We start from the raw sequence: 55,947 nt of genomic DNA, 5'->3' as shown, positions 1-55,947 counted from the left end.
CTGCAACTGGGCGGCAGCGATCCTGCCTTGCTCGCGCAGGCGGCGGCAATCGCGCAGGAATGGGGCTTTGATGAGATCAACCTCAACTGCGGTTGCCCGTCCGACCGCGTGCAGGCCGGGCGTTTTGGCGCCTGCCTGATGCGTGAGCCGGGGCTGGTGGCCGAGTGCGTTGCGGCCATGTGCGCGGCCACCCACTTGCCGATCACGGTCAAGTGCCGCCTGGGCGTGGACGACGATGACGATTACACGCTGTTCGCCCGCTTTGTCGACCAGGTGGTCGCGGCCGGCGCCGCCATGGTGGTGGTGCACGCCCGTAATGCCTGGCTCAAGGGCTTGTCGCCGAAGGAAAACCGCGAAGTGCCGCCGCTTCGGTACGACTGGGCCTACCGGCTCAAGCAGGAGCGGCCCGGTCTGCCGGTCGTGCTCAACGGCGGCATTGTGGCCGTTGACCCGGCAATAGCGCATCTGCAGCACGCCGACGGCGTCATGCTCGGCCGCGCCGCTTACCACGACCCGTACGTCCTGCATTGTCTGGATGCCGCCTTGAACCAGCGGCCCGAGCAACCGCGCGAGTCCTTGCTGCGCGCCTATCAGCCGTACGTGGAATCACAGCTGGCACAGGGGGTGGGCTTGAAGCACATGACCCGGCACGTGCTGGGCCTGTTCCATGGCCAGCCTGGAGGCAGGGCGTTCCGGCAGGTCCTGAGCGAGGGCGCCCATCGTCCGGGTGCCGGCTGGGAACTGGTCGAGCAGGCATTGGAGCGCACCGATACACGGTCCTGGCGAGTCGTTGCCTGACTTTGGCCCACCGCTTGCATTCCTGAACGGACTGCCGGGATGTCCGAGTATCTCCGGTCGTTTCTGCAGCAGGCGCGTCCGCAACAAACGCGCGCTGGTCGTGCGCGCGGATCTGATCGGTATTCATTTCACTGAACGCTGTTAACGTGAAGCTAAAAAGTTCAGATCGGATTCACCCCGAAAAATCAAGAATTTGCCTCGATTCCGATGCTCGATCCTCAATTGTGTGTGGTCGATTTCACGAATTTTGAATGTTCCTGAACAACCCGCTAGGATCTGTTTGTGACCCAATCGCTCTGCCGCGCTAGCCAAGTCGCTCTGGTCGCCCTCTGGGTTGCCATGGCCGCGCCGTCGGCCTGGGGCCAGGGCTATCCGATGGTGCAGAGCGGGCGCGAGGCATTGCCGCCTTCGGCGCGCGGCAATAGCCGTACGCTGTCGGACACCATTCGGCATGTACAACGGTCCACCGGTGGACAGATTCTGGGCGCCGAGCGGGTGCCGTTCGACGGCGGCAATCTCAATCGGGTCAAGTACATGAAGGACGGGCGCGTGCACACCGTGTATGAGCCGGAGCAGACGCAGGCTGCGCCTGCGCGTAACTTGCCACCGCCCGACGCGCCACCACGCGACGATAACCACTGAACGTAGATAGTTCTGCGTTCAGTCTTATAAATTCCCCGGCCACTGGCCGACAACGTAACTAGGGAGAGTGCATGCGTATCCTTTTGGTCGAAGACGAAGCTCCGCTGCGCGAAACCCTTGCGGCGCGCCTGAAGCGCGAAGGCTTTGCGGTCGACGCTGCACAGGACGGCGAAGAAGGCCTCTACATGGGCCGTGAAGTGCCATTTGATGTCGGCATCATCGACCTTGGCTTGCCCAAGATGTCGGGGATGGAGCTGATCAAGGCCTTGCGCGATGAGGGCAAGAAGTTTCCGGTGCTGATCCTGACCGCGCGCTCGAGCTGGCAGGACAAGGTCGAAGGCCTCAAACAGGGTGCCGACGATTATCTGGTCAAGCCGTTCCACGTCGAAGAGTTGCTGGCGCGCGTCAATGCGCTGCTGCGGCGTGCTGCCGGCTGGAGCAAGCCCACGCTGGAATGCGGCCCGGTCGCGCTGGATTTGGCGGCGCAGACGGTGAGCGTCAACGGCGCCAATGTCGATCTGACCAGTTATGAGTACAAGGTGCTCGAGTACCTGATGATGCATGCCGGTGAACTGGTCTCCAAGGCCGATCTCACCGAGCACATCTATCAGCAGGACTTCGACCGCGATTCGAACGTGCTGGAAGTGTTCATCGGTCGTCTGCGCAAGAAGCTCGACCCCGATGGTGAACTCAAGCCGATCGAGACCGTGCGTGGACGCGGTTATCGCTTCGCCATTCCGCGTACCGAAGGCTGAGTCAGCGCGTCAACGAGCAGGAAGACCAAGTGCCGGGCCGCTCCAAGTGGTATAGACGCTGGCGGCCGCGCTCATTGCAGGCCCGCCAGCTGCTGGCCGCCAGCCTCAGCCTGGTCGCCTTCCTGGCGCTGGCGGGTTACGCGCTGGATGTGGCGTTTGCCGACACCGCCGAGAAGAACCTACGCGAGCGGCTGAAGAACTACGCCTCCGCGTATGCGGCCAATATCGATTTTGTGCGCGACGGGTCGCTGTATATCGGCGGGCAACCGCCCGACCCGCGTTTCGATGTTCCCGGTGGCGGCCTGTATGTGGAAGTCGTGCGTCCGGACGAAAGCTGGACCTCGATGTCGGCCGAAGGCCCGAACATTCCGCACGGCCGCATGCTGGAGCCGCGCCAGGAAGAATTCATCGGCCCGCTGGAAATGACCCAGATCGACGGCAGCCTGGGCCAGCTGTATCGCTACGGGCTGGGCGTGAGCTATGTCGAACGCGAACACGGTGGCGAGATTCCGTACACCATCTATGTGATGGAAGACGCGCGCTCGATGGGCGCGCAACTGCGCGTGTTCCGTGGTGCGGTATGGTTCTACCTTGGCAGCGCCGGTGTGGTGCTGCTGGTGTTGCAGGCCTTCATTCTGCAATGGAGCCTGCGTCCGCTGCGGCGGGTCATCAATGAGTTGACGAAGGTGCAGCGCGGCGAGATCCAGCGCATGAGCGAGCAGCATCCGCGCGAACTGGAGCCGCTGACCGACAGCATCAATGCCTTCATCGAGAGCGAACGCGACAACCTGGAGCGTCAGCGCAATACGCTGGCCGACCTTGCGCATAGCCTCAAGACGCCCATTGCCGTCTTGCGTACGCAATTGGATAGCGGTGCGTCCGAGCGCGATCTGCACGAAGAAATGGATGTGCAGCTGCGGCGCATGAACGACCTGGTGTCGTATCAGCTGGCACGTGCGGCTTCCAGCGGGCACAAATTGTTCGCGGCACCATTGCCGATCGAGTCGACCGCCGAAGAAATCGTGCGTGGTCTTGAGAAGGTGTATTCGGTCAAAGGCGTGTTGTGCGAATTCGATATTTCCCCCGAGGCCCGCTTTCACGGCGAGCCGGGCGATTTGCAGGAACTGCTCGGCAACCTGCTGGAAAACGGCTTCAAGTGGGCGCGTAGCCGCGTGTTGCTGACCGCAAAACCGGGGCCCACCACCGGTAGCCGTCGTGCCGGCTTGATTCTGTCGGTGGAAGACGACGGCCCCGGCATCGCGCCGGAAGACGTGGCCAAGATTCTGCAGCGCGGCGTGCGTGGCGACGAGCGCGTGCAAGGACACGGCATCGGCATGTCGATCGTGCAGGACCTGATCAAGGGCTATCGCGGCGAGCTGCAGGTGGTGCGCTCGCAGGAACTGGGCGGCGCCCGCTTCGATGTGACCCTGCCGCCGGGACTGTGACCGCCGGAGGGGCCCGATGAACCCGTGGCCAATGTGCGCTGGCGTTCCGACAACCGTTTAACGCCTCACGCGTTGGCTTACCCATACTGAGTGGGCAAGCCGTTGCGATGGAGGGCTGCATGTTCGAGCAAGCTGGCCAGGCCGTATGCGTGCACGCGCACGCGCAACACACGCGAGGATGGCGGGTGCTGCCGCTGTTGATCGGCAGCCTGTGCGCGCTCACTTGCACGGCTGCCGAAGCGCCGCTGACACCATCGCAGATGCGCTGGCTGCAGCGGGCCACTTACGGGGTTGATGGCAGCAGCGCGACCCAACTGACACGGCTGGGGCCCAAGCGCTTTGGTGCACTGTTGTTGCAGCCCAGCGACGACGCTGCGTTGCCCGCGCCGGTACGCGCGCAGCTGCAGCGCTTCGACGCGCTGCATACCCCGCTGGTGGATCTGCTGACCCAGTACGAAGCCGACAAGGTCCGCCTGCAGTCCATGCCCGATGGCGATGAGAAGGTTGCCTTGCGCAAGGAGTGGCAGGCGCGCGGTGGTCAGATGCTGGTGCAGGCGCGGCAGGCGCAACTGTTGCGCGCGGTGTACGCGCCGGATCAACTGCGCGAGCAACTGGTGTGGTTCTGGCTCAACCATTTCAGCGTGTATGCCGACAAGGCCCGGGTGAAGTGGATGGCGGCCGACTACATGGAAAACGCGATCCGCCCCAATGCCACCGGCAAGTTCGCCGACCTGGTGATGGCCACGCTGGAAAGCCCGGCAATGCTGGAGTACCTGGACAACGCCAAGAACGCCAAGGGCAAGGTCAACGAAAACTACGCACGCGAGTTGATGGAACTGCACACGCTGGGCGTGCACGGCGGCTACAGCCAGCAGGATGTGCAGCAACTGGCGCTGATCCTCACCGGCGCGGGCCTGGTACCGATCACGCCCACCGGCGCACCGCCGTTGCCGCCCGCAGGTTCAGGGCAGGCGCAGGTGGTGCGCAAGGGTCTGTTCGAATTCAATCCGGCGCGTCATCAACCCGGCGACAAGATGCTGCTTGGCCAGCGCATTGCCGGCGGTGGGCTGGATGAGATCGAACGCGCCGTGCAGTTGTTGGTGCGGCAGCCGGCCTGTGCGCATTTCATCTCGCAGCGCCTGGCCGAGTACTTCGTCAGCGACACACCGCCCACTGCGCTGGTGACGCGCATGGCCAATACCTTCCAGCATAGCGATGGCGATATCGCCAAGGTCATGCAGACCATGCTGGCGTCGCCGGAGTTTGCGCAGGCGCAACCGCGCAAGTTCAAGGACCCGAACCGGTTCGTGGTGTCGGCGATGCGGGTGGCGTACGAGGGGCAGCCGGTGATCAATGCCGCGCCAATGGCCAGTTGGGTGCAGCAGCTGGGTGAACCGTTGTTTGGTCGCATCACGCCCGATGGTTGGTCGCTGCAATCGCAGGCCTGGACCAGTTCCGGGCAGTTGGCACGCAGGTTCGAGGTGGCGCGTTCGATCGGCGGCGGACCGAAGCAGTTGTTTCGTCTGGAGGGCGACAACCAGACGCCGATTCCTGCGCTGGTGCAGATCGAGACGCGCCCGTCGTACCGCTGGTTGGCGCCATCGCTCTCGGCTGCCACACGGCAGGCGCTGGATCAGGCGCGCTCGCCTGCCGAATGGAATGGGTTTTTGCTGTCGTCGCCAGACTTCAACTATCGCTGAGGCCATGGCGCCGATTCGGAGCGCCGATTCAAGGCCCACGATTCACGTTCGCAGAATCAAAACGCTGATCCAGCGGTCCACGAATGCCAGGCGGTCACCGCCGCGGGAGTACACCATGCAACGACGTCAATTTCTGCTTGCCTCTGCAGCCGCTGCAAGCGTGCCGTGGGCCGGTCGTCTGTTCGCTGCGCCACGCGATAGCGCACGCATGCTGGTGGTGTTTCTGCGTGGCGGCTACGACAGCAATAATCTGCTGGTGCCGCATGGCAGCGATTTTTATTACCAGTCGCGGCCGAGCCTGGCGATTGCGCGGCCTGATCCGGCCAATCCAAACAGTGCTGTCGCGCTGAACGCGCAGTGGGGTCTCAACCCGGTGGTGCGCGAGACGCTGCTGCCACTGTGGGAACGCAAGCAAGTGGCCTTCGTGCCGTTTGCCGGCACCGACGACCTGTCGCGCAGTCACTTCGAAACCCAGGACGATATCGAATCCGGCCAGGCCGGCACGCACCGCGATTACCGCTCCGGGTTCATGGCGCGCCTGTCGGGGGTGCTCAGTGGCGTGCCAGCCATCGCGTTCACTGATTCGTTGCCGCTGACGTTCCAGGGCGGTGGCGATTTACCCAATGTGTCGTTGCGGAGTATCGGCAAAGGCGGGCTGGATGCGCGGCAGGCACAGATCCTGTCGCAGATGTACGACAGCACGCCGCTGGCGGCCGCTGCGCGCGAGGGCTTGGCGCTGCGTCAGCAGGTCACCGCGCAGCTGCGCGAAGAGATGGAGCAGGCCGGCCGTGGCGCCGCCAGCGCACGCACCTTCGCCGATGAAACCCGGCGCATGGCCACCTTGATGCGCGAGCGGTATCGCCTGGGCTTCGTCGATGTCGGTGGCTGGGACACGCATGCCAACCAGGGCAGCGTGGAAGGTGGCCTGGCCAACAACCTGCGCAATCTCGGCGAAGGGCTGGCTGCCTATGCCGATGCGTTGGGCCCGGCCTGGAACGACACCGTGGTGGTCGTCATCTCCGAATTCGGCCGCACCTTCCGCGAAAATGGCAGCAAGGGCACCGATCACGGGCACGGCACCACGTATTGGGTACTGGGAGGTGGCGTGCGCGGTGGTCGCATCGCTGGCGAACAGGTGGCGGTCCAACAGGCGCAGCTGCTGCAGAATCGCGATTACCCGGTACTCAACAATTACCGCAGCCTGTTCGGCGGGATGCTCAGCCGTCTGTGGGGGCTGTCGCCAGCGCAGTTGGAGCGGGTGTTCCCAGGTGCCAAGCCACGCGATCTTGGATTGGTGTGAGTGTGCATGGCGAGCGATCGCAACGTGCGTGGTATCGACAGCCGGCGTGTGTCGATCCCGCGGCGTCTGCTTCGGGCGATGGCTGCAGGTTGCCTCTGCCGACGGCGATCACGCACGCCGCTCCGCGACGCGGCACATCAACGTTGCACTGAATCTGCAAACGGTGAGCGCCCGTAAAACCGTTCCAGGTGCAGGGCGACCTGCGGCATCGTGCGCAAAAGCACGTGCGGTGCGGAGAAGTGATATTCGCTGACCACTGCGAAGAATTCCTCCGGGGCTTCGGCGGCATACGGATCGATCTCGGTGTCTTGACCCGCATCGACGCGTTGGCAAAACAGATCGTAGGCATGCTGGAAATCGCGTGCCCAGGCGCGTTGCGCATCGCGTGGCAGGGGCGGCGTGCCGTCGAGCGCGCCATCCAGTGCATCGAGCTTGTGCGCCATCTCATGCACGATCACGTTGAAGCCTGCCTGCGGGTCGTCCAGGTCGGCTTGCACATCGGCCCAGCTGACGATCAACGGACCTTGCTCCCAGGCTTCGCCGATCAGGGTGTCGTCCCAGGCATGCATCACCCCGGCCGCATCCATGTGGGTGCGCTGCACGCGGAACGCATCCGGATACACGATCAGCTGCGACCAGCCGCGCCAGCCGGCGGCGCCGATTTCCAGCAGCGGCAGGCAGCAGGTCGCGGCAAGCACAAGCTGATCGTTCGCTTGCAGCTGCAGCCCGTCAACGGGCGAAATGGTCTTTTGCTGCAGGAACTGCGCGGTCAATGCACGCAGACGGTGCTGGCGGGGCGGATCGAGCGCGGCGACCCAGGCGCAACTGCCGCACAGCCGCTGCCACAGCGCATCAGCAATGTCGGGGGGCGGCCGGCGCAGCCAGCGCGTCAACCACTGGATCAGCGGAACATGCCCGGCAGGAAACTGTGCCAGCGCGGCATCGTGCGCATGCGCGGGAACAACGAATCGCCATCGCTGCCGCCGCCGGTGGACGGCGTGGCTTTGTGCGGGCTGTTGCGTGCCGGCGCCGCCTCGGGCGCCGGTGTTCTGCCGCGTGCTGCCGAGTTGGTGCTGATGCAGCTGTCATGATCGCCGTCGATCAGCTGGTCCGATGCCAGGGCGGCAAGCGGAGCCAACAACAGCAGCAGGCAAACCGTGATTCGGCGCATCGTCCACATCCAGGGCAAGCGGCGTGAGTCGCCGATCATAACGCGCTTTTCACTCCCTCACGCAAGCCGCGCTGGGCGCCCGGGAGGGCTTGGCGCATACTTTGGCGGATGGATTCGGGGACTTTGCGCGCAATGCACTGTGAGATGAAAGGCGCCGGTGGCCGTCGGTACGGCGCAGGCGCTGCGGGAGATGGGTCTGGCGCGCGCGTTGGTCAGCCGCAGGGCGCATGCTCGGTGCTGTCGGTCGCAGAGCCGACCGCACGCCTGGTCTGGCCCGTCGATGCTGCGCCACGCGCGTTGCCCCGGCGGCACACCGGCTACGCAGCACAGGCATTGCTTGCGGATGCTGCAGACCGCGCCGTCGCCACGTCACGCCGCATCGCCCGCCGCAGCCGTGGATGACCGTGCATTGCTGGCCAAACTTGCCGGTGGCCGGCTGTCTGGCGATGCGTTGGCGCGCGATGCCGGGCTGACCCGCGCGGCGGTGTGGAAGCGCATCCAGAATCTGCGAGCGGCCGGCGTCGACATCGAGGGGCGGGCTGGCGACGGGTACCGCCTGGCCACGCCGTTGGATCTGCTGGACGCGACGCGCATCCGTGCCGGCATGGCATCCGGTGCGGCAGCTGGGCTGACAGCACTGGATGTGGCCTGGACGCTGGAATCCACCAACACCACCTTGCTGGCGCAGCCGGCGCCCGAACAGGGCGTGGCGGTGCTGCTGGCGGAGCGCCAGACCGGCGGCCGCGGCCGGCGCGGCCGTCAATGGACTTCGCCGCTGGGCGCGCACATTTATCTGTCGGCGTCGCGCCGTTTCAATGGCGGGCTGGGCCAACTCGCGGGCCTGAGCTTGGCTGTGGGTGTGGCAGTGGCCGAAGCCTTGCGCGGTTGCGGGTTCGCCGATGTCGGGCTGAAGTGGCCCAACGATCTGCTGGCGCGGCAGCGCAAGCTGGGCGGCCTGTTGATCGAAGGCGGCGGCGAGATGGCCGGCAACGCGCGTGCAGTGATCGGGCTGGGCTTGAACGTACACATGCCGGCGACCGCAGCGGCCAGCATCGACCAGCCGTGGGTCGACCTGGATACCCTGGCTGGCAGCCCGGTGTCGCGCGACCGGGTGACGGCAGCGGTGCTGTCCGGGATGCTGCCGGCACTGGACCTGTTCGAGGCGCAGGGGCTGGCGCCGTTTCTGGGACGCTATGCAGACCTGGATGTCTTGAGCGGGCGAGCGGTGCAGGTCGAAGAAGCCGGCAACCGACAGACTGGAGTCGCGCTCGGCCTGGCGGCCGATGGTGCGTTGCGGGTGCAAGTGGGCGAGACGGTGCGCCTGTTCCACTCCGGAGAAGTGAGCGTGAGACCTGCATGAGCGAGTGGTTGTTCGACCTGGGAAATTCGCGCTTCAAGTACGCGCCGCTGCACGGCAACCGTGCCGGCCAGGTGCAGGCATGGGCGCATGGCGCCGAGGCGATGGACGCGGCGGCGCTGGCGGCGCTGCCGTCCGGGCGTATTGCGTATGTCGCCAGCGTGGCCGCGCCGGCATTGACGCAACGCATGATCGCCTGCCTGCAGGAGCGCTTTGCGCAGGTGCGCATCGTGCGAACCACCGCCGAATGCGCCGGCATCCGCATCGCCTATGCCGACCCGAGCCGCTTCGGCGTGGATCGCTTTCTGGCGTTGCTGGGTGCGCGTGGCGACGCGCCGGTGCTGGTAGCCGGCGTGGGCACCGCATTGACCATCGACGTGCTCGGCGCCGATGGCCTGCATCACGGCGGCCGCATCGCCGCCTCGCCCACCACCATGCGCGAAGCACTGCATGCGCGCGCGGTGCAACTGCCGGCCAGCGGCGGCGATTACGTCGAGCTTGCCATCGACACCGACGATGCCTTGACCTCCGGCTGCGATGGCGCGGCGGTGGCGCTGATCGAGCGCAGCCTGCAGCACGCCCAACGCAGCCTGGGCGTTCCGGTACGGCTGCTGGTGCATGGCGGTGGCGCGCCGCCGTTGCTGCCGCTGCTGCCCGATGCCACGTTCCGCGCCGCCCTGGTACTGGACGGTCTGGCGACGTGGGCGACCGCCGCGTCGTCGCCGTAGAATCGGGGCATGTATGTCCGTGCGCTCATCGTCGTTTTGATCGTCCTCAACGCCGGGGTGGCGTTGTGGTGGGCCTTGCAGCCGCCACCGGCACCACCGTCGGCGCCGCCGCAGCCGACCGGTGTGGCGCGGCTGGAGTTGCTGCCAACGGTGACCGGTGCTGGCGGGGCTGTGCTGCCGGCTGCAGCGCGTACGGGATCGGGGTCTGCAGCAGAGAGTGCGTCGACGGCGCCATCGACATCGACAGCATCTGGGCCTGCTCCATGCCCACGCCAACCCCGCAGGCAGTTGCCGGTCCCTCCACGCCCACGTCTGCAGCGCCGACATCGGCCACCACTGCTGCAGCGGAAGCGCCGCGCGGTGCATCGGAAGCGGCGGCGAACGCTGCTGCGACACCAGCCAATGGCGTCGCCGCGACGGCTGCACAAGCATCGCCCACGCCATCCCCGCCTGCCGCAGAGCGCTGCGCCAGCCTGGGACCCTTTGCGGCACGCGCCGATGCCGATGCCGCGCTGGCACGCGTGCGTGGGCAGGCCAGTCGCGCCAGCGTGCGCGAGGACAAGGACGCCGGCATCAGCACGTTTCGGGTGATGTTGCCCAATGTGGGCGATCGCGCGGCTGCGCAGGCCTTGGTCAAGCGCATTGCCGCGGCCGGGATGGGCGACTACTACGTGATCGCGCAGGGCGAGGACAACACCGTGGCGCTGGGCCAGTACCAGAGCCGCGAGCGCGCCGAGCGGCGCCAGGCCAGCCTGGTCGGCGCAGGATTCCCGGCGCAACTGGTGCCCAGCGGCAACGGGCAATCGCGGTGGTGGATCGATGTCCGCACCAGTGCGGCCACCAGTGCCCTGCAAGGGGCTGCCGGCGCCACGCGTCAGCGTTCGCTAGATTGCGCCGCGCTGCGCTAGAATGCGCACCGGCGCGCAACGCGCCTGCCTTCGCCGGCATAGCTCAGTTGGTAGAGCAACCGCCTTGTAAGCGGTAGGTCCCCAGTTCGAATCCGGGTGTCGGCACCATCTTCGATCCATGCATCGTGACAATCACGGTCGACGTTGCTGCAGCTCGAGCACGCGATGCGGCGTGGGATCCTTGCATCAACTCGTTGCCGAGCACGATGGCGCGTTGCTTGCCGCCATCTGTCCCAACAGACGGTAACGTGCTCAGCGTTGTGTGAGCGGGCGTATGGGTCGCACTCCGGTTCCGAGCGCGCTATCCACGCTCGCCTGAAGGCTGCTCGCGTCGTTTTGGTAGCCGCTTCAAGTGGCTCGCACCATGTCACGTCATCGCGCGATGTTGATCGCGCGATGCGAGGTGCAGCATTCAGGCCGGGCGGCCGGCCGAGAGCAGTTCCAGCGCGGCCTTGCCGGTGTCTGTGTGTGCTGCATCGCCGCTCAGTCGGTCGGCCAACGCGGCCACGATGATGGCGTGGGCCTGGCGCAGCACGCTGTCGGCATCGGCGCTGGCGTCCACCACGTGTTTGCCGGGTAATTCCAGCGCGGCAAAAATCGTGCGGCAGCGTTCCAGGTTGTCCTGGGTTTCGAAGTGGTTTGGCGCATCGCCGCGGGCGCGGATACGGGCCAGGCCGGTGGGCGGGGGCAGGTCGAGCAGCAGCAGGACGTCCGGGCGCGGCGCGAAGGCGTTGCGCTCCAGGAGTTCGTCCAGCGGTAGACCGGCCGCGCCCTGGTAGGCCACCATCGATGGGAAATAGCGGTCCAGGATGACGATGTCGCCACGTGCCAGCGCGGGCGCGATCAACGTGTCCACGTGCTCGTGGCGGTCGCGGATGAGCAGTTCGGCTTCTTCCTCTGCACTCAGGCGGCCGGTGGCGGCGGACTGGCGCAATTGGGTGCCCCAGGGGCCGTTGGTGGGCTCCTTGCTCAGCACGACGCGCGCGCCGGCCGCTTCCAGTGTGGTGACCAGGCGGCGGGCGAGGGTGGTCTTGCCGGCGCCGTCGATGCCTTCGATGGCGATCAGCAAGCCGCCGGGCTTCAGTTCGATTGTCATCGCGCTACTTTATCTGATCGTGGCGATGGACCCTACCGCCAGCAGCAATGGCGAGCATGCAGTCTTCGCGACACCCGCGCTGGCGAAAATCAGCCGCAGGACATGTGGGATACGCGACGATGCAGTGCGAGCGCTGCCGTGACGTGCCTGGCGGGGCGCGGCGGCAACGCGACGGGGTGAAGCCGAAAGATCTGAGGCGCGCCGGGGCGGATATTGCCTAACTCTTATCGCCGGTATGTCCTGCGCGATGTCGGAAATGTCCCGATATCCCGGCTTCTGGCCGCGGGCCATACTGAACAAGTCAGACACACTGCACACGCACATCGCGACTGAGTCGTGTTTTTGGCTTCAAGGAAGACGGACGCGTCGCCGCCACCCTAGAGGCGGCATCCCCCGCGTGACGCCCTCTCAGGCACCGTCGTGACCAGATTCCTTGTCTTGCCTGCCGTGCCCAGCGCCCGCGCCAGGCGCGCTTTCGATCAGCTGGTCGCCGAGGTGTAGCGGTAGGACAGCAGCGACTTCACCAGGAAGGTGATCTGGGTGGCCGAGCGCGCATCCACGCGCATGACCGGCACGCGGAAGCCTTCGGCCACCAGGGCCTCACGAAAGGGCGGCACCAGGAAATCCTCGACTTCATCGGTCATGGTGATGCCCACCGCCAGGCTGGCCTCGGGTGCGATCTGCGAAAACTCGCGCAACAACTCCAGCGTGGCTGTGAGCATCTGCGGGTCGCGTGCGTTGGTCAGCACGATCACACCCAGCGCACCGTCGCACACCAGCGGCCACATGAAATCCAGGTATTTCTGGCCTGGCACACCGTAGACGTGCAGCAGTTCGCCGTCTTCCAGCTCGATCGAGCTGTAGTCCAGCGCGACGGTGGTGTAGGTCTTGTCGCCGTACGCGTCCTGGCTGAGCGGCATTTCGGTGCTGACCGGCTCCACATCGGAGATGGAGCGCACTGCGGTGGTCTTGCCGGCGCCCATGCCGCCGACGAACACCAGCTTGTTGGCTGGAAGACTCATGACTGCCCCTGGAAGAGGGAAAGGCCGAACCGACGTGCGACCCAGGAAAAGAACCGCGTGTTGCCGCCGTCTGGGCGACGCTGCGTTGCAGGCACGGGAATCTCCGCAGTCTGGGCGAGGCCGCTGGCAAGTGCAGCGGCGAACAGGCATTCCACCGTTTGCAGCGGCAGCTTGCAAGCATTGGCCAGCGCCTGCGGGCGCCAGGGGCGTGCATGCAGGTGGGCAATGGCCAGCAACTGGGCTGGCGAACTGGTTTCTGCAGTTAGCTCCGGCCACTGACGCAATTGCAGCGCATGGCCGGGTTCCACTGCCGGCAGCGCCTGGCGCAGATGCTCGGGCAGGGCGAAAAACAGCGCTTCGAAGGAAATACGTTGAGGTAACGCGGTCGCGGCGAGGTCGGGCACGACGTGCCAGCCCGAGCGGTCCAGCGCGGCGATCACCTCCGCCAGCGCCACGCCAGCCGGCAACTGCACGCAACCATTGCTCGGGTCCACACGCACGTGCAACTGCCCATGCTGCAGCGTCACTGCGCCGGCACCGAATTCGCCGCGGCAATGCCGCAGCAGCAATGCCGGCTCCGCGACCGGGGTGGCGTGCGGCGAGGACAACAGCAGGCGCATGTGTTCGTTGAGTTCGCGCACGGTGGCGCCGTGCTTGATCCACGCGCCGGCCATGGGCGTGCGCGACACCACCAGCACACGCACCGGTTGCCCCTGCAACGCCTGCCAGGCGGCCAAGCCATCGGCGCTGTCCAGGCCCAGTACCACCACATCGGCTGCGTGCTGCGGCCATTGGCCCAACTGCACGTCGATGCGTTCGGCGAGCAGCAGCGAGCACGCCAGCTTCAGGCGTGTGGTGTGCAGCAGGTCCAGGCCGGCCGTGGCGACCCGCATGGCGTGGATGGGTGTGGTCATGAGCTGGCGCGGTCGCGGCGCATTGGATTACGAGATGCCTGCCGGTCTGCACCGGCAGGCTGGGTCAGGCGATGCGCTGGCACCGCGCTGTCGGCATCAACCGAAATCGAGAGTCTTTTCGAACGCCTTGAGCTCGTGACGGGCCATGGCCAGGTTGGCCTTGGCGCGGTCCAGCACCACATACAGGAACAGCGTGCTGTTGCTTTCCAGTGGGCGCAGCAGATGGTACTGGCGTGCAAGGGTGATCAGGATGTCTTCGATGGTGTCGTTCAGGCCGAGCTGCTCGGCGATACGGCGCTTGGCACGCACCACTTCGGTATTGCCGGCCGCCGCCAATTCCAGGTTGAGCTCGGCACCGCCGGTCATGCCCAGCGCCATGCCGCTGTCGCTATCGACCAGCGCCGCGCCGACGAAGCCGGCCAGCGAATGCAGGTGTTCCAGATTGAGTTTTGACACGTGTGGTCCTTACAAACGATGAGGAATGGGTGCCTTGCGGCATGCACAAACAGTGCCAAGTGCTCAGCCTTGCGGCGGGGTCAACACGGAGGCGAGGCGGCCGGCGCAATCGCGGGCATTGAACAACAGCGCAGCGGCATTGATGTCGCCACTGCCCACTGCGGTGAGCGTCAGCGGCTTGTCGGCGCGGATGCGGATCAGCACCAGTTGCCCGGCACGCGTGCTGATGGTCGCGTAATCGGCCTCTTTCAGGCTGGATTCGCGCGCCAGGGTCTCGCCCAGGGTCAGGAACGAATTGGCCATCGCGGCAAGCCGGCGACTGTCCACCTCCAGACTGGAACGCTCGGTAATGGCACGCCCGTCTGCAGTGGAGAGCATCAACAGGCGGATGCCCGGCTCACGTTCGATGGTCTGCGCAAATTCGTGACCGATGCGCTGCAGATCGTAGAAATGCAATGCCCGCGGGACTTCGCCTACGGCAGCCTTGACGACCTGGTTGACGGCGTTGTGCGGCATGAAACTCCCCCTGTTGCGTGATGGCCCGAGCGCGTACGTGCGTGGTGTGCCGCGCCGGGCGGCGCACCATACCACCCGGATCCGAGCAGGCTGTCACGCCCGCCCGTGATGCTTAACTGGGCGGTCAGACAGGCAGAATCGGCAAAGTCCGGTGCGCCACAAAGTGCCCTGGCACGTCACGATAGCGGCGCGACGAGGCAGATCTAAACCCCGCGTTTGCTCGCACTGTTCAGTACCGGCGACATGCGTGCTGCGCTGCCGCGCGTCACTGTGCGGGCGGGCAACTAGACTGCACGGCCTTATCGTTACTGGAGCAACGCATGGCAACGCAGTACGTGCCGGTTTCCCTGATTGGCGTACCCACCGACATCGGCGCGGGCCATCGCGGTGCGCGCATGGGGCCGGAGGCGCTACGCATCGCCGGCCTGCAGGAGGCGCTGGTCGGCCGCGGCGTGGAGGTGCGCGATCTGGGCAATCTGGATGGTCCGCGCAATCCCTGGCAGGCGCCGCAGGCAGGCTACCGGCATCTGGACGAAGTGGTGGCGTGGAACCAGGCGCTGATGGACGCCAGCTACGCCGAACTGCGTGCCGGGCGCATGCCGATCATGCTCGGTGGCGACCATTGCCTGGGCATCGGCGCGATCACGGCGGTGACCAAGTACTGCCGTGAGCAGGGCAGGCCGTTGCGGGTGCTGTGGCTGGATGCGCATTCGGATTTCAACACCAGCGAGGTGACCCCTTCGGGCAACGTGCACGGCATGCCGGTGGCCTGCCTGTGCGGGCTGGGCCCCGAGGCGCTGACGCACCTGGGCGGCAGTGCGCCGGCGTTGTTGCCCGAGCAGGTGCGGCAGATCGGCATCCGTTCGGTGGACCCGGAGGAGAAGCGGCTGATCAAGCAGCACCGCATCGATGTGTACGACATGCGCTACATCGACGAAGCCGGGATGAAGCGCACCATGGAAGCGGCATTGCAGGGCATGAGCGCCGATACGCACCTGCACGTGAGTTTCGACGTGGATTTCCTCGACCCCAGCATCGCGCCGGGCGTGGGCACCACCGTGCCCGGTGGCCCCAACTACCGCGAGGCGCAACTGGTGATGGAGATGATTGCCGACACCGGGCGCATGGGGTCGTTGGATATCGTCGAACTCAACCCGGTGCTGGACAACCGTAACGCGACCGCCGAGCTGGCGGTGGATCTGGTCGAAAGCCTGTTCGGAAAGTCGACGCTGATGCGGGATTGATGCCGTACCGAGCGCACCGCGACGCGTTCACATCAAATCCACGGCCGCGCAGTCAGATTTGGCGCCAAGCCAGGTGAGCTGGCACCGTATTGAACGAGGACGAGCGATGAAGCGACTGCTGACACTGATGGTGCTGGGCCTGTTTTCGGCCGGCGTGATGACGGGCTGCAACACCGTGGCCGGCGCCGGCAAGGACATGCAGGGTGCGGGCAACAAGGTCGAGAAAACGGCCGAAAAATGCAGCGACGGTAAGTGCTGATCCGTCACATCGCGTGGTCTTGTTGAATTGATCGATCTGCGGCAACGCGCCGCTTTACCCATGAGGAGTGTGTTATGAAGCGTGCAATTGTGCTGCTGGTGCTGTCGATGTTGTCGGTGGGAATGCTGGCGGGTTGCAACACCGTCGCAGGTGCCGGCAAGGACGTGCAGGGCGCTGGCGAGAAGGTGGAAGACGCAGCGCGTAAGTAATCCGACGCCGCATGCGAACAAACGGGCCGCAAGGCCCGTTTTTTGTGCGCGCTGACGTGGAAGGCGCGGCGCGACACGGCACGGCATGTGAGTGAGACCAGCGACGGGAGTGGGCAACGGTTCAGTGCGGTGATCAGCGGTTTGACACCTTTTGATCCAGTGCCAACGCCCGCGTGGGCACGCTGGCGCCACGGTCAATCGCGACCGCACCAGCGGAGTCATCGCATGAACACTGACATCATTTCCGGTAAGTGGACCCAGTTGAAGGGCAAGGCCCAGGCCAAGTGGGGCGATCTTACCGACGACGATTTCAAGGTTGCCGAAGGCAATGCCGAATATCTGCAGGGCAAGCTCCAGGAACGCTACGGCTGGGATCGCGACCGCGCCCAGACGGAAGTGCGCGCGTTCGAAAAGTCGCTGCGCGACGACACCTGACGACGGTGTGCCATTCTGCCGCCGATCGAGGCGAGCAACTTGCAGACGACGGGCCGCCTGATGCGGCCCGTTCTGCGTTGAAGCGTCGAGCCGACTCCCCGGCGCGCCTGCGGCAGTGGCAAAAGTGCGGAACCGCTAAACTTGGGGGCTATCCCACCCTGGCATGACGTAGATGACCACCCGTGTCCTTACCGGCATCACCACCTCCGGCACCCCGCATCTGGGCAACTACGTCGGTGCAATCCGCCCGGCCATCCAGGCCAGTGCAGGCGCCGATGCGGAGAGCTTCTATTTCCTGGCCGATCTGCATAGCCTGATCAAGGCACAGGACCCGGCACGCACGCAGCGTTCGACGCTGGAAATCGCCGCCACCTGGCTGGCCTGCGGCCTGGATCCGGACAAGGTGTGGTTCTACCGGCAGTCCGATGTGCCCGAGACCACCGAGTTGATGTGGTTGCTGACCTGCGTGGCCGGCAAGGGCATCCTCAATCGCGCGCATGCCTACAAGGCGGCGGTGGACAAGAACCGCGCCGATGGCGAGGACGAGGATGCCGGGGTTACCGCAGGCTTGTTCATGTATCCGGTGCTGATGGCGGCCGATATCTTGATCTTCAACGCGCACCGGGTGCCGGTGGGGCGCGACCAGATCCAGCACATCGAAATGGCACGCGATTTCGCGCAGCGTTTCAATCATGTCTACGGGCGCGACTTTTTCACCTTACCCGAAGCGGTGATCGACGAGCAGGTGTCCACCTTGCCGGGCCTGGATGGCCGCAAGATGAGCAAGAGCTATGGCAATACCATTCCACTGTTCGCACCGCGCGAGGAATTGCGCAAGCTGGTGTTTTCCATCCTTACCGATTCGCGCGCCCCGGGCCAAGCGAAGGACACGCAGGGGTCGGCGTTGTTTCAGCTGTATCAGGCATTTGCCACGCCGCAGGAATCTGCCGCCTTTGCGCAGGCGTTTGCAGACGGCATCGGTTGGGGCGATGCCAAGCAGCAATTGTTCGAGCGGATCGATCAAGAGATTGCGCCGCTGCGTACGCGCTACGAGGCGTTGATGGCAGAGCCAGCCAAGATCGAAGCGATTCTTCGCGCCGGCGGCGCGCGTCTGCGCGCGCGCTACGCCACCCCGCTGCTGGCGGAGTTGCGCAACGCGGTGGGCCTGCGCGATCTGTCCAGCCAGGCCGCCACCGCGGCGGTGCAGGCCAGCGAAAAGATCGCACTGCCGATGTTCAAGCAATATCGTGAAAGCGATGGCCAGTTCTACTTCAAGTTGAACGATGGCGCGGGTGCATTGCTGCTGCAGAGCGATGGCTTCGCTTCGCCACGCGATGCCGGACAGGTGATCGCGCGGCTGAAACAGGCCGCGCAGGCCAGCGATTTGCAGCTGCCGGGCGTGCATGCGCAAGTGGATGTCGACGTGATTCTTGCTGCGATGGACGCCTTGCGCGAGGCGTGACCTGCGCTGCGCAGCAGGCGTAGAGGTGGATGATTGCGGTGCGTAAGGTCGTGCCTGTTGCGACATGCACGACAGCGACGCCAGGCTTGGGCCTACACTGCATTTCCTACAGCTGCTGCGGGGTGCGAATGACAGCGACAGCCGAGTTCAACATCCACACCATCGATACCGGCTTTGGTGGCGTGCAATTCGATGCGGCGTATCTGGTCGTCGAAGCGCAGCGGGCTGCCCTGATCGATTGCGGTACCTCGCTGTCGGTACCGCAGATGCTGGCCGCCGTGCGGGCGGCCGGGTTGTCGCCAGCGCAGGTGGAGTGGTTGATCCTGACCCATGTGCATCTGGATCATGCCGGCGGGGCAGGGGCGTTGTTGCGGCATTTGCCTCATGCGCAGGTGCTGGTGCATCCGCGCGGTGCGCCGCACCTGGTCGACCCTGCGCGGCTGATTGCCGGTGCCACCGCGGTGTATGGCGAGGCGGACATGGCGCGCAACTACGGCATCATCGAGCCGGTGCCGGCCGAGCGTGTGGTCGCGGCGGGTGAGGGTCATACCGTGATGCTGGGCGAGCGCGTGCTGCGCACCATCGAGACGCCTGGACATGCGCGCCATCATCTATGCGTGTGGGATGCGCGCAGCCGCAGCTGGTTCACCGGCGACACATTCGGCCTGTCGTATCGCCAATTGGACAGCGCGCGCGGCGCTTTCATCCTGCCGACGTCTTCGCCTGTGCAGTTCGAACCCGAAGCCATGCTGCAGTCGATCGCGCGCCTGATGGACGCCGCACCGCAGGCGATGTATCTGACCCATTACGGCCGTGTCACCTCGCCAGAACCGTTGGCGCAGGCGCTGGGCGAGCAGATTCATGCGATGACCGACATTGCGCTGGGCTGCGCGCAGCGACCGGACAGACATCGCTGCATGGTGGCGGCATTGACCGCGTTGTACCTGGAGCGCGCACGCCAGCATGGATGTCGGTTGGACGATGCCGCCGTGGAGCGACTGCTGGCAACAGATATCGAGCTCAACGCGCAAGGTCTGGGCTGTTGGCTGGATCGTGCGGTGCGTACGCGTTAGTGCGCGTGGAACTGCTAGCAAGCTCTCTCAAGCGTTTTAGCGATTGGTGGCGTTGTTTGAACGCCGGGCCGTTAGAGCGCGCGGTGTCCTCACCGCTTGCGGGACACGCCGTGACCCATCCATGGGGCTCGGTGGCGACGTCCATGCCCGCAAGCGGCGAGGGCACCGCGCCAGACAGTGCGTCGGTGACCTTCTTCAAAGCTCTACGGTCCTCGGCTTGCATTGGGAAGTTCATAGAGCGCGCCACCTCGAAGGTGCCGCGATGTCCGGCAAGAGCCTTGCAGCCAAACCGCAGATCATTCGCTCTTGGAGTGGCTAACGAAACATGGCGAGTCGTCGTCAGGTGGGTGTGGACGGCGCGCTCAGAGCCGCAGCGGATGCATGGTGCATGCCGATTCCGAGCACGGGCCGCGCCCGCCTGGCGGCTGCGCAGTGGTGGTGCTAGCCCCTCTTGCCATGCGCGCAGTCGCTGCGACCGAACGCAATTTCGCATCGTGGCGCTCCGGCGTTGGCTGCACGCTTGTAAACTATGTGTCATCTACCGTTGCAAGGCCTCACCGTGAATCCGATGCGCATCCTGCTGTTGTCTGCCTGCCTGTTTGTGGGAGGTGTGGCGCAGGCCGCCAACGATCTGCCGGGCGGCGGCATCGATGCCGAGGCATTGTCGCGGCATGTGCGCCTGCTGGCGTCGGACGCATTTGAAGGCCGCGCGCCGGCCAGCGCCGGTGAGCAGCGTACGGTCGATTACCTAGTGGAACAGTTCAAGACGGCCGGCCTGGAGCCAGGTGGCGAGCAGGGCGGCTGGACCCAGGCCGTGCCGCTGGTGCGCGCGCAGGTGGATGGCCCGGTGCGCGCAAGCCTGCGCGTCGGCGGCAAGACGCGGGCGCTGGTCAATGGCAGCGATGTGACCCTGCAAAGCCTGCGCCCGCAGCAGGCGGTCGCGTTGAAGAACGCGCCACTGGTCTTCGTCGGTTACGGGATCAGTGCGCCAGAGCGCCAATGGGACGACTACAAGGGCGTGGACCTGGGCGGCAAGATTGCGGTGGTGCTGATCAACGATGCCGATTTCGAATCGCCGCAGCCGGGCGCGTTCGACGGCAAGGCCGTGACCTATTACGGCCGTTGGACCTACAAATATGAAGAGGCCGCGCGGCGCGGTGCGGCCGGGGTGTTGATCGTGCATGAGACAGCGCCGGCGGCGTATGGCTGGGGCACGGTGCAGAGTTCGGGCATGTCGCCGTTGTTCGACATCGAGCGCAGCGATGCCGATGCCCGCGCGCAGCACGTGCCGGTGCGCGGCTGGATGCAGCGTCCACTGGCGGTGTCGTTGTTCAAGCAGGCCGGCCTGGATTTCGAACAGGCCAAGGCACGTGCGCAGCAGCGCGGCTTCGCGCCTGTGGCGCTGGGCGATGCGACGTTGTCGGTGGATTTCAAGCTCAGGCGCGAGCGTGTGGTCACGCATAACGTGGTGGCCAAGCTCACCGGCAGCCAGCATCCGGATGAGACGGTGATCTTCTCCGCGCATTGGGATGCCTTCGGGATCGGCAAGGCCGATGCCAGTGGCGATACGATTCGACGCGGCGCCGTGGACAACGCCACCGGCGTGGCCAGCGTGCTGGAACTGGCGCGCGTGTTCGCAGCCGGCCCCAAGCCGCAGCGCACGTTGTATTTCATTGCCTTGACTGCCGAAGAAAAGGGCCTGCTCGGCGCCAACTACTACGCCGCGCATCCGCTGGCACCGTTGGACAAGACCGTGGCCGTGCTCAACATGGAAATGTTCAGCCCCGATGGTCCGACCCGCGACATCGCCTCGTGGGGACGTGGGCGGGTGTCGCTGGAAGGCGACCTGGAAACCGCCGCCAAGGCGCGTGGTCGCAGCTATTCGCCGGACCCGAATCTGGAAGCAGGCTTCTTCTACCGCGCCGATCATTTTGCGTTCGCGCGCATGGGTGTGCCGGCGATCACCGCCGGCCCCGGCCTGGACATGCTCGACGGCGGCGTCGCGGCAGGCAAGGCACTGCGCGATAAGTATTTCGCCGACTGCTATCACCAGCCGTGTGATCGCTGGACCCCGCAATGGGATGCCAGCGGCCATGCCGCCGACACTACGCTGGTCTACGACGTGGGCGTGGCGCTGGCCAACGGCCGGCAGTGGCCGAGCTGGCAGGATGGCTCGGAATTCAAGGCGATCCGTGCCAAGAGCGAGGCGGTGCGCAAGTAAGCGCGTAGCGGTGAGAGGGCAGTGCGCCCTCGACAAAGCAGCGAAGAATGGCTGATGAAACGACTGCGCTCGCCGCAAGGTAGGCGCAGCCGGCGCACGATGCGGCATGCACACGCATACGCTGCGGCTCCTGTGTTCCGTCGATGCCTGCCGGCGACTGCTCGTTACGGCTTGGTCGCCGCTCCAACTCCAAATGCCCGGCGTTGTGAGTGATGCCAAGCATTGAGCGGCTGCCGATAGACGTGCGCTACGGCTTGCCGGCGCTGCGTCACTTGCCGCTAGCGGCACGCTTGCTTCTGGCACCTCCGCCACACGGATAGCGTTTGGCCAGCGCCTCGATGATCAAGTCGGGCGCGGCGTCGTCCTGGCGTGCGTCGGGCAGCGCGCCGATGTCGGCGATGATCGCCTGCAGATCCGGCGTGCCTGCCTTGCCTGCCGGCATGCACCACTGTGTGCGGTAGCTGGCACTGGCAACGCCGAGCAGATAGGCGCCAGCGCGGCTGGCCGAGACAAGGACCTTGAACTCGCGTTGCTCCGGCGCGGTGATTTCCGGCGCCAATGATCCGTCCAGCCCCGCATCGATCAGCTTGCTCCCGCTGAGCTCCCAAGGCTCGGGGGCGCGTGCTAGTGCCGTGGTGGAAACTATGGTCAGGGCGGCGGCGGCTGCCAGCCAGGTAAGGCGACGCTGCATATGCATTCTCGGATGCGGGCTGGTGTGCACCATAGCGCGTTAGGCGGCTGCCGGCTGCCGGCCGTGTGCGACGTAGGCGTGCGCATGTGCTCTAGAATTGAAGCTTCCGCTGCACTCCTTGGCCCTGTTCCGATGTCTTCCTCTCACGATGCTGCCGCGCCTGCGCGCAGCGGGTTGGTCGTTCTCGCCTTGTTGCTGGTCTACGTGGTGTGGGGCTCGACCTATCTGGCGATCCGATTCGCGCTGGAAGGTGGCGCGCAGCCGCTGACGATGGTGTCCGGCGCACGTTTCATCGTTGCCGGCAGCGTGCTCTACAGCGTGTTGCGCTGGCGCGGTGTGGCGGCGCCAACGCGTGCGCAGTGGAAGAACGTGGCGCTGATGGGCGCGGCGTTGCTGCTGCTCGGCAACGGCATGGTGGTGCTGGCCGAGCGCAGCGTGTCGTCGGGGCTGGCCGCGACCGCGGTGGCCTCGGTGCCGTTGTGGATGGCGTTGTTTGGCGCCTTGCGCGGGCAGCATGCCAGCGGCGGCGAATGGCTGGGCATCGTGATCGGCTTTCTGGGCGTGGTGTGGCTCAACGCCGGCAGCAGCCTGACCGCGACGCCGGGTGGCCTGGTGTTGTTGCTGATCGCACCGATCGGCTGGGCATTCGGCTCGGTGTGGTCGCGCGGCCGCGATCTGCCTTCGCCATTCATGACCGCCGCCGGGCAGATGCTGTGCGGCGGCGTGCTGCTGGTCAGTACCGGCCTGTTGATCGGCGAGCGCCCGCAGGTGTGGCCGAGTCCGCAAGGGCTGCTGGCGGTGGCGTACCTGTGCGTGTTCGGCTCGATCGTGGCGTTCACCGCCTACGTGTGGCTGCTGCATCACGTGCGCCCTGCGCTTGCCGGTAGCTACGCCTACGTCAACCCGGTGATTGCGGTCAGCCTGGGTGCCTGGCTCGGGCACGAGCGCTTCAGCGCGCATGACATCGGTGCGATGGCGGTGATCCTGGCCGGCGTGCTGGTGGTCACCTTCGCCAAGGCGCGGCGATGAGCGCGGTGTCGTCGCAGGACGCGCGCCGCGGATTGTTGATCACCGCCTCCACCTTCGTGCTGTGGGGGCTGGTGCCGGTGTACTGGCATCTGCTCAAGGCGGTGCCGTCGCTGCAGATCATCGCTCACCGCATCGTGTGGAGCACGGTGCTGGTGGTGGCCTGGCTGCTGGCGAGCTCGGGCCTGCGCTGGTGGCGCAGCATCGCCGCGCAGCCCCGCGCGCTGCGCATGCTGGCCGGCAGCAGCGTGGCGATCGCCTTCAATTGGGGCCTGTACATCTGGGCGATCAATGCCGGGCATGTGATCGAGGCCAGCCTGGGGTACTTCATCAACCCGCTGCTGAGCGTCTTGCTGGGCGTGCTGGTGTTGAAAGAGCGCCTGCGGCGCATCCAGTGGGTGGCGGTGGCCTGCGCGGCAGCGGGCGTGCTGTGGCTGACCATCGATGCCGGCGCGCCGCCGTGGATTGCCTTGGGGCTGGCGGTGTCCTTCGGTATCTACGGGCTGCTGCGCAAATTGGTGGCGGTGGATGCGGTGGCCGGGCTGGGCGTGGAAAGCGTGTATCTGTTCGTGCCGGCGTTGTTGCTGGCGGCGTGGGGCGAGCAGGGCCATGGCGGCGCCTTCCTGAGCGGCTGGAGCCTGCGGACCGATGCGATGCTGATCTTCGGCGGCGTGGTGACGGCGCTGCCGTTGATCGGTTTCGCCTACGGCGTGCGACGCATTCCGCTGTCGTTGGTGGGCATCCTGCAATACATTGCGCCGAGCCTGCAGTTGCTGCTGGGCGTGTGGTTCTTCCACGAGCCGTTCGACCAGGGGCGCGCGATTGGCTTCGCCGCAATCTGGGTGGGTTTGCTGTTGTTTGTCGGCGACAGCGTGGTGCGTGCGCGGCAGCCGGCGGTGACGCGCTGAGTCAGCGCCACCGCACGCAGTGCGTATGGCATTCATCGGTGCGATTACTTCGCGTCAGCGTGCCGTAATTGCCGCGCTCAACTGCGCGGTGGTGCTAACGGGCTGGCCACTGCCAGCGTGGACGCGGGCAGCGCCTGCGGTGCAGGGCAATGGCTGGGGTCTTGTTGCACCTGCGCCAGCCATTGATCGATGGGCCCGCCGAGCAAGTCCAGCCGTAGTGGCAGGCTCAAATGGTTTTCGCCAGGCAGTTCGAGGTAATGCGCACGCGCGCTGGCCAGGGCCAATGCACGGCCATGCGCCACTGGAATGTGCTGATCGGCATCGCCGTGCAACAGCAGCACGCAGCTGCGCGTGTCGGCCAGGGCGTGCGCAACATCGACACGGTCCAGGTCCAGCTTGAGCTGGGTGTCGGCTGCTGCAATCACCGCGTCGATATTCTGGTCGGCATAGCGCCAGCGTGCATACGCCGCCACCGCCCGCCCATGCCACCCGTGCGGCTGGCTGGAGAGCAGGTGCGGCACCATGTCGCGGATGCCGCGCCCGGCATTGGCGAAGGATTCCATCGCCACCACGCCGGTCACGCGCGGACCGAGTTTGTCGGCGGTAAACAGCGCGGTGGCCGCACCGTAGGAAATACCGAACAGATACAGCGGTCCGCGGATTTCGCCGCGCGGCTGCAGGGCGTCGAGCACATCGATGACGTCGTCGGACTCGCGCGTGCCGTAGCCGGATGGCCCGCCGCCAGAATGGCCATGGTTGCGCAGGTCGATGGTGACCACGCGGTAGCCGGCCTGCGCAAGCTGCAGCGACCAGGGCAGCAGCGAGTCGCCATCCATCATCCAGCCGTGCAGCAGCACCACCGTGCCGCGCGGCGCTGGCGGCTTGGCAGTCGGTGCCTTGAAACTGAAATCCACGTCCAGCGCATGCGCCGGGTCGGCGCGCTGCCCCATGTAGCGGTAGTGCATGGCATACCGACCCGGGTCGATCGCACGCCAGAAGATCGGCACGCCATCGCGCGTCACCACATGGCCGCTGCGGTTGGGCACCGTGGCGATGGTGGCGGCGATGCGTTCTTCGTCCAGCAGCGGCGAGGTGCCACCGGGCGCAACCAGGCGCTCGCTGAGCGAGGTCGAAGAAGAGGAGCAGCCGGCCAGCCACAGGCAGGCGCAGACCAGCACAAGCAGGCGCGTCATGGCGATCGATCGATGGAGCAAACAGCCGAGTAGACTACGGCCTGCCCGGCCCGCGCATCTACCGCACTGCGGTGACAAAACCATGACAGCCTGCAATGCGTTCAGACGCAGCCGCCGTGCGCTTTGCCGCGGCGGTCGCCATCCAACTTCCCATTCCCCATTCCCGGCGGGCCAAGGCCCGCCTACACCTCACGCAACGCCGTGGTAAACGGCAGACGCGCGGCACGCAGCGCGGGAAACAGCCCGCCCACCAGGCCGATGCCCAGCGCCCATTTCAGCCCGCTCCATAGCAGCTCCGGCGAGACCTTGAACTGGAACACCACCTGGCTGAAGTTGCTGCCCAGCGTGGAGACGGTGTAGCCGTTGAACGCTGCCCAGGCGATCGCCCCGCCCAGCAGCCCGCCCAGCAATGCCAGCAGCATGGTTTCCAGCATCAGCGCCATGATCACCGGCGTGCCACGGAAGCCGATCGCACGCATGGTGGCGATCTCGCGCGCGCGCGTGGCCACCGCCGCATACATCGTGTTGAGCGCGCCGAATACCGCGCCCACTGCCATGATCGCCCCGATCACCGTGCCCAGGATGTTGATCAACTTGTTCAAGCCGCCGCCCTGTTTGCTGTAGTAGGCGCGGGTGGTTTCCACATCCAGCTTGAGCCGCGGATCGGCGGCCATGGCGGTCTTGAACGCGCTGAAGCCCGCCTTGCCGTTGGTGCGCACGCTGATCGACTGATAGGCGCTCCGGTTGTAGGTGGTGGCCAGCGTCTGCGCGTCGGTCCACAGCTCCGAATCGTGCGCATCGCCGGAGGCGAACACGCCCACCACGGTCCATTGCTGGCTGCCAAGCGTGAGCGTCTTGCCCAGCTCCAATCCGCGGAACTGGTTCAACGCGCCCTTGCCCACCACCATTTCGCGCAGGCCGGTGTTGAAGTGGCGGCCTTGCACGATCTTGACCTTGTCATGCACGGCCCAGGCCTGTTCGCCCACGCCACGCAGTTGTGCGTTGACGTCGGTGCCGTCGGAGCGGGAGGCGATGTTCACCACTTGCGAGAGTTCCGGCGACAGCATCGGGCGGCCGTTGGCATCTACGGTGATGCCGGGCAGGCTGCCGATCAGCGGCACCAGGTCGCGGGTGATCACCGAGTTGGTCTCCGCCTGCGAACCGCCGCGCAGGACAATCGCGGTGGTCTCGTCGCCGGTGCTGTTGAGCGTGGCCTGGAAGCCTTGGCCCATCGCCAGCATTGCCACCAGCACGCCGACCACGCCGGCGATGCCGACCACGATCACCGAGCTGGACCCCCAGCGCTGCGGCAACGTGGCGATGCCGATGCGTGCGGCAGCCAGCGAGAGCCGCCCGCTGCGTGTGGCCACCAGCCACACCGCCAGCAATCCACCGATCGGCAGCAGCACCAACCACGGCAATGCGATCCAGGCAGCCAGCCCGATTGCCAGCAGCACGACCGACAGCGCGTTGATCCCACGATCTTTCCATTTGCGTTGCATGTGCATGCTCCTGTCAGCGGCCGGCGAGTGCATCGACGATCTTCAAGCGCTGCGCGCGTAATGCCGGCAGCACACCTACCACGATGCCGATGCCGGCCATCAGCCCGAAGGCGACCAACCAGGTCTGCAGCGGCACGCTCTGGGTCGGCATCAGGCCACCGCTGCGCGCGGCGACCGCGGGGATCACCAGCGCCGCCAGCCCCATGCCGATCAAACCGCCCAGGCCGATCAGCAACATCGACTCCACCATCACCAGGCCCAGCACGGTGCGGTCCTGAAAGCCCAGCGTCTTGAGCGTGGCCAGCTCCGGAATCCGCTCGCGCACGGCCTGCGCCATGGTGTTGCCGGTCAGCAGCAGCAAGGTGAAGAACACCGCGGCCATGATCGAGGTGACGATCAGGCCGATATCGGCGAACTGTTTGACGAAGGCCTGCTGAAACGCCGACTCGGTCTGCGACTTGGTTTCATGGTCGGAGTTGGCCGACAACGCATCGATGGCCTGCGCCACGCGCGATGCCTGGTCGGCATTGCGCAGCGTCACCGTGTACCAGCTCACCCTGCTTTTGATGTAGTCGTTGGACTCGTCGAAGTACTTCCAGTTCATCATCAACTGGCGTTCCTGATTGGCGGCCACCGTGCGGTCTTTCATGCGGAAGATGCCGACCAGTTGCAGCGGCCAGTCGTTGCTGCCGCCGCGCGGAAAGATGGTGGCCTGCAGCGGGATGGTGTCGCCGATCTTCCAGCCATTTTCTTTGGCCAGGCTTTCGCCAACGATCGCGCCGGTGCGTGTGCTCTGGAAGGCCTTGAGCTGATCCTTCGGCAACTGATATTCGCTGTACACATCGAAGAAATTGGGCGCCACCGAAAAATTCGGGAAGAAGTTCTTCGGGTCGCGGTAGATGCCACCGAACCACATTGCCGAGGTCACATCGCGCACGCCCGGCACGCTGCGGATCTGGTTTTCCAGATTGATCGGCAACGATTGGGTGATCGACAGGCGCGATGCCACCACCAGCCGGTCCACGCCGCTGACGCTGCCGCCGGAGGTGAAGGCCACGCGCACCGAATCGAGCATGCCGAACAATAAAAACGCCGCGACCACCGAGAGCAAGGTCAGCAAGGTGCGTGTCTTGCTGCGGAACAATTGCGCCCATACCAGCGAGAGATACTTCATGGCAGCGCTCCCTTACAGTGCAAGCGGCGCGTCGGCCAGCTCGCCCTTGTCCAGATGGATGGTGTGGGTGGCGTATTCGGCGGCCTTGGGGTCGTGGGTGACCATCACGATGGTCTTGCCGTGTTCGCGGTTGAGCTCCTGCAGCAGGCGCAGGATTTCTTCGGCGTTGTGGCGGTCCAGATCGCCGGTGGGCTCGTCGCAGATCAGGAAGGTGGGATCCGAGACGATTGCGCGCGCAATCGCCACGCGTTGCTGCTGCCCGCCAGACAATTCGCTGGGCTTGTGGTTGCGGCGCTCCTGCAGGCCGACCAGGGTCAATGCAATCTCGGCATTGCGCTTGCGTTGGGCGGCATTGAGCGAGGTGAGCAGCAACGGCAGCTCCACGTTCTTCTGCGCGGTGAGCATCGGCATCAGGTTGTAGAACTGGAACACGAAACCGACGTGGTGACTGCGCCAGGTCGCCAGCTGACCGCCGCTCATGCGGTCGATGCGCTCGCCTTCGATCTCGATCTCGCCCCCGCTGGGGTTGTCCAGCCCGCCGATCAGGTTGAGCAAGGTGGTCTTGCCCGACCCGGACGGGCCCATCAACGCAACGAAGTCGCCGCTGGCAATTTCCAGATCGATGCCGTGCAGCACCTGCACCTGCTCGGGGCCGCGTTGGTAGGTCTTGGTGATGTTGCGCAAACTGACGAGAGCGGACATGGCAACTCCTGGCGGTGCGATGGAAGAGATGAAGCAGTGCGCAGAGCGACTGCGGATGTGATGCGGCACTGCAGTAACACGGCGAGCTGAAATGCGATGAAGCGATCTGGCGAGTGCAGGCAAGGCATCGACTGCTGTGGCGACCCATGTACGGCGCACATTGCCGATGCCTGAAACGTGCGTGCGACGACACTGGCTGAAAATGTTGACGGACATCGCGACTGCAGATGCGCAAGCACACAGTCGCTACCGCGTGACTGGATTTCAACCGCGTCTGTCGCAGCGCGGCGCAGGCGCCTGCACCACGGCCGTTTCCATCAACGCGCTGTTCCGTGCCCGCTGAGCGGTTGCTGCGTGCGCTGTATTTGGTTGTGCGTTACTCGGTCGCGTTCGGCTCTGCTTCGGTCACCTTGTCGCCATCCTTCAAGGCTTGCGGCGGATTCAGTACCACGCTGTCGCCCGCAGCCAGGCCGGAGAGCACCTGCCTGTCTTCGCCCATCACCCCGGTGGTGACGGCATGCGCGCTGACGGTGTTGTGCTCATCGACCACGAACGCGACCGTGCGCGTGTCGCGCTCCACCAATGCGGCGGCCGGGACGCGCACGCCTTGCGGCCTGGCTGCCTGCTGCGGTTTGGCCTGCTCCAGAAAGCTGACCCGCACACCCATTTCCGGCACGATGCGCGGGTCCTTGACCTTGAGCGCCACGCGCACCTTCACCGTGGCCTTGCCGCGGTCTGCGGTGGGGATGATGGCGATGACCTCGCCTGGGATCTTCCATTCCGGGTAGGCATTGAGCGCCGCTTCCACCGGCATCTTGGGTTGCACGCGGCCGATGTAGGACTCACCCACTTCCACCTCGATTTCCAGCGATTCCATGTCCACGATGGTGCCGATACCGGTGCGAGTGAAGCCGCCGCCGGCCGACAACGGCGAGACGATTTCGCCCGGCTGCGCTGCCTTGGCCGTCACTACGCCGGCAAACGGCGCGCGCACCACATTGAAGTCCGAACGGATACCGGCAATGGCCAGCTGGTCGGAGGCGACCTGCACGTTGCGCTGGGCGTTCTGCAGCTGCGCGCGCAAGGCATCGCGCTGCGCAATGGCCTGATCGTATTGCGAGCGCGACACCAGCTGCGCACCCACCAACGATTGCAGGCGCGTGGCATCGGCATTGGCCACCGCCAGTTGCGCCTGCATGTTGTCGACCTGGCTGCGTGCGGCCGACAACTGCGAGGCCGACAAGCTACGCTGCGCATCGGCATCGAGCGGGTCGAGCGTGGCCATCACCTGGCCTTGTTCGACGCGCATGCCTTCCTCGATCATCACCTCGCGCACCTTGCCGGTGACCTGCGCCGACACCGTGGCCATGCGTCGTGCCACCACATAGCCGGAGGCGTCCAGCACCGATGCGCTGCTGCTGCCGGCGCTGATCGCCACCACCGGCGCGGTCTGCACCTTCACCACCGGGCGGCGCGTGAACCACCACGCGGCGGCGGCCAGCACGATGACGACGATCACTGCGGCGAGGATCCAGCCGGTACGGCGGACGGGCGGCGGCGTGGCGGGGCGCTGGCGGTCGATGCGGAGTTGCTTGAGCAGATCGGCGGAAGTGTTCATCGATGACCAGGACGGAAGGCTGCGCGAAATGTGACGGTCTGCGGGCGACGCCGCAAGCTGCCGGAAGTCACCAACTGCGCTGGGGCGACGAACGGTCGATGCGCCGATGCGCCGATGCCACCGCCAGATGGTGCGCAGCATGCGGTCAGCGCGGCGCGCTCACCAGTGACAGCTGTCATCTGCACACCATGACACCGGCGACTAGTGCGCCAATGCGGCGGGCGTCCATGCTGGTGGCTCCTCGGCAACCCGTGACCGGCATGCTTTCCTTGCATATACAGACCGCGCGTGTCTGGCTTGCGCCTGCGCAGGCGAATCGCAGCCTCGGTGGGCGATCGCATCGCAGCAGTCACCAGGAGCATGCATGAGGCCGCTCACCCCTGTCGTCCTGCACGCAGCTGCACGCAGCCGCACGCAGACGGGCCCGGCAGTGGCAAAATCCGCTCACCCACACGGATCTTCGCTGATGCGCCTCCGGTTTCCCGCATGGCTTCGTCCCGCCGCCAGTTCGCAGGTTGCCGCGCGGCTGGCGCAGGGGCAATCGCCGTGGATGGATAGCGTGCACCTGTTTTGGTCGGCCTGGGTGTTCGTGGTGCCGGCGTTTTCTGCGCGTGGCTACGATAGCACCTGGCTGTTGTGCACGCTGGCGTCTTACCCGGTGTTTGTGCTGCTCTACGCGCGCATGTTGCTGGCGCCACGCGGCACCTTGTACCGCTACGCCTGGGCGATGGCGGCGCTGAGTGCTGCCTTGCTGCCGGTGTATTCGGCGGGGCTCAGCTATTTCGTCTTCGCCTGCCTGACCTTGCGCCCCTCCACGCGGCATGTGTTGTGGCGGCACTTTGCGATGTTGCTGCTGATGAACGCCTTGTACCTGAGCTGGGCGCGCTGGCTCGGGTTGAGCATGCAGGCGCTGGTGTGGATGCCGGTGACGGTGCTGGGCATGGCGGCCGTGGGCGCGGTGTACAGCATCAACGAACGCAAGGACGCGTTGCTGCGCCTTTCGCAGGACGAAGTCCGTCGGCTGGCGGCCACCGCCGAACGCGAGCGCATCGGCCGCGACCTGCACGATCTGCTTGGCCACACCTTGTCGCTGGTGGCGCTCAAATCCGATCTGGCCGCGCGCCTGATCGAGCGCGACCCGCAGGCCGCACGCGACGAGATCGATGCGGTGGCGCAGGTCTCGCGCGAGGCCTTGGCGCAGGTGCGACGCGCGGTCACCGGCATCCGTGCGGCCGGCCTGGTTGCCGAACTGGCATCGGCGCGCGTGCTGCTGGACCTGGACGGCATTGCGCTGGAGCAACAACTGGAGCCGCTGGCGTTGCCGCCCGAGCACGAAACCGCGCTTGCGTTGGTCGTGCGCGAGGCGGCCACCAATGTGCAGCGCCACGCCCAGGCAAAACGTGTGCGTGTGCAGCTGCGCGCGCACGGCGAGCAGGCGGTGCTGGAGATCACCGACGACGGCCGCGGTGGCGTGATCGTGCCTGGCAACGGCCTGGACGGCATGCGCGCACGCCTGCACAGCCTGGGTGGCGCGTTGGATGTGCAGGCCCTGCCGCGCGGCATGCGATTACGCGCCAGTCTGCCCTTGCCGCGGCCTGCGGTCGTTGCCGCAATGCCGCCGTCGCCGGTGATGCCACAGTCGCTTTGATGCGCCCTGGTTGCGCTGCCAAGTGCACGGCATGCGTCGGCGCTGTTATCGTGCGCAACCGTTGCATGCATGCGAGCGCGACCGATGATCCGGGTGTTGTTGGCGGAAGACCAAGCCTTGCTGCGTGGCGCACTGGTGGCCTTGCTCGGGCTGGAGGACGATATTGCGGTGGTCGGCAGCGCCGGCGATGGCGAAAGCGCATGGCGCGAGCTGCAGCGCCTGCAGCCGGACGTGCTGGTCACCGATATCGAGATGCCCGGCCTGACCGGCCTGGAACTGGCGCAACGGATCCAGCGGCAGGCGCTGCCGGTACGGGTCATGATCGTCACCACGTTCGCGCGTCCGGGATTTTTGCGCCGTGCGCTGGATGCCGGGGTGGCCGGGTATCTGCTCAAGGATGCGCCCGCCGAACAACTGGTCGATGCGTTACGGCAGGTGCATCGCGGCGGGCGAGTGATCGACCCGCAGCTGGCCATCGATGCGTGGGTGGAAGCTGACCCCTTGAGCGAACGCGAACGGACCGTGCTGCGGCTGGCTGGAGAAGGGCGCTCCGCCAGCGAGATCGCCCAACAGTTGCAGCTCTCGCACGGCACGGTGCGCAATTACCTGTCCGAATGCATCGGCAAACTGGGCGTGGCCAATCGCATCGAAGCCTATCGCCTGGCGCGGCAGAAAGGCTGGTTGTAGCGCGACCGTTCGACGGATCGCGTCTGCGCGCGAGGGCCTTGGATTGCGGGGTGCGGCGTTGCTCGCAGAAGCGATGCGATCGCACCACGCTACAGCCACTGGAGCGGTGGCATCCGTCACATCGGCGAGCGATCCACACCGATACCAAATGCCCGCCAAAGCATGCCAGCCGCGCGCAGGTACACTGCACAGCATCGAAAACACGGCGAGCGATGCATGAAATCTCTGTGGCTGTCGGGCCTGCTGCTGGTGTGCGCCTTCAACGCATCCGCCGAGCAATTCAAGATATTGGTGGCTGCCATTCCCAACCAGTATCACCACGACTATATCCCCGTGGCCAAGCCGCAATTCGATGCGATGGCGCGCAAGCATTATGTCGAGATGGTGTGGGCGTGGAACGCCAAGGCGTTCGATGGCGACCTGTCGCAATACGCGGCCATCGTATTGCTCAATACGCCGGCCACCGATCTGGACCCGGCGCAGCGGGCCAACTTTCAAAAATACGTGCGTAACGGTGGCGGCGTGGTCGCGGTGCACAAGGCCTTTGCGATCAAACGCGGGGACTGGGAGTGGTACGACCACATGATCGGCCGCTCGTTCCGTACGCACCCTTACATGCAAACGGCGATGGTGGACGTGGCCGACGCCAATTTCCCGGCCACTGCCGGCCTGCCCAAGCGCTGGGTGTGGAGCGACGAATGGTACGAATACGATCCGCCCTACAGCGACGATCTGGTCACGCTGCTCACCGTCGACGAACGCAGTTATGACCCCACCTTGATCTGGCCGGGCCAGGTCGCCAAGGGCATGGGCAAACAGCACCCGGTGGCGTGGTATCACCACTTCGAAGGCGGCCGCGTGTTCGCTACCGCGCTGGGCCATCTGGCCGAAGCCTATAACGACCCACGCTACCTGGAGCATTTGTACGGTGGGATCTATTGGGCGGCGACCGGCAAGGGCATCGAATCACCTGCGCCAGCGCCCACAACAAAACCCCAGCGTTGAGCATTAGCCCTTCCCCGGCGGGAAGGTTGGAGTGAGGTGGGGGGCGAAGCCAGTCGCGTGGGCCTACTTCAACCGGCTGCGCGCGTACCCTCATCCGCCTCTGCGGGGCACCTTCTCCCTGAAGGGCAGACAATGTCCCGGGGAGAAGGAACTCCGTGCTGCCAGTGCGTGTAGCCGATCACCCGCCGAGCCGCATCAGCCCACCATCGGCCCCAACACCGTCACCGTACAGGCCGCTCCCCACGCGCCATGCTGGAAAACACGCCGTCGCGGCGCAACCAGGCATGGAACAAGGCCGCGCTCAGATGCCCCAGGACGGTGGCGAACAACAGATACGCCAGCCAGCCGTGCGCGCTGCGCAGCCAGGCGTACAGCGCAGGGTCGTGCGGTGCGATCGGCGGCAGGTTCGCGCCCGGCCACAGCACGATCGGGTAGCCGCCAGCGGACAACATCGCCCAGCCGATCAACGGCATGCCCAGCATCAACGCATACAGCAGCCAGTGCGAGGCGATCGCCGCGGCCTTCTGCCATGCCGGCAGGTCGGCCGGCAGCGGCGGCGGCCGGTTGCGCAAACGGTTGATCAAGCGCAGCACCGCCAGGATCAGGATCGCGATGCCCAGCGGGCGATGCAGATCGATCAACCACGGCCGCTGCGTCACCGAGGCCACCATGCCCACGCCGACGAACAGCATGGTCAGGATCATCGCGGCCATCAGCCAATGCAGCACGCGCGCCGGCAGATTGAAGTGGGTGCGGCGGCTCATTGGCGTGCTCCCTGGCCGGTGGCGGCGCTGCCTTGACCACTGGCGATCTCGCGCTCGCGGCGATTGAACGATTGCGAATACACCGACGAGCGCGCCGCCAGTATCGGGTCATTCGATGCGGCCAGACCCTTGGGCAAGATCAACGGGTCGTAATTGAGATCGCGACACGGGCCGGTGGCCTGCGGCTGCGCACGCTCGATCGAGAGCGTACCGGCCACGATCTGCTCGCGGCTGTCCGGCCACGTCTGCGACGGGTCGTCCACCGCATCGCCGGGCTCGGCAATGGTCAGCACCATGTCCCAACGCAACGGCCCGTGCGCCAGTCGCGCGTCCAGGTCGGTGGCGAGAAAATCGCCATCGGCCTGCCTGCGTTGTTCGGCGTTCAATTCCTTGAAAGGCGTATGCGGGCGCATCGACCAGCGGATGTAGCGTTCGCGCCCATCGGCGGCAATCGCGCGGAACGCGTTGACGCCGTTGTACTGCGTATTGGCCCAGCTGTCCGACCACGGCGCGGTCTTGGCCCACTGCTGGAACTTGGCCGCTTCCGGATACTGCTTGCCGAACGCCGCCAGTTTTTCCGGGTCCGGCTTGCCGGTGGCCGGGTCCGGCCTGGAGGCCACGTTGAGCGCCTGAAACCCGGCCGGTGTGGCGACCACGAAGAACGGGAAACTGTTCATCGCCGTACGCCATTCCTGCCCGTCGTCGCTGCGCAGCAGCAGCGCCATGCTGCGCACGCGCGCCTGCCCGTCGGGCCCGTGCGGATCGCCGCCGCCGATCGACATGCGCCCCAGCACCGGTGTGCTGGGCTGGCTGAAGATGCGTGCCGACGACAGCCAGGTGGCCTTGCCGCTGGACTGGAATTGCCCGCTCACGCACACGCCCTTGGTATGTGCGCGGCGAAAGCCCGGATGTGGCGGCCCGCTGGATTCGATGGTGTCGGTCATGCGTGCGGCAGTGAGCCGGTCGCCACCGATCCATCCGGCCGTCCAGGCGAACGCCAACGCAACGCCGCCGGCAATGGCGGGAATCCCCAACAAGGGCAGCACGGGGCTGCGCGCGTGCGGGGGCGAGGGAGGTGGCAACGTCATGGCTGGCTCCGGTGTGCTGCGATGGGCGGCATATTCACTGTCGCACGGCTACGCCTTCATCGCCGCAGCCGAGCACGCTTGATGCGCATCATCCGGAATAGACTGCCTTGTGCGCGTGATGAAACACGCTGCGAAGGGGTTCTGGAACGATGCGCATACCCCTGCTGCACGAGTTGAGCGGAAGGCGATCATTTCAGCGCTACTACGCATGAGTGGAGAAGCCGATGGCGTTTTAATAGACGTCAAGAGCTTCTGTTGTTGCTGATTGGCCTTGGGATGGAGAGCCAAGCTGTAGAGCAGTTCTGGGTTGGTGATTCTCACCAGTTCGAAGGTGTCACGGATGGCGCGGTCAATGCGCGGGCCGCCTTCACCAAGGATGGCCGCAGCTAGCGCCGGGACGATCAATCCAAGCAGCTCCGGAAGATGAGAAACGCGGCGCGCAAGTGCCTGCAGAGCATGCGCTCGGCGAAGATTGTGTGGCTCGGTTTGTGCAATGCCAAGTAGCTGACGAATCACATCTGCAGCCTGAGTCAGCGATCCTTCGGCCATCACGGCGACCGGCCAGCAGGCAACCGTCACGATGGGATTCGGTTCGCTTTGTTCGTGCGCAGCCTCAATCGCTACCTTGAGAAGGGCAGTGCGTTTGGCGCCAGAGGAGAATTCAGCGGCACGCGACAGCGCCTGGCACCGGTACCAGGGGTGCTTGATTTTTCGAGCGATCACGGCAGCGCCATCAGGGTCGTCAGGCGCCATGGCGAAGACGCGCCGTCGTCCTTGTATACCGGCCGTTGTAATAGGTAAGTCACTCATCGAGATCCGATGCCTTGATCAGTCAAGCGATGCTGCGGGCGACAGAGTTTCGCTCATCCGCCCCTCTTCATTGCGTATTTTCGCTGCGAAGCGGCGAAAATGATCAATCGAACATCGTCAGTAGTTCCTTGGCCAACGGATCAAACTCAGGCGAGAATGATGTTCGTGCGGTGTGGGGACCACTGTTGTCGCGCGGGTGAAACTCACTGGTTATGGCGGTCCCATACCGCCGTCGCTTGGCTAGTCGGCAAATGCGCCCATAGGTCATGGCGCGCATCTGCGGAAAGAAATGCGCCAAACCATGACCAGAACGCTTTGACGTCGAAGCGTTCCAGCGCAGGACTTTGGTAGCGGCCTGGTTCTGCCTCGCCCCGCGACGTGTTGAAGAGATACAGCACGTAGTACGGCGGCTCCATGCATGCGTTCAGGCGCCCGAATATTGCACGGTTTCCGCCGGGCATTGCCACGGTGTGGTCTGTAGATTCAACACCGCCGGATGCGAATGCGCGCGCCATTGCCCGCCTTCCGGATGTCCGAGTCGGTATATGCGTGTCTGTTGCCTTGACTGAAGCAGCTCGCCGTAGTGAGGCCTTGATGAGATCGGGCAATGCCTGGCGTGCGTTTGGATGTGATGCCTGGGGCGCGAGGCAGCCTAGACAATGCCATTCGATCCTAGTTACCGGGCGAGCGAACGCTGATTGCAGCGCTCGCCGCGCTCAACCGCCGTAGCGTTGCTGCAGCATCGCGAACGCCGAGCGCAGTGCCAGCGCTTCGCCGCCGGCGGGACGGCCAGGGCGGTCGCTGTCGTTCCAGGCGTAGACATCCAGATGCGCCCATGGCTGCCCGGGTGCCACGAAGCGTTCCAGATACAGCGCGGCGGTGACGGCGCCGGCCATGCGCGAGCCGGCGTTGGCCATGTCGGCCACATGGCTGTTGAGATAACGCAGGTACGGGCGCCAGAGCGGCATGCGCCACACCGGGTCGCGGGTCTGCTCGCCGGCACTGATCCAGGCCTGCGCCAGCGCATCGTCGTTGGCGAAGAGCGCCGGCAGGTCCGGGCCCAGCGCGATGCGTGCCGCGCCGGTGAGCGTGGCGAAATCCAGGATCAGATCCGGGTGCTGCTCGGTGGCATAGCTCAGCGCATCGCACAGCACCAGGCGGCCTTCGGCGTCGGTGTTGTCCACCTCCACCGACACGCCGGCGCGGGTGGTGATCACTTCGCCAGGGCGGAATGCATCCGGACCCACCGCGTTCTCCACTGCCGCAATCAGCAGCGTCAGCCGCACCGGCAACCGCTGCGCCATCACTAACCCGGCCAGCGCCAACGCATGCGCTGCGCCGCCCATGTCCTTTTTCATGTTGCGCATGCCATCGGCCGGCTTCAGATCCAGCCCGCCGGTGTCGAAGCACACGCCCTTGCCGACCAGCACCAGATGCGGATGCGCCGTGTCACCCCATTGCAACTGGATCAGTCGCGGCGCGCGATGCGAGGCGCGCCCAACGGCATGGATGGTGGGGAAGTTCTGCGCCAGCAAGGCATCGCCGACGATCGCATCGACCTGTGCGCCATGCGCCTGTCCCAGCGTGCGTGTGGCCTCTTCCAGATGCTGCGGGCCCATGTCTTCGGTGGGCGTGTTGACCCAGTCGCGCACCTGCAGGCACGCCTGGATCAGCGCACGCGTCTGTGCCGATGGCATTGCAGCCAGTTCGGCCGGCGCGCGCGGCACCTTGCGATAACGCGAAAAGCGATAGGCGCCCAATCCCCAGCCCAGATGCAGCAACGCCTGCTCGGCATCGCTCAGCGGGTTGGCCAGCGTCCAGCGGCTGGCCGGCGGTAAGGCCATCGGCGCATGCGCGTAGGCGTAGGCATCGGCCCGGTCGCCGATACCCAGGATCGCCCCGGCCAGCCCATTGTCGCCCGGCAACAACAGCACGCTGCCCGGCGCGGCATCGAAACGCTGTGCCTGCGCCCACGACAGCACGCGGGTGGGCTGCTCCGCGCACCAGCGCGTAAAGCCCTCGCGGTCGAGCACATACAGCGGCAAGGCTGCGGCGTTGGGATCGATGAAACCGGTGAGGTGCGACATGGAAATCCTCGAGTGCAGCGCCTTGCGCCGCGCAGTGGCTCAGGCGGGAAGGGTGATGCCGGCATTCATAGGGCCGGGATGCGGCTGCTGCGCGTCCAGCCAATCGGCCAGCCCGGTCATGCTGTCGAATTCCAGATCCGGCTGCTGGGTGGGGTGCGACCACACCGCGCCTTCGCGATTGATCCAGCAGGCGCGCAGGCCGGCATCCAGTGCGCCCAGCACGTCCATGCGCACGTGGTCGCCCACATGCAGCACCTGCGCGGGAGGCACCTCGAGCCGGGCGCACGCGGCCAGGAAGATACTCGGGTCGGGCTTTGCGCTGCCGTGTTCGCGCGAGCCCAGTTGAAACGCGAAATGGTGCATCAGCCCGATGCGCTGCAGATCGGCATTGCCGTTGCTGAGCGCGGCCACCGGCACATGGGCGGCAATGCGCGCCAGCGCGTCGAGCGCATCCGGGTAGCATTCCACCTGGTTACGCGCCGCATAGAACACCTCGTAGGCCGGCTCCAGCAACGCCAGATCGCCGCCGCTCTCGCGCAACGCCATTTCCAACGTCAACCGGCGCAGCGCGCTGAGGTCGTGATGCAGGTGCGGGTTGTCGACAAAGCTGCGCTCACGCAGCTCGCGCATCGCCTCCACCGGAAAGCGCTCGGCAGTGACCGGGCTGTGCTCGCGCATCCAGTCGTACAGCACCCGATCGATCCTCGCCCCGATCGGCGCAAAGGGCCACAACGTATCGTCGAGGTCGAGGGTGATGGCGCGGATGTGGAAGCTCATCGCACGATTGTAATGCCGGGAATGGAGAGTCGGGAATCGAGAATGGGTAGAGCAGCGCCTCTGCTCTTGCGATTCCCAACTCCCAATTCCCCATTCGCGGCTACTCAAGCAACCGCGCCCAGCGCTGCATCCCGTCCACCCGGCTCAACACCATCTTGATGCAGACCAGCAACGGCACCGCCAGCAGCAGGCCGACCATGCCCCACAGCCAGCCGAACAGCATCAGCGCCAGGATCAGCATCAGCGGTGAGATCGCCATGCGCCGGCCCAGCACGATCGGTGTCACCACCTGGCCTTCGATGGTGTGCAGCGCCAGGTACAGGATCGCCGGCAGCAGCGAGGACAAGGTGGTGCGGAATTCCACAAAACCCATCAGCAGCATCAGCATCACGCCGATCAACGGGCCGACATACGGTGCGAAATTCAGCAATGCGACCACCGTCCCCCACAGGATCGCTTCGGGCAGAGGAATCTGCAGGACATACAAAATACCGGCAAACACCAGCCCGACCAGCGTGTTGATCACGCTGATGGTAAGCACGTAGCGGGAGACCTCGCGTTCGATGTCCAGCATGATCTCGGTGGTGAACCGTTGCTGCTGCCGGTTCGGTAGCAAGGCGATCGCATGCCGCTGCAGGCTTTCGCCATACACCATGAAGAAGAACGTCAGCAGCACCACCGCCAGCACCGAGGCCGCCAGCTTTGGGGTGCGGACCAGTGCCTTGTAAGGGTCGTCCATCTGCGTGCGCACGATCTGCACGCCGCGCTGGCCTTCGCCACCGGCCGCGCGTGCAAAATTTTCCGCTGCCTGGTTGGCCTGCATCACCGGCTTGGTCAGATCGCGCACATCGCGCGCAATCTGGCGCATCTGCCGTGGTGCCTGTTGCACCCATTCGGCGGCAGGGCCGGCCAATTGCGCGGCCAGCGTGACGGTACCGGCCAGGCCAAGGCACAGGATGAGCAGGGCACCGAGAAACCGCGGGATGTACAGCTTGCGCAGACCCCGCAGGATGGGGTTGCCGATCAGCGCGAAAAACGCGGCCAGCATGATCGGAAGGATGATCGTCTGCGCCGCCCACAGCGTGTAACCAACGGCGAGCGTGGTCAGCACCACCAGCGAGGCCGGCGCGCGTGGGCGGGGCGCCGGTGCGGGCGGAAGCGAATCTGCCGCGGTGGCGGCATCCGGTGAGTCGACGGGAAGAGACATGCGCGCCCTGGCAGCAGACTGGCGTGCTGCCAGCGGTGCGCCATTATCGGCGCAATGCGTCAACGGCGCGCACAGGGCCTGTGGGCAGGATGTCAGCAAGCAAGGCTAGCCTTGCGAACTCGGCCGCATGTGCCCTTGTGCAGGTCGCGCGGCACAGATTCGGTCGTCGATGCGGGCTTGCCACTGCTCCCAGGGCCTGCCGAAAGCTTCTAACGTCGACCGCACGCCTGCTGCGCGCGAATGGCCGTCAGGCGTCAGCGCTATTGGCGACGAAAGAGCCATTCATGGCGCGCGATCCCGCATTTCAGAGCTGATATCCGCCAGCAACCGGCAAGCGGTTATCTAGCGGAAATAGACAGGGCGGATCTCCGCATCGCAGGTTCGTCGTGAGTTGTATTTCAACGAGTCGCCAAGCGCAGCACGCGCGTACTGCCTGCAGCGCAAGGATGAGACATGTCCAAGCGGCGGTCGCACATATTCCAACTGGCACTGGTGTGTCGATGCCTGCACAGGCCAATGCGCTGCGGCCAACGACGGCGGCCTGGCAAGACGCTGGCCGCCGTGAATACCGTCCGCTCAGGCGGCGCGATCGGCCGGCACCTGCACCACGGTCACCGGCGGGTCGGCTGCTGCAACTTCCTCGGCATTGTCTGCCGCACGTTCGGCCTGCTCGGAGGCTTCCTGCGCACGGTGCGCGGTGAACAGCGCGGAGAGGGTACTGATCATCTGCAGAAGCTTGGGAATGCCGCTAAGCTTGCTGGCGATGCTCCCCAGTGCCGCCTGCGGTTCATTACGGCCGGTGACAAACCCCAGCCCGAAGCCCACCGTCACGATGCGTAGCGGCGACCACCCGGCGCGCCAGGTCTGGCGTAGTTCGCTCCAATGCAGGCGCGTTTCCTGCGCACGTCCTTCGACCAGGTATTCGGCGCGTTCGACGCGTTGACGCAAGGTTCCAAACTTCATGGACGTGCTCCACTGGCAGGGGTCGCCGCATCATCGTCTTTGCCGGGGTCATCGAAAATACCGAGCTTGATGAGCTGACGGCGCGTTGCATTCATGCCGGTGTGGTCGAAGTAGAAGAACACGCGCCATGCCGCGATGCCGGTCACCAACAGACTCGCCAACGCAGTGAAAAACATCGCCTGGAACCACGACAGCCCGGCACGCTGCAGCAGGGCGATGATGGCACCGGCCAGCAACAACCACGATGAGGCACCGAACACCACGGCCACGCAGGCCCAGGCCAGCCCACGCCCGAATGCGCTGCGTGCCAGTTGCAGGTCGGCCGACACCAGCCGGCGCAAGGCGCGGCTGGTGTCCTTGGCCGAACCCAACGTGGCACGGCCGGCAGCGCCGACCGCACGTACGCTTTCGTCCAGTCCTGGCGTTTGCGCGCGCGCGTCTGGCGCGTCGGTTCCGTCAGCGGGAGAGGCCTGATCGCTCACGACTTAGTTGTCGTTGCTACGTGCCAGCTTGGCGATGACCCAGCCAGCGGCGAAGGCGACGCCGAAGGCGGCCAGCGGACGCTCGCGGATCAGATCGGTGGCGCTTTCCAGCAGATCATTGCCCTTGGCAACCAGGACGTCGATCTGCTCCTTGGCAGCGGCACCGCCGAACTCGGCAGCGGCCATGCCGGCCAGCGCGGTGTCGGACAGCTCGGCCTTGACGTTGGCGCGACCGAGCTTGAGCTCATCGCCAGCGGCACTGGTCGCACCCCTGACGGCTTCGCCGGCGGCGCTTGCAGCCGACTTCAGGTGGGCGCCGGCTTCGCTCAGGTTTTCCTTCAGCTGATCGGTATTGGTGGGGCTCATGCGATATCTCCTTCGGTCATTGATGGCAGCCGCCACTCACGTGCGGTCGAGCGGTAGCAATAGCATCGGGGGGGTGTAGGAGGCGTTAGTGGAAGCAACTTCAGGTACACATCGCGTCAACGCATCAGCGCGTCGTACTGCGCGTTGCCACGCAGGATCCGCACGACAAGCTGCTGCGGTTTACGCTGGAAATTGGCCCGCCAGCTGGCAAGGTCGGCGAACTCGCCCACGCTGCTGGCCACGATCACATCGCCGGCGACCAGGCCGTTGGCGGCAGCGCGACCGCCACGTTTGACCTCGCTCACCATCACCCCGGTGATGCCCGACTGACGCAGCGATTCGGGGAGATCGACGAAGGTCGCGCCGGTCAGGCGCGGGTCCAGCATGTCGCCGGTGACGGCGCGGTCCTGCTCTTTCAGCGTGGCCTTGAGTTTGAGCGGCTTGCCATCGCGACGGATATCCAGGGTCACCGCACTGCCAACCGCCTGCAGGCCTTCGTAGTTGTGCAGCGCTTCGGCGCTGTCCACGCGCTGGTCGTTGGCCGCCACCACGACATCGCCCGGCTGCACGCCTGCCGCCGCCGCTGCGGAGCCCGGCAACACCCGTGTCACCAATGCGCCGCGCAACGAATCCACCCCCAGGCCCTGCAGCATCTGTTGGGTGAGGTTCTGGGTCTCCAGGCCGAGCGTGCCGCGCACCACCACACCCTTGGTCACCAATTGCTCGACGACATTGCGCGCCAGGTTGGACGGAATCGCCAGCCCAAGGCCGATATTGCCGGCCATGCTGCCTTGCGGATTGAAGCTGGCGGTGTTGATGCCAACCAACTGGCCTTGCAGGTTGACCAGCGCGCCACCCGAGTTGCCCGGGTTGATCGAGGCATCGGTCTGGATGAAGTTCTGGTAGCCCAAGCCGCGAATCCCGCTGCGCCCCACTGCCGAGACGATGCCGGAGGTGACGGTCTGGGTGAAGCCGAACGGGTTGCCGATGGCCACCACAAAATCGCCCACGCGTAGCGCGTTGCTGTCGGCCAGTTTGATATCGGTGAGGTTGTCGGCCTTGATGCGGATCAGCGCAATATCGGTATCGGCATCGGAGCCGATGAACTCGGCCTTGACCGTGCGTCCGTCGCCGAGCGTCACCTGCACGTCGTCGGCGTTTTCGATGACATGGTGATTGGTCAGCACATACCCTTTTTGCGCGTCGATGATCACGCCCGAACCCAGCGATTCGTTGATGCGGTCCTGCGGCACCTGCGGAAACAGCCGGCGCAGGATCGGGTCGTTGAAAAACGGGTTGCGGACGCGCACCACCTGCTTGGTGTTCACGCTCACCACCGCGGGCATGGCCTGCTGCAGCATCGGCGCCAGCGACGGCACAGGCTGGCCGGCCACCGCCGCCGGCAATGCGGCGGCCGTTGGCAGAGTAAAGGCGGCGTTGCTGGGGGGCGTGGCTTCGGCGCGATTGTCGAGCCAGGCGTTGATGCCGGTGGCGGCAAATCCGCCGAAGGCAGCGGCCAGCGAAAGAGTCAGCAGGGTAGGCAGCGGTCGCATGGAACGTATTCCGGGTTACGCGGTGGATGAGGAATAGGGCGTCTGACTACGTAAATCAAGCTGAACGAGAGTGCCTGCGTGCAATTTAACTGCTGGTGAAAGTGCCGCACATCCCTTGCCCTGATTGCGTTGACAGCCCGACAGGCCGGGCGTAGCGTCCGCTTGATCCGATGCCTGTTCAGCATGTTGCGTGCCGTCGCGCATCGCCTAAGTTTCCCGCACTGACGCCCTTAAGGAGGGTCTATGAGCAACGGCAATGGTGTAACGGCAACCCTGTCCGACGCCGTCGATAGCGTAAAAAGCACCGCCACCGAGTTGACCGAGACCATCGCCAGCACCGCCAGCGAGGCGGTTGCCAGCGTGCAGGAGGCTGCAGGCACGGCGGTGGAAGAGGTCAAGACGCAGGTGGCGAAAGCGCGCAAGGCGGTGGTCAAGGTCGAAAAGAACGTGGCCAGGAACGCCGGCACTGCGGCCACCGCAGTCAAACGCAGCGTGGCCAAGACCAAACGCTCGCTGGCGGCTACCAAGGACGCTGCCAAGGACAGGCTGGTCGCCACCAAGGAGGCCGCCAAGCAGAAGCTCACCGCCACCAAGGACGCGGCCAAGCAAACGTTGACCTCGACCACGCAGGCCGCCAAGCAGAAGTTGAGCAGCACCAGGGCCGCGGCCAAGAAGAAGATCACCGACACCAAGGCCAATACCAAGCGCAAGCTGGAAACCGCCAAGGCCAATGCCAGGGCCGAAGCGGCCGCGCTGAGTGCCAAGACCGCCGCCAAGAGCGCCGCACGCAAGACCGCCGTCGCAACGGTGAACGCGCGCACGGCAGCGAAGAAGGCAACCGCCAAGCCGGCGGCAGCGAAGAAGGTCTTGGCCAAGCCTGCAGCCAAGAAGGCGCCGGTCGCCAAGCAAACCGCGACCAGGCAGGCCGCAGTGACGAAGGCCCCGCTCAAGAAGGCCGCGACCAAGACCGCGTTGAAGAAAGCCGCCAAGGTGACCAAGACCCCGGCCACGCGTGCCGTGGCAAAGACCACCGCCGCGCGCAAGGCCGTGGGTAAAAAAGCGGCAAAGCGCGTCACGCGTTGAGGTTGTCACGCTGCGGCTCAGGGTGAGTTGCCTGGGCCGCTAGGTGGCGTGGGAGGCGTGCAGCGCACGCGCCATGTGCCATGTGCCATGAACCATGTGCAATGTCGAAAAAGCCGGCGCTGTTTTCACGGCGTCGGCTTTTTTGTTGCAGCGGCTTTGACTCACGCCCCTCTCCTGCGGGAGAGGAATTGGGCTGAGGGTACGGAGCGATGCCATACGCGTTGTCGAACAAGACGAGGCTTCGCCACCAATCCACACCAACCAGACGAGCTTGTCAGGGAACCTCATCCACCCCCGCGTGGCACTTTCTCCTCCACGAGGAGAACAATGGCCCGGTAAAAGAGGGCAATGCCGCTGAGCAAAGCGGCCAACCCGGTGATGACCCTGCACTGCGCGAGAGCATTGCCCGAAAGAATCGCGTGCGAGCACTCCGATAGGCACAGGCATCGCGCATGCAGCAAGAAGGAGCGAGGCCTAGCGCATGCCATCGACAAATTGTTTCGCACCCAGGCGGATTCCTGCCTTGGCCGCGTCATAAGCACCGAGGCTGGCCTTGATGTTCATTGCGTTGGGGTATTGCTTTTCGACATAGGCCGCCAGCAAGCGATCGCTTGACGCGTCGAAGATTTCCACTGCATAGCTGACCGAGCCGGAGAAGGCGCCTTCCTTGCCACGCGCGGCCTGCACCGCGTTGTAGGAGCCGCCGCCGATATCGACCTTCATGAAGGTGCCGAGCACCCGTTTGCTGGGTTTGGCGCCGGTCAAGGTGAGCCGCACACGCAAGGTGTCGGGCCCGATGGAGGTGGTGGGCTGCCAGCGCTCGCCAATTGCGTCGCCGAACTCGCGTTGCATGAGCTCGGCAAGCATGCGTTTGTCCTGCTCGGGCACGTCTTCGAATTGCGCATCCGGGCCGCGGTAAATGCTCACCGGTTCGACCAGTGCGGTGCGATATCGCGACCAATCCACGTCGCCGTGATACGCGTACGGCATGCGGTCGCCGCGGCTGCCATCGTGCGGCCGCAGGTAGCTCGAAGATGACAATTGGCGATAGGGCATGGGGCGGGTGCTGGCGCAGCCGATCAGGCTGACGCTGACAACGGCCAGTGCGCAGTATCGAACGAATGAAGAAGCCGACATGGGGAACTACCTGTAGGAAGGAGGCGGATGGTTGCAGTTGCAGCGCGCTGGCGTGACCTGATGCTCAGTGCATCAGAAAGCTGGCAACCGCTAGCCCGAATACGACCGCTGCGGCGGCGAACAACACGCCGCTCTTGGCCAAGTGCTGCAGGCGGCGGGTGTCGCGCGCGCTGCGGATATCCGGCAACGCGCACCAGATGTCGCGGTTACGCGTGCCGGTAAAGCCGCAGCGAAATTCCGACACGACAGGCAGTGGCAGCGGATGCGCAGCGACGGGGTCGTTGGCGGCGCGCTGCACGACCGGCGACAGCGCGCTGGGGAGGTGTTGGGTGAAACGGATCGAGTGAGGCATCACCAGGCATCCTTGATGCGTGCGGTGAGTGCACTGTAGGCAAACGAGTTTGGGAACTTATTGGATCACCGCGACGACCGCGCACCTGGCGAAAGCGCGATACGCCGTGCACCACGCAATGGTGTCGGCATGAGAGTGACTACCAAAACAGAGCGAGCAATGGTCAGGTGGGTGTGGACGGCGCTCGCACACCCCACTGTACGCGTCAGATAGGCCGTCTCGCGCTGGTCGCACTGTGCCTGTGCGTGCGCACCCGCGGCTTCCACGTGCCGCTGCTGGTACATGCCGCGCCGAGCGCCGGCCGCGCCAGCCCGTGGTTGCGCAGTCGTTTGGTTAGCCGCTTTTGGGAGTGCTCTCGCGCTGCAGCGCGGGCAGATTCAGGCCGCGCTGGCGGAGTGGTCGCCGGCAAACACCACGAGGACGCACAGCCCGCGTCCATCGTTGCCGTCGCCGGCTTCGATCGTGGCTCCGTGCAGGCGCGCAATGCCGGCGACCAGCGACAACCCGATTCCACTGCCCTGTACCGTGCTGCCGGGCACGCGATAAAACCGCTCGAAAATAGAGGCCCGCGCGCTTTCGGGCACACCGGGGCCGTCATCGCTGACCTGCAAGAAGGGGTGCAGTACGTCAGCGCGCAAACAATAGCCGCAGCTCACTTCCACCTTGCCACGCAGGCGGCCATAGCGGATGGCGTTGTCGACCAGGTTGCGGATCAGAATGCCCACTGCATCCACATCGCAACGCAGCAGGCAGGGCGATGCCTCAACCTGCAGCTGCATCTGGCGCGCATCGGCCTGCACGCTGAATTCGTCCAGCACATGCGAGATCAGCTCGCCCATTTCGACTTGATGATAGGTGGCTGAACTGATGCCGGCATCCAGTCGTGCCAGATCCAGCAATTGTTCGGCCAGCCGATTACTGCGACGCGCGGTTTCCAGCAGTTGGCGCAGCGCGGCGTCCTTGGCGTCCAGTGTCGGCGCGCGCAATGCGACCTCGGCGTAGGCATGCAGTGCCGAGAGCGGCGTGCGCAGTTCGTGCGCGGCATCGGCGACGAAATCGCGTTCGGCCTGGACGGCTTGTTCCACCCGCGCCAGCAAGGTGTTGAACGAAGCGATCAGCGGGCGAATTTCGTCGGGCGCCTGTGCCAGCGGCACCGGCTCGGTATCCAGGCCGGTGCGTTGCGCGATGGCGCCGGACAACGCGCGCAGCGGCCCCAGCGAGGTCCGCACGGCCCACCACATCAATAGCCCCAGGATGCCCAATTGCACGGTGTTGAGCACCACTGCGATCAGGGTCTGCTTCACGCTCATGCGCGAGGATGGGTTGCCGATCGGGGTCGGCGTGGCTGCCGCGTCGGGCGGCTCTGTCTGCCTATCGAAGCGGTGCTGGAGCGCGTCGGGCAAGGTGGCGATCAGTTGATCGCCGAGCAGGTTGAGTTCCTGCTCGAACACGCTGTGATGTCCCTGGGTGACCAGTGCGACCAGGATCCACAGAGAGGTGGACCAGCTCAGCAGAACGATCGCGGCCAGCGCCGCCAGCATGCGTGCCTGCAGCGACTTCATTCCGGGGTCTTTCCGACCATATAGCCCTGGCCATAGACGGCAGCTGATCCTTGGTGACCACGCGTCCGGCACGCCAGGCAGACGTCGCCGTGGCTGAGCAGGGGCACCACGCGGCCCTGGCTGCGCCGGGTGACTGCACGCAGCCGTGCCATCAGCTCGTCGAACTGAAACGGCTTGACCAGATAATCGTCGGCGCCGGCGTCCAGACCGCGGATGCGGTCGGTGAGCTGGCCACGCGCGGTCAGCGCGATCACCGGGGTGGCATCGTAGTGGCTGCGCATGAACCGGATCACGCTCAGCCCGGACTCGCCCGGCAGGCCGATATCCAGCAATACCGCACTGTAGCGGTGGTCCACCAGCACCGTCTTGGCGGCATTGGCATGACCGACATGATCGACGGTCCATGACTGCTGACGCACACCGTCGCAGATGGCGCTGGCCAGCATGGTGTCGTCTTCGACGAGGAGCAGATGCATGGGTGTGCTGCCGTGCGCAGGGTTCAGTCCGAGATCCGCAGCACTGTCGGTGATGAAGTTTGGGCAAATATTAGTGCATGGCCGAACCGCACACAGGCCAGGCCATGCATGCCGTTCGGTCCCGTTTGGTCAGGCCCGCTCAGCGCTGCAGGATGGCGCGCAGCGCAGCGTCCAGGTGGAGGTACTGAAAGCGGAAGCCGGCATCGAGCGCGCGCTGCGGCAGCACGCGCTGGCTGATCAGCAGCAGGTCGGCCATCTCGCCGAAGCCCAGCCGCAGCAAACCGCCCGGCAATGCCAACAGGGCGGGGCGGTGCAGCACCTGGGCCAGCGTGCGTGCGAAGTCGGCATTGGTCACCGGATTGGGCGCCGTCGCGTTGTAGGCGCCAGGCTGGCCTTGCTGCAGCAACCACAGCAAGAGCGCGACCATATCGGCGCGGTGGATCCAGCTCATCCAGTGCCTGCCATCGCCGAACGGTCCACCGCCGCCGAATCGGAATGCCGGCAGCATGCGGGCCAGCGCGCCGCCATCGCGATCCAGCACGATCCCGGTGCGCACCCAGCTCACCCGCGGGCCGAGTGCGGCGATGGTGTTGGCTTCGGCTTCCCAGTCGCGGCACAGCACCGCGGAAAAGTCATCGCCGGCGGGCTCGGCTTCGGTCAACGCAGTATCGCCACGTTCGCCGTAGTAGCCCACCGCCGAGCCGGAAATCAGTACCGAGGGGCGTTGCGCGGCCGGCTGCTGCGCGATCCAGGCCTGCAATTGGCGCGTGATGCCCAGGCGCGATTGGCGGAAGCGCTGCTTGCGGGCGTCGGTCCAGCGGCCGGCGGCCAGCGGCTCGCCAGCCAGGTTGATGACCGCATCGGCCTTGACCCCGTCCAGTGTGTGTACTGCGGTGATGCCCGGCAAGCTGCGCGTGGCGCGGTACGGATCGCGGGTCAGCACGCTGACCTGATGGCCGGCCTGCAGCAATGCCGGGAACAAGGCCTGTCCAATAAAGCCGGTGCCGCCGGTAATGAGCAGATGCATGCAGGGCTCCTGGCCGAATCGATGCGGCACGATAGGCCAGGATCCCGCCAAGCGAGGTGAAGCTGGCACGGGCATGCGGCTGTGCGCTGCGCCGCCAGCTTGCGGCGTGGCGCAGCTACCTGGACGGCAGCGGCGTGTGCTGCCTATCAAACGCAAACGCGCCGGACTGGCCGGCGCGTTTGCAGGCTGAGCGCTCGATCAGCTGCCTACTTGGAAGACGACACTGCGTGGGCACGTTCGAAATGCGCCGACACCACGCGGCGCGTCTCTTCCAGATGCTGCTTGACCGGCGCGCTTTCGGCGGCGGGCAGCAGTTCCGAATCGATGATCTTGATGGTGTCGCCATGGTCGATGACCATGTTACGCATGAATGCATTGCGGTACGCATCCTTGCCGTCCCGCAAGGTCAGCGTCTTGGACAGCGCGTCCACTGCCGCCTTGCCCTTGGCGCGCATGGCCTGTGCGCGCGGGCTCTCGGTCGCGCCAAGCGACGTGGTCTTTTCAAGGTTGGCTTCGTGGTCGTGCAGCATCTGCTGCGCGAACTCGCCGGTGGCACCGCCCAGATCCTGTGCGATGGCCTGCTTGGCGAGTGCGATCTCGTTGTCGTCGATTGCTGCCAGCACGCCCAGCACTGCGCTATCGCCCTTGGCCAACTCGGTCGCGCCGCTGCCGCTGACGGGCGCAGCCGTCGGCTCGGGCGACACCGCTGGCGCGGTGCGCGACGCATCGCCGCCGGGGCGATCGCAGGCAGTCAGAGAGAGCATGGCCAACAGCGAAGCGGTGATAAGCGTGAATTTCATGAAGATCCTGGAATGAATCGGCAATTGCCGACGTTGGAATGCAAAGGAGCCGCTAGGCGGCTCCGGGAGGTCGGTCAGGCCCACTGCGGCTGGGCAACGGGCGACATGCCCAGTGGCCTGGCAGGCGCCTTGGGTGCGTGGACGGCATCCTGTGCGCTGCGGCAGGTACGCGCCATGCGGGCGGTGCGTTCGCGAATCAACGCGTGTTCGCTGACCGGCGCGCTGCCCAACAGACTGGCGACGTGGAAGCCAAGGATTTCCTCCGCGCGGTCGCCCTGGTCGCTGACGATGTGCGGCACCAACCGCTCCAGTCGTTCCAGCTCCTGCTGCACTTGATACGGGGTTTTCATGACGATCTCCAATGAAAAACAGGTCTTGCTGGGTACTGCGGACTCAACTATTGCGTGCGCCCAAGCGCTGCCAGCAATCGGTTGCCAACTGTTCGTAGTTGGACTGCGTGCTGGATGAAATGAAGTGGTGCTCCAGGCGGTCACGGAACAGGCGCAGACGTTCCTGGTCGCTCGAACGCGGGGCTTGCAGATAGATATCGCAGGCCATTTTCACCACCGGGGACAACTCGCTGAACTTGCCTGCGCCGAGGTTGCCCTGGGCATGCCGCGCCTGCCAATGCGCGATTTCGGCCTGTACATCGATGACGGATGGATCTCTGCTCATGACTTGGGGTGTTCCGGTATAAACAAACTTGACCTGCAGGGTAACTGCGGGTATGTCAACGATTGATCATCGAACCCGACCATTGCAGCACTTCGGCGGCTTGCACGCTTAATTGGTCAGATTGTTTGAGTGCATTTACACGCGACGCATGCAGGCGCGCGCATGTGGTCAACGCGCATCACGCGACGCGTCTGTAATCGCGTTGTCGAAGCAACGCGCTGGTCTCGTACGCGTTCCGATGTCACGACAGCAGGGCACCCGACCACCTTCGACCCCGCACGTGATCGCCGATCAGGCGAAAATCGCCTTTGCAGCGCCGCATTTCACGGAAGATTCTGAACCGCTCCACACTTATGTAACGTCTGATCATTAAGGTAAGCGGCGACGTAATGGAGCGAGAGTACCCAGGATGCAGGACAGCGAGACCAGTAGCCGTAAGCCGCATCATGCAAGCGGCACACCTGAAGCCCGCGTGTGGTGGCACGCTTTGTTGGAGCTGCGCGGCGGGCGTATCGCCATCAGTTTGATCGTGGTGTTCGTGATTGTGCTTGGCTTGTATCTGGCACTGAAGTAAGGCTCCGGCACGCCCGCTCCACGACACGTCCCTCAGCTGCGACCGAGGCCAGCAACGAAGCGCGATCAAGCCGCAGGGAGAGGTCATGTCACAGATGCACTACCGGCAGGTGCTTGGGCATGCCACGCGCCGGGTGCCCGAGCATGGCCATGAGCGGGCGACACATGCCTGGGTGTGTCGCGAAATTGCGCGTTTGCTGGGCGTGCGCGATGCCGGCGTCGCCGGCCATGGCGTCGTCGAAGCTGGAACGTTCCATGTTCCCGATGACACGCTCACCACCGCACAAGCACGCGAACTTGGTATCCACGGCGCCGGCGACCTGCTCGGCGGTATCGTGCCGCATGCGTTTTTGGCGACCAAGGTCATCGGTCACCCACTGATTTGCGCCGATGCGGCACGCACGGCGGGCTGGGATCAGGCGCTAGCCATATCACTGATTCCCGCCACGCTGCCGGGCTACACCGCGTTTTCTCGCCCCGATGCGTTGTATGCGTTCGAGGCGCTGTCTGGCGGCGGAGACGTGCGCCTGAAGCTACCCACCGGCGTGGGTGGCAACGACCAGTGGCGCATTGCCGATGCATGGCAGCTGACGCAGGTGCTGGACAGCCTGCCCGACACCTATCTAGGCACGCATGGCGGCGTGCTTGAGCGCAATATCTTGCAGCCAATGACGCACAGCGTGGGCGAGTTGTGTCTTGCTGGCGTCCAGATTGCGTACTACGGCACGCAATGCAGCGTGTCCAATGCGGACGGCAGCGATGTCTACGGCGGCTCGTCGTTGCGCGTCTACCGCGGGTCGTTAGAGGCATTGATGGCGACCGCCTTGCCATCGCTCGAGCGGCGGGTGGTCGAACAGGCGTGCAGCTACGATCGAGGCATCACCGCGGCTTATCCTGAGCTGCAGATTTCCCGCCGCAACTACGATGTGGTCAGCGGTCAGGATGCGGGCGACGTCCCGGTCTGCGGCGTACTGGAACAATCCTGGCGAATCGGGGGCGCAACCCCGGCCGAACTCGCTGCGATTGCCGCCTTTCAGCAAGATCCCGCATTGCAGTGGGTCAGTGCGTCCACTCACGAGATCTATGCGGGCGAGCCGCCGACCGATGCGCAGGTCTACTACCGCGCAGCCCAACCCGGCCCTGGGCCGCGTTACAAATACAGGAGGATCTCTGCGACGTAATGGAAGCCAAACTTTCCAGTATCGACATTCCGGTCGGCAAGGACGCACTCAGTGGCACCTTGCTCACGCCCTCAGGCATGCCTGCAGTGTTGTTCGTGCACGGCTGGGGCGGCAGCCAACACCACAGCCTGGTACGTGCGCGCGAGGCAGCAGGCCTGGGCTGCATCTGCATGACCTTCGATCTGCGTGGGCATGAGGGTTATGCATCGATGCGCCAGACCGTGACACGTGCGCAGAACCTGGACGACATCAAGGCCGCGTACGATCAATTGGCGAGCCTGCCGCACGTGGATGCGCAGTCGATCGCAGTGGTCGGCCTGAGTTACGGGGGCTATTTGTCGGCATTGCTGACGCGCGAGCGCCCGGTGGAATGGCTGGCGTTGCGATCGCCTGCGCTCTACAAGGACGCCCACTGGGACCAACCCAAGGTCAGCCTGAACGCCGACCCGGACCTGATGGCGTACCGCCAGCAGCGCCTGCATCCAGCCGATAACATCGCCCTGGCCGCCTGCGCCGAATACAAGGGCGATGTGCTGTTGGTCGAAGCCGAACACGATGTGATCGTGCCGCAGCCGGTGCTGCACAACTATGCGCAAGCGTTCGTGCAGGCGCGTTCGCTCACATCGCGCGTCATCGCGGGCGCGGACCATGCGCTCAGCATCAAGGAACACCAGCAGCAATACACGCGTGCACTGATCGACTGGCTGACCGAAATGGTCGTGGGCCGCCGGATCGCATTGGCCAAGGAAGTGGTGGCCACGCGCAAGCAGCTGCTCAAGGATCAGCAAGGCACTGCTGCGACCTCATTGGAACAGGCCACTCCGGTATTTCGTGGCGACATCCGTGCGGTGGAGAAGACCGCAGGTTAGCTGTCCGGGACGAGGTGGCGCGTGCAAGGTCGATGGGGTCGTGCATGCGTCGCCTCATCGGCTTGTTGATGCCGAGCGCGCGTGGACTGTCGTGTGGGTTGCTCAACCTGGAATGCACGTCGCACCGATGCGCCTTGAGTGCCGCCGAGCGAGCAATGGAACTTGCATCGCTCCACCACGAAAAACGGGCCCCAACGGGCCCGCCCTGGTTCAACGCGTTGCGCTCGCCGCGGCGTTTATTACAGCGCCGCGGCGGTCACGCTTTAAACGCGCGGGTCGGCTGGGGTGACGCGCGGCGGCATCGTGATGCTCCGAATCGAACGCTTCGCGCACCGCGTGCTTGGCCTTTTCCCAGCTCAGGCGTGAATTTGCCTTGAAGCGATCCCAGCCATCGCCTAGATCGCGTTCCAGGTGGTCGTCCCACTGGCGGCCGGCGTGCTGCTGGCGCGCCTGCATGCCATAGCGGTAAGCCGGGCGATAGTCGTCATAGGAATAGTCGGCATCGCGGTAGCTGGCGCTGTCGAAGCGGCCTGCGTAGTGCGTATCGCTGTCGCGATAGACAGTGTGGGTACGGTCCGCACGCTCCCATGCATCGCGTGCTGCAAGCCGGGCTTCGTCCCATTCCAGGCGCGATTGCCCGCGGTTACGCGGCCATTCGCCGGCCAACGTGGCTTCGGTTTCTTCCCACGTGCTGGTGGGGCGGGTCTCACGTGCCTGCAGACCGAATCCGTAGACGGTTGCGTAGTCGCGATCGTAGTCGGTGCCTTCCTTGTAGTAAGGGCGGTTGCGGTGTTCCTGGTGCCAGTATTCGGTCTCCACAGTGGGGTCGAGCCGTTCGGCCACGCCTTTGCCAGCCGCAGCGCCAGCAACCACGCCGGCCGCTGCACCGATCAAGGTGCCGAGCGGCCCGAACACCGTGCCTGCGAGCGCGCCTGCCGCTGCACCGCCGGCGATGCCGCCCACACCGACGCCGACCGGATGCGAACCGGGCGCACCGGAGATGGGGTCGCGGTTCAAGTCCCTTGCTTCTTCCTTGCGTTCCTGCTTGTCGAGATTGCTCATACCGCCTCCGGTTATCTGATGGATGCGCCCTGTAGATCAGACCGCGAATGAGGCGCCACGATGGCGTCGAAAGAGTGAAACGCGCGTGCTTTGATGTGAGCGCCATCGCGACATGACTGAACTATGCGATGCAGTGCGGATGAGGTTGCTCAACCGCGCCCGCAGCGGTCTGCAACAAAAAAGGGCCGCTACTGCGGCCCTCTTCCATTCCACGATGGACATCTATCCCTTGATGCACACCACCTGGCGCAAGGTGTGCAGCACCTCGACCAGATCCTGCTGCGCGGCCATCACCGCATCGATGGACTTGTACGCCGCAGGCGACTCATCGATCACTGCCGCGTCCTTGCGGCATTCCACATGTGCGGTGGCCTGACGATGCTGTGCCAGGGTGATCTGCGCGCGTGCAGCGGTCCTGCTCATCACACGCCCTGCGCCATGGCTGCAGCTGTGGAAACTATCGGCGTTGCCCAACCCGCGCACAATGTAGCTGCGCGTGCCCATGCTGCCCGGAATGATGCCCAACTCGCCGGCACGAGCGCTCACTGCGCCCTTGCGGGTGATCAACAGTTCCTCACCAGCGTGCGTCTCCTTCTGCACGTAGTTGTGGTGGCAATTGACTGCGAGCTTTTCCAGCTGGAACTTCGGCAAGCGGTGACGCATCTCGGCCAGCACGCGCGCCATCATTGCCTCGCGATTCTCGCGGGCGTAATCCTGCGCCCACGACACCGCTTCGACGTACTCGTCGAACAATGGCTCGCCCTGCATGAAGAAGGCCAGGTCCTTGTCGGGCAGATGGAAACCCAGCACGCGATGCGCCAGTTGCTCACGCGCGCGCTCGATGAAGTACGTGCCGATCAGGTTGCCGGTGCCGCGCGAACCGCTGTGCAGCATCACCCAAACCGCATCGGTTTCGTCCAGGCAGATCTCGATGAAATGGTTGCCGCCGCCCAGCGTGCCGATCTGGCAGTCCAGCTTGTCGGTACGGATGCGCTTGTGCTGCTGCTTGATCGCATCCAGGCGCTGCACCAGCCCGGACTGCGCAATGCGGGTCTCAATGCTGTCCGGCAGCTTGCGATGCTCGCCGCCACGGCCGTTGCCCACCGGTACGCTGCGCTCGATGCTGGCGCGCAACTGCGCCAGATTGTCGGGCAGGTCGTTAGCGCGCAGTGTGGTGCGCACTGCAGC

At 65.3% G+C, this 55,947-nt stretch carries 56 protein-coding genes, 1 tRNA gene, 1 other RNA gene and 2 pseudogenes (2 of these 60 running past the window's edge); 25 read left to right on the top strand and 35 right to left on the bottom strand.

Annotation, left to right across the window (positions count from 1 at the left end; translation table 11 throughout):
• The 6 genes from dusA to J7360_RS13245 form a co-directional block, all read left to right on the top strand.
• On the top strand, positions 1-798 hold the 3' portion of the coding sequence (dusA, locus tag J7360_RS13270) for a tRNA dihydrouridine(20/20a) synthase DusA (RefSeq protein ID WP_057660657.1). It extends 207 nt beyond the left edge of the window; only the last 798 of its 1,005 coding nucleotides appear in the window; the start codon falls outside the window, past its left edge; it ends in the stop codon at positions 796-798.
• Positions 799-1,074: 276 nt separating this feature from the next.
• Entirely contained in the window at positions 1,075-1,440 is a 366-nt protein-coding gene (locus J7360_RS13265) for a hypothetical protein (protein ID WP_209034038.1), read from the top strand.
• Positions 1,441-1,511: 71 nt separating this feature from the next.
• Entirely contained in the window at positions 1,512-2,195 is a 684-nt protein-coding gene (locus tag J7360_RS13260; RefSeq protein ID WP_002808458.1) for a response regulator transcription factor, read from the top strand.
• A gap of 74 nt (positions 2,196-2,269) precedes the next feature.
• Positions 2,270-3,640, top strand: coding sequence for an ATP-binding protein (locus J7360_RS13255; RefSeq protein WP_003489823.1), 1,371 nt, complete (start codon positions 2,270-2,272; stop codon positions 3,638-3,640).
• Positions 3,641-3,759: 119 nt separating this feature from the next.
• Positions 3,760-5,340: a DUF1800 domain-containing protein gene (locus J7360_RS13250; RefSeq protein ID WP_057660774.1), complete on the top strand. Its 1,581-nt coding sequence runs from the start codon at positions 3,760-3,762 to the stop codon at positions 5,338-5,340.
• A gap of 115 nt (positions 5,341-5,455) precedes the next feature.
• On the top strand, positions 5,456-6,640 hold the full coding sequence (locus J7360_RS13245; RefSeq protein ID WP_057660654.1) for a DUF1501 domain-containing protein: 1,185 nt from the start codon (positions 5,456-5,458) through the stop codon (positions 6,638-6,640).
• 137 nt (positions 6,641-6,777) lie between these two features.
• Here J7360_RS13245 and J7360_RS13240 read toward each other — a convergent pair whose 3' ends face one another.
• Positions 6,778-7,533, bottom strand: coding sequence for a M90 family metallopeptidase (locus J7360_RS13240; protein WP_057660651.1), 756 nt, complete (start codon positions 7,531-7,533; stop codon positions 6,778-6,780).
• Between the two features lie 8 nt (positions 7,534-7,541).
• Entirely contained in the window at positions 7,542-7,850 is a 309-nt protein-coding gene (locus J7360_RS13235) for a hypothetical protein (RefSeq protein WP_033484865.1), read from the bottom strand.
• A gap of 304 nt (positions 7,851-8,154) precedes the next feature.
• On the opposite strand from J7360_RS13235, the gene birA reads away from it, so the two are divergent.
• The 4 genes and pseudogenes from birA to J7360_RS13215 all read left to right on the top strand — a co-directional run bounded on the left by birA (position 8,155) and on the right by J7360_RS13215 (position 10,912).
• The gene (gene birA / locus J7360_RS13230) at positions 8,155-9,171 is read left to right on the top strand and encodes a bifunctional biotin--[acetyl-CoA-carboxylase] ligase/biotin operon repressor BirA (protein WP_057660648.1); all 1,017 of its coding nucleotides are present in this window, start codon (positions 8,155-8,157) and stop codon (positions 9,169-9,171) included.
• A complete protein-coding gene (locus tag J7360_RS13225; protein ID WP_007966936.1) occupies positions 9,168-9,896 on the top strand; it encodes a type III pantothenate kinase in 729 nt (242 codons plus the stop codon). The genes birA and J7360_RS13225 overlap by 4 nt, the downstream gene beginning before the upstream one ends.
• 9 nt (positions 9,897-9,905) lie before the next feature.
• Positions 9,906-10,804, top strand: a pseudogene (locus J7360_RS13220) (SPOR domain-containing protein).
• A 32-nt stretch (positions 10,805-10,836) separates the two neighbouring features.
• Positions 10,837-10,912, top strand: a tRNA-Thr gene (locus J7360_RS13215).
• Between the two features lie 304 nt (positions 10,913-11,216).
• On the opposite strand, the gene tmk is transcribed toward J7360_RS13215, so the two are convergent.
• From tmk to J7360_RS13190, 5 genes are all read right to left on the bottom strand, one after another.
• Positions 11,217-11,900 (bottom strand): dTMP kinase, encoded by a 684-nt coding sequence (gene tmk / locus J7360_RS13210; RefSeq protein ID WP_057660646.1) that lies wholly within the window; start codon positions 11,898-11,900, stop codon positions 11,217-11,219.
• A gap of 479 nt (positions 11,901-12,379) precedes the next feature.
• Positions 12,380-12,922 (bottom strand): GTPase, encoded by a 543-nt coding sequence (locus tag J7360_RS13205; RefSeq protein WP_003486615.1) that lies wholly within the window; start codon positions 12,920-12,922, stop codon positions 12,380-12,382.
• The gene (locus J7360_RS13200) at positions 12,919-13,836 is read right to left on the bottom strand and encodes a hypothetical protein (protein WP_057660643.1); all 918 of its coding nucleotides are present in this window, start codon (positions 13,834-13,836) and stop codon (positions 12,919-12,921) included. Before J7360_RS13200 ends, J7360_RS13205 begins: the two co-directional genes overlap by 4 nt.
• A gap of 96 nt (positions 13,837-13,932) precedes the next feature.
• Positions 13,933-14,292 carry a hypothetical protein gene (locus J7360_RS13195; protein WP_003486613.1) on the bottom strand — a complete coding sequence of 120 codons (360 nt, stop codon included), beginning with the start codon at positions 14,290-14,292 and terminating at the stop codon, positions 13,933-13,935.
• 63 nt (positions 14,293-14,355) lie between these two features.
• Positions 14,356-14,808 (bottom strand): roadblock/LC7 domain-containing protein, encoded by a 453-nt coding sequence (locus J7360_RS13190; protein WP_007974175.1) that lies wholly within the window; start codon positions 14,806-14,808, stop codon positions 14,356-14,358.
• 320 nt (positions 14,809-15,128) lie between these two features.
• Between J7360_RS13190 and rocF the strand changes: the two genes are divergently transcribed.
• From rocF to J7360_RS13160, 6 genes are all read left to right on the top strand, one after another.
• Entirely contained in the window at positions 15,129-16,052 is a 924-nt protein-coding gene (rocF, locus tag J7360_RS13185) for an arginase (RefSeq protein WP_057660636.1), read from the top strand.
• A 106-nt stretch (positions 16,053-16,158) separates the two neighbouring features.
• Positions 16,159-16,311, top strand: coding sequence for an entericidin A/B family lipoprotein (locus J7360_RS13180; RefSeq protein WP_003486606.1), 153 nt, complete (start codon positions 16,159-16,161; stop codon positions 16,309-16,311).
• 74 nt (positions 16,312-16,385) lie between these two features.
• On the top strand, positions 16,386-16,520 hold the full coding sequence (locus tag J7360_RS13175) for an entericidin A/B family lipoprotein (protein ID WP_005914328.1): 135 nt from the start codon (positions 16,386-16,388) through the stop codon (positions 16,518-16,520).
• A 225-nt stretch (positions 16,521-16,745) separates the two neighbouring features.
• Entirely contained in the window at positions 16,746-16,955 is a 210-nt protein-coding gene (locus J7360_RS13170) for a CsbD family protein (RefSeq protein ID WP_016904514.1), read from the top strand.
• 172 nt (positions 16,956-17,127) lie between these two features.
• On the top strand, positions 17,128-18,417 hold the full coding sequence (locus tag J7360_RS13165) for a tryptophan--tRNA ligase (protein ID WP_007966942.1): 1,290 nt from the start codon (positions 17,128-17,130) through the stop codon (positions 18,415-18,417).
• Between the two features lie 29 nt (positions 18,418-18,446).
• On the top strand, positions 18,447-19,490 hold the full coding sequence (locus tag J7360_RS13160; RefSeq protein ID WP_057660635.1) for an MBL fold metallo-hydrolase: 1,044 nt from the start codon (positions 18,447-18,449) through the stop codon (positions 19,488-19,490).
• 313 nt (positions 19,491-19,803) lie between these two features.
• Here J7360_RS13160 and J7360_RS13155 read toward each other — a convergent pair.
• Positions 19,804-19,880: non-coding RNA, sX9 sRNA (locus J7360_RS13155), on the bottom strand.
• A gap of 139 nt (positions 19,881-20,019) precedes the next feature.
• Here J7360_RS13155 and J7360_RS13150 point away from each other — a divergent pair.
• Positions 20,020-21,711, top strand: a complete 1,692-nt coding sequence (locus J7360_RS13150) for a M28 family metallopeptidase (protein WP_209034028.1) — start codon at positions 20,020-20,022, stop codon at positions 21,709-21,711.
• A 268-nt stretch (positions 21,712-21,979) separates the two neighbouring features.
• Here the strand turns inward: J7360_RS13150 and J7360_RS13145 are convergent, their stop codons facing one another.
• On the bottom strand, positions 21,980-22,435 hold the full coding sequence (locus J7360_RS13145; RefSeq protein WP_022560225.1) for a Rap1a/Tai family immunity protein: 456 nt from the start codon (positions 22,433-22,435) through the stop codon (positions 21,980-21,982).
• Positions 22,436-22,486: 51 nt separating this feature from the next.
• Between J7360_RS13145 and yedA the strand changes: the two genes are divergently transcribed.
• Together yedA and rarD are read left to right on the top strand one after the other, a co-directional pair.
• On the top strand, positions 22,487-23,431 hold the full coding sequence (gene yedA, locus J7360_RS13140) for a drug/metabolite exporter YedA (RefSeq protein ID WP_173361951.1): 945 nt from the start codon (positions 22,487-22,489) through the stop codon (positions 23,429-23,431).
• Positions 23,428-24,336, top strand: coding sequence for an EamA family transporter RarD (rarD, locus tag J7360_RS13135; RefSeq protein WP_007966951.1), 909 nt, complete (start codon positions 23,428-23,430; stop codon positions 24,334-24,336). The genes yedA and rarD overlap by 4 nt, the downstream gene beginning before the upstream one ends.
• 77 nt (positions 24,337-24,413) lie before the next feature.
• Here the strand turns inward: rarD and J7360_RS13130 are convergent, their stop codons facing one another.
• From J7360_RS13130 to J7360_RS13110, 5 genes are all read right to left on the bottom strand, one after another.
• Positions 24,414-25,529: an alpha/beta fold hydrolase gene (locus J7360_RS13130; RefSeq protein WP_057660633.1), complete on the bottom strand. Its 1,116-nt coding sequence runs from the start codon at positions 25,527-25,529 to the stop codon at positions 24,414-24,416.
• A gap of 182 nt (positions 25,530-25,711) precedes the next feature.
• Positions 25,712-27,037 carry an ABC transporter permease gene (locus tag J7360_RS13125; RefSeq protein ID WP_209034026.1) on the bottom strand — a complete coding sequence of 442 codons (1,326 nt, stop codon included), beginning with the start codon at positions 27,035-27,037 and terminating at the stop codon, positions 25,712-25,714.
• Positions 27,038-27,044: 7 nt separating this feature from the next.
• The gene (locus tag J7360_RS13120; protein WP_057660627.1) at positions 27,045-28,205 is read right to left on the bottom strand and encodes an ABC transporter permease; all 1,161 of its coding nucleotides are present in this window, start codon (positions 28,203-28,205) and stop codon (positions 27,045-27,047) included.
• 12 nt (positions 28,206-28,217) lie between these two features.
• Positions 28,218-28,907, bottom strand: a complete 690-nt coding sequence (locus tag J7360_RS13115; RefSeq protein WP_005914341.1) for an ABC transporter ATP-binding protein — start codon at positions 28,905-28,907, stop codon at positions 28,218-28,220.
• A gap of 376 nt (positions 28,908-29,283) precedes the next feature.
• Positions 29,284-30,525 (bottom strand): efflux RND transporter periplasmic adaptor subunit, encoded by a 1,242-nt coding sequence (locus J7360_RS13110; RefSeq protein ID WP_209034024.1) that lies wholly within the window; start codon positions 30,523-30,525, stop codon positions 29,284-29,286.
• A 466-nt stretch (positions 30,526-30,991) separates the two neighbouring features.
• On the opposite strand from J7360_RS13110, the gene J7360_RS13105 reads away from it, so the two are divergent.
• The 3 genes from J7360_RS13105 to J7360_RS13095 all read left to right on the top strand — a co-directional run bounded on the left by J7360_RS13105 (position 30,992) and on the right by J7360_RS13095 (position 33,865).
• Positions 30,992-32,173 carry a sensor histidine kinase gene (locus tag J7360_RS13105; protein ID WP_057660625.1) on the top strand — a complete coding sequence of 394 codons (1,182 nt, stop codon included), beginning with the start codon at positions 30,992-30,994 and terminating at the stop codon, positions 32,171-32,173.
• Positions 32,174-32,257: 84 nt separating this feature from the next.
• Positions 32,258-32,860 carry a response regulator transcription factor gene (locus tag J7360_RS13100; RefSeq protein WP_003486570.1) on the top strand — a complete coding sequence of 201 codons (603 nt, stop codon included), beginning with the start codon at positions 32,258-32,260 and terminating at the stop codon, positions 32,858-32,860.
• 216 nt (positions 32,861-33,076) lie between these two features.
• Positions 33,077-33,865: a ThuA domain-containing protein gene (locus J7360_RS13095; RefSeq protein WP_057660623.1), complete on the top strand. Its 789-nt coding sequence runs from the start codon at positions 33,077-33,079 to the stop codon at positions 33,863-33,865.
• A 221-nt stretch (positions 33,866-34,086) separates the two neighbouring features.
• On the opposite strand, the gene J7360_RS13090 is transcribed toward J7360_RS13095, so the two are convergent.
• From J7360_RS13090 to J7360_RS13040, 11 genes are all read right to left on the bottom strand, one after another.
• Entirely contained in the window at positions 34,087-34,629 is a 543-nt protein-coding gene (locus J7360_RS13090; RefSeq protein ID WP_039731897.1) for a cytochrome b, read from the bottom strand.
• Positions 34,626-35,717 carry a catalase family peroxidase gene (locus J7360_RS13085; RefSeq protein ID WP_057660621.1) on the bottom strand — a complete coding sequence of 364 codons (1,092 nt, stop codon included), beginning with the start codon at positions 35,715-35,717 and terminating at the stop codon, positions 34,626-34,628. Before J7360_RS13085 ends, J7360_RS13090 begins: the two co-directional genes overlap by 4 nt.
• Before the next feature lie 48 nt (positions 35,718-35,765).
• Positions 35,766-36,527 carry a hypothetical protein gene (locus tag J7360_RS13080; protein ID WP_244667809.1) on the bottom strand — a complete coding sequence of 254 codons (762 nt, stop codon included), beginning with the start codon at positions 36,525-36,527 and terminating at the stop codon, positions 35,766-35,768.
• Between the two features lie 203 nt (positions 36,528-36,730).
• Complete coding sequence (locus tag J7360_RS13075) at positions 36,731-37,042, bottom strand: hypothetical protein (RefSeq protein ID WP_244667808.1); 312 nt, start codon at positions 37,040-37,042, stop codon at positions 36,731-36,733.
• Positions 37,043-37,243: 201 nt separating this feature from the next.
• Positions 37,244-38,614, bottom strand: coding sequence for a leucyl aminopeptidase family protein (locus J7360_RS13070; protein ID WP_057660617.1), 1,371 nt, complete (start codon positions 38,612-38,614; stop codon positions 37,244-37,246).
• Between the two features lie 39 nt (positions 38,615-38,653).
• A complete protein-coding gene (locus tag J7360_RS13065; protein WP_057660615.1) occupies positions 38,654-39,391 on the bottom strand; it encodes an HAD family hydrolase in 738 nt (245 codons plus the stop codon).
• 100 nt (positions 39,392-39,491) lie between these two features.
• A complete protein-coding gene (locus J7360_RS13060; RefSeq protein WP_007966979.1) occupies positions 39,492-40,598 on the bottom strand; it encodes an AI-2E family transporter in 1,107 nt (368 codons plus the stop codon).
• A 576-nt stretch (positions 40,599-41,174) separates the two neighbouring features.
• Positions 41,175-41,561 (bottom strand): hypothetical protein, encoded by a 387-nt coding sequence (locus J7360_RS13055; protein ID WP_057660612.1) that lies wholly within the window; start codon positions 41,559-41,561, stop codon positions 41,175-41,177.
• Positions 41,558-42,043: a phage holin family protein gene (locus J7360_RS13050; RefSeq protein WP_007970119.1), complete on the bottom strand. Its 486-nt coding sequence runs from the start codon at positions 42,041-42,043 to the stop codon at positions 41,558-41,560. Before J7360_RS13050 ends, J7360_RS13055 begins: the two co-directional genes overlap by 4 nt.
• Positions 42,044-42,046: 3 nt before the next feature.
• Positions 42,047-42,409, bottom strand: coding sequence for a hypothetical protein (locus tag J7360_RS13045; protein WP_007966985.1), 363 nt, complete (start codon positions 42,407-42,409; stop codon positions 42,047-42,049).
• A 116-nt stretch (positions 42,410-42,525) separates the two neighbouring features.
• Positions 42,526-43,962, bottom strand: a complete 1,437-nt coding sequence (locus J7360_RS13040; protein ID WP_005914355.1) for a Do family serine endopeptidase — start codon at positions 43,960-43,962, stop codon at positions 42,526-42,528.
• A gap of 243 nt (positions 43,963-44,205) precedes the next feature.
• Between J7360_RS13040 and J7360_RS13035 the strand changes: the two genes are divergently transcribed.
• Positions 44,206-45,045 (top strand): hypothetical protein, encoded by an 840-nt coding sequence (locus J7360_RS13035; RefSeq protein ID WP_057660610.1) that lies wholly within the window; start codon positions 44,206-44,208, stop codon positions 45,043-45,045.
• A 474-nt stretch (positions 45,046-45,519) separates the two neighbouring features.
• On the opposite strand, the gene J7360_RS13030 is transcribed toward J7360_RS13035, so the two are convergent.
• The 8 genes and pseudogenes from J7360_RS13030 to J7360_RS12995 form a co-directional block, all read right to left on the bottom strand.
• The gene (locus tag J7360_RS13030; protein ID WP_057660608.1) at positions 45,520-46,182 is read right to left on the bottom strand and encodes a DUF3313 domain-containing protein; all 663 of its coding nucleotides are present in this window, start codon (positions 46,180-46,182) and stop codon (positions 45,520-45,522) included.
• A 64-nt stretch (positions 46,183-46,246) separates the two neighbouring features.
• On the bottom strand, positions 46,247-46,534 hold the full coding sequence (locus J7360_RS13025) for a hypothetical protein (protein ID WP_057660606.1): 288 nt from the start codon (positions 46,532-46,534) through the stop codon (positions 46,247-46,249).
• 377 nt (positions 46,535-46,911) lie between these two features.
• Entirely contained in the window at positions 46,912-48,096 is a 1,185-nt protein-coding gene (locus J7360_RS13020; RefSeq protein ID WP_057660604.1) for an ATP-binding protein, read from the bottom strand.
• A 77-nt stretch (positions 48,097-48,173) separates the two neighbouring features.
• Positions 48,174-48,572 (bottom strand): annotated as a pseudogene (locus J7360_RS13015) (response regulator); the annotation flags it as partial.
• Between the two features lie 139 nt (positions 48,573-48,711).
• On the bottom strand, positions 48,712-49,599 hold the full coding sequence (locus J7360_RS13010) for a TIGR01777 family oxidoreductase (RefSeq protein WP_209034018.1): 888 nt from the start codon (positions 49,597-49,599) through the stop codon (positions 48,712-48,714).
• A 206-nt stretch (positions 49,600-49,805) separates the two neighbouring features.
• Positions 49,806-50,399, bottom strand: a complete 594-nt coding sequence (locus tag J7360_RS13005; protein WP_209034015.1) for a DUF4142 domain-containing protein — start codon at positions 50,397-50,399, stop codon at positions 49,806-49,808.
• A 74-nt stretch (positions 50,400-50,473) separates the two neighbouring features.
• A complete protein-coding gene (locus tag J7360_RS13000; RefSeq protein ID WP_057660457.1) occupies positions 50,474-50,749 on the bottom strand; it encodes a hypothetical protein in 276 nt (91 codons plus the stop codon).
• Between the two features lie 43 nt (positions 50,750-50,792).
• Entirely contained in the window at positions 50,793-51,074 is a 282-nt protein-coding gene (locus J7360_RS12995; RefSeq protein WP_003486531.1) for a hypothetical protein, read from the bottom strand.
• Positions 51,075-51,733: 659 nt separating this feature from the next.
• Between J7360_RS12995 and J7360_RS12990 the strand changes: the two genes are divergently transcribed.
• Positions 51,734-52,828, top strand: a complete 1,095-nt coding sequence (locus J7360_RS12990; protein ID WP_209034013.1) for a DUF3182 family protein — start codon at positions 51,734-51,736, stop codon at positions 52,826-52,828.
• Complete coding sequence (locus J7360_RS12985; protein ID WP_057660452.1) at positions 52,828-53,697, top strand: alpha/beta fold hydrolase; 870 nt, start codon at positions 52,828-52,830, stop codon at positions 53,695-53,697. The genes J7360_RS12990 and J7360_RS12985 overlap by 1 nt, the downstream gene beginning before the upstream one ends.
• Positions 53,698-53,907: 210 nt before the next feature.
• Here J7360_RS12985 and J7360_RS12980 read toward each other — a convergent pair whose 3' ends face one another.
• Both J7360_RS12980 and J7360_RS12975 read right to left on the bottom strand, forming a co-directional pair.
• Complete coding sequence (locus J7360_RS12980) at positions 53,908-54,759, bottom strand: hypothetical protein (protein ID WP_244667807.1); 852 nt, start codon at positions 54,757-54,759, stop codon at positions 53,908-53,910.
• Positions 54,760-54,981: 222 nt separating this feature from the next.
• Positions 54,982-55,947, bottom strand: partial view of an RtcB family protein gene (locus tag J7360_RS12975; protein WP_033481525.1) — the 3' portion only. 258 nt of this gene lie beyond the right edge of the window; 966 of the gene's 1,224 nt are visible here — the last part of the coding sequence; its start codon lies beyond the right edge, outside the window — the gene reads right to left on this strand; its stop codon occupies positions 54,982-54,984.

Source organism: Xanthomonas sp. D-99 (genome assembly GCF_017746145.1).
GTDB classification, from domain to species: domain Bacteria; phylum Pseudomonadota; class Gammaproteobacteria; order Xanthomonadales; family Xanthomonadaceae; genus Xanthomonas; species Xanthomonas cissicola.
This window is presented reverse-complemented; position numbering and strand designations above follow the sequence as displayed.

Coding starts and splice junctions, on each gene's coding strand:
- rarD (WP_007966951.1), top strand. CDS start 23,428: ATGAGCGCGGTGTCGTCGCAGGACGCGCGCCGCGGATTGTTGATCACC.
- J7360_RS13040 (WP_005914355.1), bottom strand. CDS start 43,962: ATGCGACCGCTGCCTACCCTGCTGACTCTTTCGCTGGCCGCTGCCTTC.
- J7360_RS13090 (WP_039731897.1), bottom strand. CDS start 34,629: ATGAGCCGCCGCACCCACTTCAATCTGCCGGCGCGCGTGCTGCATTGG.
- J7360_RS13025 (WP_057660606.1), bottom strand. CDS start 46,534: ATGCCTCACTCGATCCGTTTCACCCAACACCTCCCCAGCGCGCTGTCG.
- J7360_RS12985 (WP_057660452.1), top strand. CDS start 52,828: ATGGAAGCCAAACTTTCCAGTATCGACATTCCGGTCGGCAAGGACGCA.
- J7360_RS13010 (WP_209034018.1), bottom strand. CDS start 49,599: ATGCATCTGCTCATTACCGGCGGCACCGGCTTTATTGGACAGGCCTTG.
- J7360_RS13225 (WP_007966936.1), top strand. CDS start 9,168: ATGAGCGAGTGGTTGTTCGACCTGGGAAATTCGCGCTTCAAGTACGCG.
- J7360_RS13065 (WP_057660615.1), bottom strand. CDS start 39,391: ATGAGCTTCCACATCCGCGCCATCACCCTCGACCTCGACGATACGTTG.
- J7360_RS13095 (WP_057660623.1), top strand. CDS start 33,077: ATGAAATCTCTGTGGCTGTCGGGCCTGCTGCTGGTGTGCGCCTTCAAC.
- J7360_RS13260 (WP_002808458.1), top strand. CDS start 1,512: ATGCGTATCCTTTTGGTCGAAGACGAAGCTCCGCTGCGCGAAACCCTT.
- J7360_RS13110 (WP_209034024.1), bottom strand. CDS start 30,525: ATGAACACTTCCGCCGATCTGCTCAAGCAACTCCGCATCGACCGCCAG.
- J7360_RS13085 (WP_057660621.1), bottom strand. CDS start 35,717: ATGACGTTGCCACCTCCCTCGCCCCCGCACGCGCGCAGCCCCGTGCTG.
- J7360_RS13250 (WP_057660774.1), top strand. CDS start 3,760: ATGTTCGAGCAAGCTGGCCAGGCCGTATGCGTGCACGCGCACGCGCAA.
- J7360_RS13120 (WP_057660627.1), bottom strand. CDS start 28,205: ATGAAGTATCTCTCGCTGGTATGGGCGCAATTGTTCCGCAGCAAGACA.
- birA (WP_057660648.1), top strand. CDS start 8,155: ATGCTGCAGACCGCGCCGTCGCCACGTCACGCCGCATCGCCCGCCGCA.
- J7360_RS13175 (WP_005914328.1), top strand. CDS start 16,386: ATGAAGCGTGCAATTGTGCTGCTGGTGCTGTCGATGTTGTCGGTGGGA.
- J7360_RS13035 (WP_057660610.1), top strand. CDS start 44,206: ATGAGCAACGGCAATGGTGTAACGGCAACCCTGTCCGACGCCGTCGAT.
- J7360_RS13045 (WP_007966985.1), bottom strand. CDS start 42,409: ATGAGCCCCACCAATACCGATCAGCTGAAGGAAAACCTGAGCGAAGCC.
- J7360_RS12980 (WP_244667807.1), bottom strand. CDS start 54,759: ATGAGCAATCTCGACAAGCAGGAACGCAAGGAAGAAGCAAGGGACTTG.
- J7360_RS12990 (WP_209034013.1), top strand. CDS start 51,734: ATGTCACAGATGCACTACCGGCAGGTGCTTGGGCATGCCACGCGCCGG.
- J7360_RS13030 (WP_057660608.1), bottom strand. CDS start 46,182: ATGTCGGCTTCTTCATTCGTTCGATACTGCGCACTGGCCGTTGTCAGC.
- J7360_RS13020 (WP_057660604.1), bottom strand. CDS start 48,096: ATGAAGTCGCTGCAGGCACGCATGCTGGCGGCGCTGGCCGCGATCGTT.
- J7360_RS13055 (WP_057660612.1), bottom strand. CDS start 41,561: ATGAAGTTTGGAACCTTGCGTCAACGCGTCGAACGCGCCGAATACCTG.
- J7360_RS13115 (WP_005914341.1), bottom strand. CDS start 28,907: ATGTCCGCTCTCGTCAGTTTGCGCAACATCACCAAGACCTACCAACGC.
- J7360_RS13150 (WP_209034028.1), top strand. CDS start 20,020: ATGTGTCATCTACCGTTGCAAGGCCTCACCGTGAATCCGATGCGCATC.
- J7360_RS13170 (WP_016904514.1), top strand. CDS start 16,746: ATGAACACTGACATCATTTCCGGTAAGTGGACCCAGTTGAAGGGCAAG.
- tmk (WP_057660646.1), bottom strand. CDS start 11,900: ATGACAATCGAACTGAAGCCCGGCGGCTTGCTGATCGCCATCGAAGGC.
- J7360_RS13000 (WP_057660457.1), bottom strand. CDS start 50,749: ATGAAAACCCCGTATCAAGTGCAGCAGGAGCTGGAACGACTGGAGCGG.
- J7360_RS13235 (WP_033484865.1), bottom strand. CDS start 7,850: ATGATCGGCGACTCACGCCGCTTGCCCTGGATGTGGACGATGCGCCGA.
- J7360_RS13005 (WP_209034015.1), bottom strand. CDS start 50,399: ATGAAATTCACGCTTATCACCGCTTCGCTGTTGGCCATGCTCTCTCTG.
- J7360_RS13145 (WP_022560225.1), bottom strand. CDS start 22,435: ATGGTGCACACCAGCCCGCATCCGAGAATGCATATGCAGCGTCGCCTT.
- J7360_RS13190 (WP_007974175.1), bottom strand. CDS start 14,808: ATGCCGCACAACGCCGTCAACCAGGTCGTCAAGGCTGCCGTAGGCGAA.
- J7360_RS13060 (WP_007966979.1), bottom strand. CDS start 40,598: ATGTCTCTTCCCGTCGACTCACCGGATGCCGCCACCGCGGCAGATTCG.
- rocF (WP_057660636.1), top strand. CDS start 15,129: ATGGCAACGCAGTACGTGCCGGTTTCCCTGATTGGCGTACCCACCGAC.
- J7360_RS13165 (WP_007966942.1), top strand. CDS start 17,128: ATGACCACCCGTGTCCTTACCGGCATCACCACCTCCGGCACCCCGCAT.
- J7360_RS13180 (WP_003486606.1), top strand. CDS start 16,159: ATGAAGCGACTGCTGACACTGATGGTGCTGGGCCTGTTTTCGGCCGGC.
- J7360_RS13130 (WP_057660633.1), bottom strand. CDS start 25,529: ATGACGCGCCTGCTTGTGCTGGTCTGCGCCTGCCTGTGGCTGGCCGGC.
- J7360_RS13100 (WP_003486570.1), top strand. CDS start 32,258: ATGATCCGGGTGTTGTTGGCGGAAGACCAAGCCTTGCTGCGTGGCGCA.
- J7360_RS13070 (WP_057660617.1), bottom strand. CDS start 38,614: ATGTCGCACCTCACCGGTTTCATCGATCCCAACGCCGCAGCCTTGCCG.
- J7360_RS13205 (WP_003486615.1), bottom strand. CDS start 12,922: ATGAGTCTTCCAGCCAACAAGCTGGTGTTCGTCGGCGGCATGGGCGCC.
- yedA (WP_173361951.1), top strand. CDS start 22,487: ATGTGCTCTAGAATTGAAGCTTCCGCTGCACTCCTTGGCCCTGTTCCG.
- J7360_RS13245 (WP_057660654.1), top strand. CDS start 5,456: ATGCAACGACGTCAATTTCTGCTTGCCTCTGCAGCCGCTGCAAGCGTG.
- J7360_RS13200 (WP_057660643.1), bottom strand. CDS start 13,836: ATGACCACACCCATCCACGCCATGCGGGTCGCCACGGCCGGCCTGGAC.
- J7360_RS12995 (WP_003486531.1), bottom strand. CDS start 51,074: ATGAGCAGAGATCCATCCGTCATCGATGTACAGGCCGAAATCGCGCAT.
- J7360_RS13080 (WP_244667809.1), bottom strand. CDS start 36,527: ATGAGTGACTTACCTATTACAACGGCCGGTATACAAGGACGACGGCGC.
- J7360_RS13105 (WP_057660625.1), top strand. CDS start 30,992: ATGCGCCTCCGGTTTCCCGCATGGCTTCGTCCCGCCGCCAGTTCGCAG.
- J7360_RS13075 (WP_244667808.1), bottom strand. CDS start 37,042: ATGGCGCGCGCATTCGCATCCGGCGGTGTTGAATCTACAGACCACACC.
- J7360_RS13160 (WP_057660635.1), top strand. CDS start 18,447: ATGATTGCGGTGCGTAAGGTCGTGCCTGTTGCGACATGCACGACAGCG.
- J7360_RS13125 (WP_209034026.1), bottom strand. CDS start 27,037: ATGCACATGCAACGCAAATGGAAAGATCGTGGGATCAACGCGCTGTCG.